The sequence below is a fragment of the Lysobacter tyrosinilyticus genome, assembly GCF_054779815.1.
Genome location: NZ_BAAGXN010000001.1, coordinates 1141484 through 1199154 on the forward strand (window position 1 = coordinate 1141484; position 57671 = coordinate 1199154).

At 65.4% G+C, this 57671-nt stretch carries 45 protein-coding genes, 1 other RNA gene, 3 pseudogenes and 1 riboswitch (1 of these 50 cut by a window edge); of the genes and pseudogenes, 30 read left to right on the forward strand and 19 right to left on the reverse strand.

Going from position 1 to position 57671, the window contains the following annotated elements; genetic code table 11:
* The first annotated feature begins 54 nt into the window (after window positions 1-54).
* Window positions 55-1023 (forward strand): thiamine-phosphate kinase, encoded by a 969-nt coding sequence (gene thiL / locus ACYVGK_RS04875; protein ID WP_460732104.1) that lies wholly within the window; start codon window positions 55-57, stop codon window positions 1021-1023.
* A 19-nt stretch (window positions 1024-1042) separates the two neighbouring features.
* Here thiL and ACYVGK_RS04880 read toward each other — a convergent pair whose 3' ends face one another.
* The 5 genes and pseudogenes from ACYVGK_RS04880 to ACYVGK_RS04900 form a co-directional block, all read right to left on the reverse strand.
* Window positions 1043-2062, reverse strand: a complete 1020-nt coding sequence (locus ACYVGK_RS04880; protein WP_460732105.1) for a patatin-like phospholipase family protein — start codon at window positions 2060-2062, stop codon at window positions 1043-1045.
* 177 nt (window positions 2063-2239) lie between these two features.
* The gene (locus ACYVGK_RS04885) at window positions 2240-3640 is read right to left on the reverse strand and encodes an FAD-binding oxidoreductase (protein WP_460732107.1); all 1401 of its coding nucleotides are present in this window, start codon (window positions 3638-3640) and stop codon (window positions 2240-2242) included.
* A gap of 43 nt (window positions 3641-3683) precedes the next feature.
* Window positions 3684-4217: a metal-dependent hydrolase gene (locus ACYVGK_RS04890; RefSeq protein WP_460732109.1), complete on the reverse strand. Its 534-nt coding sequence runs from the start codon at window positions 4215-4217 to the stop codon at window positions 3684-3686.
* A 3-nt stretch (window positions 4218-4220) separates the two neighbouring features.
* Window positions 4221-4616 (reverse strand): YraN family protein, encoded by a 396-nt coding sequence (locus ACYVGK_RS04895; RefSeq protein ID WP_460732110.1) that lies wholly within the window; start codon window positions 4614-4616, stop codon window positions 4221-4223.
* A 19-nt stretch (window positions 4617-4635) separates the two neighbouring features.
* Window positions 4636-5835: pseudogene (locus ACYVGK_RS04900) on the reverse strand (penicillin-binding protein activator); the annotation flags it as partial.
* A 249-nt stretch (window positions 5836-6084) separates the two neighbouring features.
* Here ACYVGK_RS04900 and rsmI point away from each other — a divergent pair.
* Together rsmI and rnpB are read left to right on the forward strand one after the other, a co-directional pair.
* On the forward strand, window positions 6085-6912 hold the full coding sequence (gene rsmI, locus ACYVGK_RS04905) for a 16S rRNA (cytidine(1402)-2'-O)-methyltransferase (protein ID WP_460732111.1): 828 nt from the start codon (window positions 6085-6087) through the stop codon (window positions 6910-6912).
* A 182-nt stretch (window positions 6913-7094) separates the two neighbouring features.
* Window positions 7095-7443: RNase P RNA component class A (gene rnpB, locus ACYVGK_RS04910), an RNA gene on the forward strand.
* Between the two features lie 244 nt (window positions 7444-7687).
* Here the strand turns inward: rnpB and ACYVGK_RS04915 are convergent.
* A complete protein-coding gene (locus ACYVGK_RS04915) occupies window positions 7688-8260 on the reverse strand; it encodes an ester cyclase (protein WP_460732112.1) in 573 nt (190 codons plus the stop codon).
* A gap of 404 nt (window positions 8261-8664) precedes the next feature.
* Here ACYVGK_RS04915 and mraZ point away from each other — a divergent pair, with 404 nt between their 5' ends.
* The 15 genes and pseudogenes from mraZ (at window position 8665) to lpxC (ending at window position 25735) form a co-directional block, all read left to right on the forward strand.
* Window positions 8665-9111: a division/cell wall cluster transcriptional repressor MraZ gene (gene mraZ / locus ACYVGK_RS04920; RefSeq protein WP_460732113.1), complete on the forward strand. Its 447-nt coding sequence runs from the start codon at window positions 8665-8667 to the stop codon at window positions 9109-9111.
* Window positions 9108-10061, forward strand: a complete 954-nt coding sequence (gene rsmH, locus ACYVGK_RS04925) for a 16S rRNA (cytosine(1402)-N(4))-methyltransferase RsmH (RefSeq protein ID WP_460732115.1) — start codon at window positions 9108-9110, stop codon at window positions 10059-10061. The genes mraZ and rsmH overlap by 4 nt, the downstream gene beginning before the upstream one ends.
* The gene (gene ftsL, locus ACYVGK_RS04930; protein WP_460732116.1) at window positions 10058-10324 is read left to right on the forward strand and encodes a cell division protein FtsL; all 267 of its coding nucleotides are present in this window, start codon (window positions 10058-10060) and stop codon (window positions 10322-10324) included. Before rsmH ends, ftsL begins: the two co-directional genes overlap by 4 nt.
* Window positions 10321-12243 (forward strand): peptidoglycan D,D-transpeptidase FtsI family protein, encoded by a 1923-nt coding sequence (locus ACYVGK_RS04935; protein WP_460732117.1) that lies wholly within the window; start codon window positions 10321-10323, stop codon window positions 12241-12243. Before ftsL ends, ACYVGK_RS04935 begins: the two co-directional genes overlap by 4 nt.
* A complete protein-coding gene (locus ACYVGK_RS04940; RefSeq protein WP_460732118.1) occupies window positions 12240-13712 on the forward strand; it encodes a UDP-N-acetylmuramoyl-L-alanyl-D-glutamate--2,6-diaminopimelate ligase in 1473 nt (490 codons plus the stop codon). Before ACYVGK_RS04935 ends, ACYVGK_RS04940 begins: the two co-directional genes overlap by 4 nt.
* Window positions 13709-15100 carry a UDP-N-acetylmuramoyl-tripeptide--D-alanyl-D-alanine ligase gene (locus ACYVGK_RS04945; RefSeq protein ID WP_460732119.1) on the forward strand — a complete coding sequence of 464 codons (1392 nt, stop codon included), beginning with the start codon at window positions 13709-13711 and terminating at the stop codon, window positions 15098-15100. The genes ACYVGK_RS04940 and ACYVGK_RS04945 overlap by 4 nt, the downstream gene beginning before the upstream one ends.
* A gap of 2 nt (window positions 15101-15102) precedes the next feature.
* Window positions 15103-16200, forward strand: a complete 1098-nt coding sequence (gene mraY / locus ACYVGK_RS04950) for a phospho-N-acetylmuramoyl-pentapeptide-transferase (protein ID WP_460732120.1) — start codon at window positions 15103-15105, stop codon at window positions 16198-16200.
* The gene (gene ftsW / locus ACYVGK_RS04955; protein ID WP_460732121.1) at window positions 16200-17510 is read left to right on the forward strand and encodes a putative lipid II flippase FtsW; all 1311 of its coding nucleotides are present in this window, start codon (window positions 16200-16202) and stop codon (window positions 17508-17510) included. Before mraY ends, ftsW begins: the two co-directional genes overlap by 1 nt.
* Complete coding sequence (gene murG, locus ACYVGK_RS04960) at window positions 17507-18622, forward strand: undecaprenyldiphospho-muramoylpentapeptide beta-N-acetylglucosaminyltransferase (protein ID WP_460732122.1); 1116 nt, start codon at window positions 17507-17509, stop codon at window positions 18620-18622. Before ftsW ends, murG begins: the two co-directional genes overlap by 4 nt.
* A complete protein-coding gene (gene murC / locus ACYVGK_RS04965; RefSeq protein WP_460732123.1) occupies window positions 18619-20073 on the forward strand; it encodes a UDP-N-acetylmuramate--L-alanine ligase in 1455 nt (484 codons plus the stop codon). The genes murG and murC overlap by 4 nt, the downstream gene beginning before the upstream one ends.
* Before the next feature lie 2 nt (window positions 20074-20075).
* Window positions 20076-21044, forward strand: coding sequence for a D-alanine--D-alanine ligase (locus ACYVGK_RS04970; protein WP_460732124.1), 969 nt, complete (start codon window positions 20076-20078; stop codon window positions 21042-21044).
* Window positions 21041-21721 (forward strand): annotated as a pseudogene (locus ACYVGK_RS04975) (cell division protein FtsQ/DivIB); the annotation flags it as partial. The gene ACYVGK_RS04970 and the pseudogene ACYVGK_RS04975, both read left to right, overlap by 4 nt.
* 59 nt (window positions 21722-21780) lie before the next feature.
* Window positions 21781-23016 (forward strand): cell division protein FtsA, encoded by a 1236-nt coding sequence (gene ftsA, locus ACYVGK_RS04980; RefSeq protein WP_460732125.1) that lies wholly within the window; start codon window positions 21781-21783, stop codon window positions 23014-23016.
* Window positions 23017-23205: 189 nt separating this feature from the next.
* Complete coding sequence (gene ftsZ / locus ACYVGK_RS04985; protein ID WP_460732127.1) at window positions 23206-24447, forward strand: cell division protein FtsZ; 1242 nt, start codon at window positions 23206-23208, stop codon at window positions 24445-24447.
* A 376-nt stretch (window positions 24448-24823) separates the two neighbouring features.
* Window positions 24824-25735 carry a UDP-3-O-acyl-N-acetylglucosamine deacetylase gene (lpxC, locus tag ACYVGK_RS04990; protein WP_460732128.1) on the forward strand — a complete coding sequence of 304 codons (912 nt, stop codon included), beginning with the start codon at window positions 24824-24826 and terminating at the stop codon, window positions 25733-25735.
* Between the two features lie 352 nt (window positions 25736-26087).
* Here the strand turns inward: lpxC and ACYVGK_RS04995 are convergent, their stop codons facing one another.
* Complete coding sequence (locus tag ACYVGK_RS04995) at window positions 26088-26540, reverse strand: DciA family protein (protein WP_460732129.1); 453 nt, start codon at window positions 26538-26540, stop codon at window positions 26088-26090.
* 23 nt (window positions 26541-26563) lie between these two features.
* Between ACYVGK_RS04995 and ACYVGK_RS05000 the strand changes: the two genes are divergently transcribed.
* The 3 genes from ACYVGK_RS05000 to ACYVGK_RS05010 all read left to right on the forward strand — a co-directional run bounded on the left by ACYVGK_RS05000 (window position 26564) and on the right by ACYVGK_RS05010 (window position 31503).
* Complete coding sequence (locus ACYVGK_RS05000) at window positions 26564-27481, forward strand: M23 family metallopeptidase (RefSeq protein ID WP_460732130.1); 918 nt, start codon at window positions 26564-26566, stop codon at window positions 27479-27481.
* Between the two features lie 233 nt (window positions 27482-27714).
* Window positions 27715-30441 (forward strand): preprotein translocase subunit SecA, encoded by a 2727-nt coding sequence (gene secA, locus ACYVGK_RS05005; protein ID WP_460732131.1) that lies wholly within the window; start codon window positions 27715-27717, stop codon window positions 30439-30441.
* A 90-nt stretch (window positions 30442-30531) separates the two neighbouring features.
* Entirely contained in the window at window positions 30532-31503 is a 972-nt protein-coding gene (locus tag ACYVGK_RS05010) for a Nudix family hydrolase (RefSeq protein ID WP_460732448.1), read from the forward strand.
* Between the two features lie 156 nt (window positions 31504-31659).
* On the opposite strand, the gene coaE is transcribed toward ACYVGK_RS05010, so the two are convergent.
* The 9 genes from coaE to ACYVGK_RS05055 form a co-directional block, all read right to left on the reverse strand.
* A complete protein-coding gene (gene coaE / locus ACYVGK_RS05015; RefSeq protein ID WP_460732132.1) occupies window positions 31660-32268 on the reverse strand; it encodes a dephospho-CoA kinase in 609 nt (202 codons plus the stop codon).
* A gap of 111 nt (window positions 32269-32379) precedes the next feature.
* Entirely contained in the window at window positions 32380-33243 is an 864-nt protein-coding gene (locus ACYVGK_RS05020; protein WP_460732133.1) for a prepilin peptidase, read from the reverse strand.
* Window positions 33244-33263: 20 nt separating this feature from the next.
* Complete coding sequence (locus tag ACYVGK_RS05025; protein ID WP_460732134.1) at window positions 33264-34520, reverse strand: type II secretion system F family protein; 1257 nt, start codon at window positions 34518-34520, stop codon at window positions 33264-33266.
* A 2-nt stretch (window positions 34521-34522) separates the two neighbouring features.
* On the reverse strand, window positions 34523-36247 hold the full coding sequence (gene pilB, locus ACYVGK_RS05030) for a type IV-A pilus assembly ATPase PilB (RefSeq protein WP_460732135.1): 1725 nt from the start codon (window positions 36245-36247) through the stop codon (window positions 34523-34525).
* A 109-nt stretch (window positions 36248-36356) separates the two neighbouring features.
* The gene (locus tag ACYVGK_RS05035) at window positions 36357-36776 is read right to left on the reverse strand and encodes a pilin (protein ID WP_460732137.1); all 420 of its coding nucleotides are present in this window, start codon (window positions 36774-36776) and stop codon (window positions 36357-36359) included.
* A gap of 185 nt (window positions 36777-36961) precedes the next feature.
* Window positions 36962-37381, reverse strand: a complete 420-nt coding sequence (locus ACYVGK_RS05040) for a pilin (protein ID WP_460732139.1) — start codon at window positions 37379-37381, stop codon at window positions 36962-36964.
* 146 nt (window positions 37382-37527) lie between these two features.
* Entirely contained in the window at window positions 37528-37947 is a 420-nt protein-coding gene (locus ACYVGK_RS05045; RefSeq protein ID WP_460732140.1) for a pilin, read from the reverse strand.
* Window positions 37948-38305: 358 nt separating this feature from the next.
* Window positions 38306-39787: a sigma-54-dependent transcriptional regulator gene (locus ACYVGK_RS05050; protein WP_460732141.1), complete on the reverse strand. Its 1482-nt coding sequence runs from the start codon at window positions 39785-39787 to the stop codon at window positions 38306-38308.
* A gap of 119 nt (window positions 39788-39906) precedes the next feature.
* Entirely contained in the window at window positions 39907-41508 is a 1602-nt protein-coding gene (locus tag ACYVGK_RS05055) for a sensor histidine kinase (protein ID WP_460732143.1), read from the reverse strand.
* Between the two features lie 262 nt (window positions 41509-41770).
* On the opposite strand from ACYVGK_RS05055, the gene sucC reads away from it, so the two are divergent.
* The 4 genes and pseudogenes from sucC to ACYVGK_RS05075 form a co-directional block, all read left to right on the forward strand.
* Entirely contained in the window at window positions 41771-42937 is a 1167-nt protein-coding gene (sucC, locus tag ACYVGK_RS05060) for an ADP-forming succinate--CoA ligase subunit beta (protein ID WP_460732145.1), read from the forward strand.
* Between the two features lie 14 nt (window positions 42938-42951).
* Window positions 42952-43827 carry a succinate--CoA ligase subunit alpha gene (gene sucD / locus ACYVGK_RS05065; protein WP_460732146.1) on the forward strand — a complete coding sequence of 292 codons (876 nt, stop codon included), beginning with the start codon at window positions 42952-42954 and terminating at the stop codon, window positions 43825-43827.
* A 217-nt stretch (window positions 43828-44044) separates the two neighbouring features.
* Window positions 44045-47710: an autotransporter domain-containing protein gene (locus ACYVGK_RS05070; protein WP_460732147.1), complete on the forward strand. Its 3666-nt coding sequence runs from the start codon at window positions 44045-44047 to the stop codon at window positions 47708-47710.
* A gap of 72 nt (window positions 47711-47782) precedes the next feature.
* Window positions 47783-48007: pseudogene (locus tag ACYVGK_RS05075) on the forward strand (DNA topoisomerase IB); the annotation flags it as partial.
* Here ACYVGK_RS05075 and ACYVGK_RS05080 read toward each other — a convergent pair.
* On the reverse strand, window positions 48006-48716 hold the full coding sequence (locus tag ACYVGK_RS05080) for an adenosylcobinamide amidohydrolase (RefSeq protein ID WP_460732148.1): 711 nt from the start codon (window positions 48714-48716) through the stop codon (window positions 48006-48008). The pseudogene ACYVGK_RS05075 and the gene ACYVGK_RS05080 sit on opposite strands and share 2 nt — an antisense overlap.
* Window positions 48717-48857: 141 nt before the next feature.
* Window positions 48858-49097: riboswitch (cobalamin riboswitch) on the forward strand.
* A gap of 343 nt (window positions 49098-49440) precedes the next feature.
* On the opposite strand from ACYVGK_RS05080, the gene ACYVGK_RS05085 reads away from it, so the two are divergent.
* The 4 genes from ACYVGK_RS05085 (at window position 49441) to ACYVGK_RS05100 (ending at window position 55347) form a co-directional block, all read left to right on the forward strand.
* The gene (locus ACYVGK_RS05085) at window positions 49441-51765 is read left to right on the forward strand and encodes a ribonucleoside-diphosphate reductase subunit alpha (protein WP_460732449.1); all 2325 of its coding nucleotides are present in this window, start codon (window positions 49441-49443) and stop codon (window positions 51763-51765) included.
* Between the two features lie 343 nt (window positions 51766-52108).
* Window positions 52109-53116 (forward strand): ribonucleotide-diphosphate reductase subunit beta, encoded by a 1008-nt coding sequence (locus tag ACYVGK_RS05090; protein ID WP_460732149.1) that lies wholly within the window; start codon window positions 52109-52111, stop codon window positions 53114-53116.
* Window positions 53106-53504, forward strand: coding sequence for an acyl-CoA thioesterase (locus ACYVGK_RS05095; RefSeq protein ID WP_460732150.1), 399 nt, complete (start codon window positions 53106-53108; stop codon window positions 53502-53504). Before ACYVGK_RS05090 ends, ACYVGK_RS05095 begins: the two co-directional genes overlap by 11 nt.
* 208 nt (window positions 53505-53712) lie before the next feature.
* Window positions 53713-55347, forward strand: coding sequence for an NAD+ synthase (locus ACYVGK_RS05100; RefSeq protein WP_460732151.1), 1635 nt, complete (start codon window positions 53713-53715; stop codon window positions 55345-55347).
* Between the two features lie 58 nt (window positions 55348-55405).
* Here the strand turns inward: ACYVGK_RS05100 and ACYVGK_RS05105 are convergent, their stop codons facing one another.
* Complete coding sequence (locus ACYVGK_RS05105) at window positions 55406-56272, reverse strand: PhzF family phenazine biosynthesis protein (RefSeq protein ID WP_460732152.1); 867 nt, start codon at window positions 56270-56272, stop codon at window positions 55406-55408.
* 155 nt (window positions 56273-56427) lie between these two features.
* Window positions 56428-57300 (reverse strand): outer membrane protein assembly factor BamD, encoded by an 873-nt coding sequence (locus tag ACYVGK_RS05110; RefSeq protein ID WP_460732153.1) that lies wholly within the window; start codon window positions 57298-57300, stop codon window positions 56428-56430.
* 82 nt (window positions 57301-57382) lie between these two features.
* On the opposite strand from ACYVGK_RS05110, the gene rluD reads away from it, so the two are divergent.
* Window positions 57383-57671 carry the 5' portion of a 23S rRNA pseudouridine(1911/1915/1917) synthase RluD gene (rluD, locus tag ACYVGK_RS05115; protein ID WP_460732154.1) on the forward strand. Its footprint extends 689 nt past the window's final position, so only the first 289 of its 978 coding nucleotides appear in the window; the start codon lies at window positions 57383-57385; its stop codon lies off the right edge, out of view.

The window sequence follows — 57671 nt, forward strand, 5'->3', positions numbered from 1 at the left end:
TCCGTCCGATGTGCATCGGTATTCATCACGCGCCGCGGCGCGTTGGAGCGCGTCGTGGTTGAGAGTCCCCAGGGCGCAGCGGAATTCGACCTGATCGAGCGCATCCGTCGCCGCGCCGTGACGCGCCACGATGTCGTACTCGGCATAGGCGACGACGCGGCGATCGTGCAGGTTCCGGCCGACCGCCAGCTGGTGATTGCCGCCGACACCATCAATCGCGGCATCCATTTTCCCGACAACACCGCGCCTGCCGATATCGGCTGGAAGGCGCTGGCCGTGAATCTGTCCGATCTAGCATCGATGGGTGCGGAGCCCGCGTGGTGCACCTTGTCGCTGTCGCTGCCGAGCGGCGATGCGGGGTGGGTGGATGCCTTCCTCGATGGATTCCTCGAGCTTGCCGGACAGCATCGCGTAGCCCTGATCGGCGGCGACACCACCCGCGGTCCGCTCTCGGTGAGCGTGACCGTGCATGGCTTCGTTGCGCCTGGCTGCGCATTGCGCCGCAGTGGCGCGCGCGTAGGAGACGACGTGTGGGTGAGCGGAACGATCGGCGATGCCGCCGGCGCGTTGGCGCAATGGCGCGCCGGCGCCGTTGTCCAACCGGAGTTGCGGGCGCGTTTGGACAGGCCGGATCCCCGTTTGGCACTGGCTTCCCGACTCGTCGGGATTGCGCATGCCTGCGTCGACATTTCCGATGGCCTGCTCGCGGATCTGCAGCATGTCTGCGCGGCGAGTGGCGTGGGCAGCGAAGTCGAACTCGACGCGCTGCCGGCTTCAGCGGAATTGAGCGCGGCATTCGAAGTCGCGCGACGCCAGGCCATCCAGGCGACGGGCGGCGACGACTACGAACTGTGCTTCACCGCGCCGACGTCGGCGCGGACAACTATCGAAGGACTCGCGACGGAAACGGCAACGCCCGTCACGCGCGTGGGCCGCATCATCGCAGGCAACGGCACTCGCGCGTTGCAGACTGACGGGAGCGAATGGAGCGCGCCCAGCACGGGCTTCGTCCACTTCGCATGAGTTGCCGCTAGAGCAGCGCTTACTTCGAATCCGTCACAGCCTCGTCGCACTTCTTGCCGAACAGGCCACCCAGAGGGCCTGGCTTGCACGGCTCCGGCTGCTTCACCGGCGCGGGCGGCGTCGCCGCGGCGATGCGGTCGGCACGCAGCTTCGCCAGCTGCGCCTTGATCTGCGGCATCACCGCCAGCGCGGCGCGTTCGCCTTCGAGGATCGCATTGTTGCGCTGTTCGAAATCGGCGGCGCCGATGTCGTTGACGCTCGGACGGATCACGACGTTCGCGCGTGCCAGCTCTTGCTGGCCGAGCTTCTGACCCATGATCGTGATCGACTGGTTCACCGTGCCAAGCAGGCTGCCCGGATTCTTGCCGTTGGCCTTGGACGAGATGTCGACGGCGATGACGTAATCGGCGCCGAGCTGGCGTGCGGCATCGACCGGCACGGGGCTGACCACGCCGCCGTCGACGTAATGCTTCTGGCCGATCACCACCGGTTCGAACACGCCGGGGATGCTGCTCGATGCACGCACGGCCTGACCGGTGTTGCCGCGGATGAAGACGGTGCGTTCGCCGGTTTCCAGTTGCGTGGACACCACGGCGAACGGCTTCTTCATGCGCTCGATCGGACGATTGGCGACGAGCTGGTTGACGTAATCCTGCAGCTTCTGGCCCTTCACCACTCCGCCGGAGAACAGGCTGACGTCGCGGATTTGCGTTTCGTCCAGGCCGAACGCCGTCTTCTGCATCTGGAATGCATCCATGCCGCTGGCATACAGCGAGCCGACCACGCTACCGGCGCTGGTGCCGGAAACCACGTCGATCTGGATGCCGTTGGCTTCGAGCATCTTGATCACGCCAATGTGCGCGAAGCCCTTGGCTGCGCCGCCGCCGAGCGCGATGCCGATGCGGATTGGCTTCACCTGGATCGGCTTGGGGACCGGAGTGGGTTCCACCACGGTGGGACGCGTGTCGCCGCCGCTGGCGCAGGCTGCGAGGAGAGTGAGCGAGAAGGCGGCGAGCAGGGCGAGCGGACGGGCGGACATCGGGCTTGGGCGGGATGCGTGGAAGCGAGGCGCGCAGGATACCGTTGTGGCGGGGTGGATTTCTGCGGATTGGGGCGGAGTGGGGCTGTTTAGTTCAGGTGATTGGGTCGTGGACGGGCGATCAAGCGGGTGGTTTGCCATGGTCAGCCGCTGCGGCGGCCTCGATGGAGCCGTGGCCTAACTTTGGTCGCGGCGCGGCAGCAGCTTGTCGGGATTCAGGATGCCGGCCGGGTCGAATACCGCCTTGATGTGCCGCATCAGATTCAGCGTCGCCGGATCAATGGCCTGCGGCATGAAGTCGCGCTTGGCCAGCCCGATGCCGTGTTCGCCCGACAGCGTGCCGCCCAGCGACAAGGTGAGCGCGAAGACCCGGGCAAGGGCGGCGTGGGCGCGCTGGCTTTGTACGGCATCGCCCGGATCGAACAGGATGTTGACGTGCAGGTTGCCGTTGCCGGCATGGCCGAAGCAGACGATCGGAAGATCGAATTCGACAGTGAGCCCGCGTACGCCGTCGACGAGTTGCGGGATGCACGAAACCGGCACGACCACGTCTTCGTTGATCTTGCCGGGAGCCAGCGTGCGCAGGGCAGGGGATAGCGCCTTGCGTGCACTCCACAGCTTTTCGCGCGTCGCATCGTCGGCGGCATCGTCCAGCGAGACCAGGCCGTCGCCGTCGGCCGCACGCATCAACGCCTCGACAGCGTGCGGCAAGGTGTGCGCATCGCCATCGGCTTCGATCATCAGCAGTGCACCGGCGTCGGGCGGCAACTCGGCACCACCGACGTCGCGCGCCAGGCGCACGCAATCGCCATCCATGAACTCCAGCATCGACGGCGTGACCGCTTGCGCCATCAGGCGCGCGACGGCCTGCGCGGCGGCGGCGACATCGCGGTACAGCGCGCGCACCACGCGCCGCTGCGGCGGCAGTGGCGTGAGCCGCAACGTGGCATCGACGATCAGGGCGAGGGTGCCTTCACTGCCCACCAACAGGCGTTGCAGGTCGTAGCCGGTCGCACCCTTGGTCGTCGCGGTACCGCAATGAATGAGTTCGCCGGTGCCGGTGACAGCGGTCAACGCAAGCACGTTGTCGCGGCTTGCACCGTATTTCACCGCGCGCGGTCCACCAGCGTTGCAGGCGAGATTGCCACCCACCGTGCTGAAAGCCGCGCTGGTGGGATCCGGCGGCCAGAACAGGCCATGGGATTGCAGTGCGGCCTGCAGCTCGCCATTGAGCACGCCCGGTTCGACCACGGCGCAGCGGTCACCAGGGCGTATCTCGAGGATGCGATTCATGCGTTCAAACGAAACCACCACGCCACCCCGCACTGGGACCGACGCACCGGTGGTATTGGTGCCACGTCCGCGCGCGATCACCGGGACGCGATGTTCGAAGCAGGCGCGCACCAATTGCTGCACCTGCTCACGTGTGGTCGGCAGCGCGACCGCGTCGGGCAATGCTTCGCGACGTGAATTGTCGTAGGCGTAGGCGAGACGCTCGCCGGGATCGGTGAGCCAGCCATGCCCAGCGCCCAATAGCGCAGAGAGTTCGTATTCCAGCGCGGCAGGCAGGTGGCTCATGCCTGCATTATGGCGCGGTATGGACAGTCCCTCCTGGCGAACATCACGAGGCGCGAGGCCTTCCTGCGCGCACCACGCCGATAGTCAGGGACAGTCCCAGCGTGGGCAGCCATACCCAGCAAAATTCGGAAGCCAGCACGGCGATTCCGCGCCCACTGAAGAAGCCGGCGCCGATCGGCGAAACCGCAATCGGCCGCCAGGGCGCGAACAGTCGCGCATCCGACCACGGCCACATCAGGGCGACGCCCAGGCCGCCGTTGGTCAACGCATCCAGCAACGGATGCGAAGCGGTGCATGCAAACAGCCAGCATCCGGCCAGCGTGCGCTTGCATTGCAGTGCCCCCGCACCGAAGGCGCCGAGCAGGCCGACGCACACCGCGAACAACAGCGAATGGCTCGCGCCGCGATGCCCGAAATCATCGGCATAGGCGATACCGAACTTGAACGCGACCACATCGAAGTCCGGCAGCATGGCGGCCATCGCTCCGGCGATCAGCAGGCGTCGTGGAATCGTGCGCTTGCCGAGAGCCGCTCCCAAAGCCAGCGGGACGATCGCGTGAGTCAGAACGGTCGGCATGGCTCAACAGTCATCGGCGCGAAACGCATCGCGCAGCCAGTGCAGCCGCGGCAGATTCGGGTCGCCTTCCGCCTCCACGACATCGAAGCGACAGGCCAGGTTGGCCAGGCGCGGGTGAGAAGCCAGGAAGGCCTGCGCGGCATGCACGATCTTGCGACGCTTGGCTGCATCGATCGAGGCAGCACCACCGCCGAAGCGGGCGCTGCGGCGATAGCGCACTTCGACGAACACCAGGGTCGCCAGGGCACCGGCGCCGTCGAGCATGACCAGGTCGAGTTCGCCGAGGCGGTAGTTCGCGTTCGCGGCGACTTCGCGCAGACCTGCGCGGATCAGGTGCGCGCGGGCGGCGGCTTCGATCGTCGCGCCGATGGCGCGGCGATCCAGGGCTGGCTTGTCCATAAGCCGTGAGATGAGGCGATCAGTGTCGTGAAGCATCCGCGAGCGGCACCGCGACGCCGCCCTGGAAAGTCGACCACGCCGGTGTGCGCTGCACGTTGCCGAAGCCGTCGATGCGCAGGATGCCGGTGGCGCCGTTGATGCCGTCGGCCGAAGTCGCGAGATGTTCCAGGTATGCCGTGATCAGCCACGCGTCGTAGCCGAACGCGAACAGGCGCGCGGCCGGGCCCTTCGCATTGGGCAGCATCTCTGCGGCGGTGGACGGCGGCGGCAGGCCGCGCACGCCGCGCGTGGTCCAGCTCTCGCTCGGGAAGGCAATGCCGTCGAGGACGCGGGCTTCCTCCACCTTGCCGGTGCCCGAGAGCAGTTGCGAAGTCGCCACGCGCGGCTTGCCGGCGAGGCCGGCCAGCGCGAGGCGCGGCATCAGCTGACGGGCGATGCTGCCCTTGACCGCGAGGAAGATCGCGTCGACACCGCCCTGCTTGGCGGCGAAGGGTGCGAAGTCGGCGACACTCTCGTTCACCACGTCGGTGACCGCTCCGCCGCGTTCGGCCAGGCGTTCGCGCAAGGCATTCACGGCTCGACGTTGCGTGTCGTCTTCCGCGCTCACTACGAGCACGCGCCGCGCACCGCGTTCGAGCAGCAATTCTGCTGCGGCAATGCCTTCGTCTTCCGGCGACAGGGAGAAGCTCGCATTGCCGACCGGCGGCGGTACTTGCGCACGGTTGAGTGCGAGCAGCGGCACCGGCAGCGTGCCGCGATTGAACAGGACATTGACCTCGTCGCGGCCGAGCGGACCGACAACGAAGTCGTTGCCCTCGGTCACCGCACGGTCATAGGCCGCAGCCGCGCCCGTGGAGGTGTCGTAGAACGCGATTTCAGGACGCCGGCGCGTTTCGCCGTAGTAACCGGTGAGGAAGCCATCGCGCACCGGCGCCGCGGCTGTGGCAAGGTTGCCCGACAACGGCAGCAGGACCGCCAGCTTCACCGGCGGGCGGTAGCCGTCGCTTTCCGCCGGCGGGCGATTGCCGGCAGCGAACTTCCAGGCGGCGCGGTCGAAGGGGCGCGGCAGCGGCAAGCCACGGCGCAACAGCGCGCGGCCGGCGTAGTTGTAGAGCGGATTGCCGGCGCCCAGGCTCGCGGCTTCGCGCTGCAGCGTGGCGTTGTCGAGCGAGGCGAGCAGCGTGTCGATCTGCTTGTCGGTCTGCACGCGGTCGGCGCCGCCTTGCGTGACGGCTTGCTTGGCCAGCGTTTCCGCCTGCACCATGGCTTCGGTGCGCGGGCCGTGGCCGGTGGCCACGCCACCAGTGGTCTGCACGGTCGCGCAGCCAGCCTGCATCAGCAGCAGCGTGGCGCCGAGTATCCAGGCGGCAGACCGCAGGCGGGCGGGCGAAAGCTTCGACAGGCTCATCGGCGCGGTATTCCTTGGGGGACCGGGTAGGATTCTAACCGTCCTGTCGATTTCCCCCAGATGCAAACTCCCGGCACCCTTCACATTGTCGCCACGCCAATCGGCAATCTCGGCGATCTTTCACCCCGTGCGCTTGACACGCTGCGCAACGTCGCCGCGATCTGCGCCGAAGACACCCGTCATACCCGCCAGTTGCTATCCCATTTCGGGCTGGAGCGGCCGCTGATCGCGCTGCATCAACACAACGAAGATGCGCAGGCCGCCCAACTGGTGGCTCGCCTGCGAGCCGGCGAGTCGCTGGCGCTGGTCTCCGATGCCGGAACGCCCTTGGTCAGCGATCCCGGCTTCCGGCTGGTCAGTGCGGCCCGTGCCGCCGGCGTGCGTGTGTCGCCCGTACCCGGCGCCTGCGCGGCGATCGCGGCGCTGAGCGTGGCGGGCCTGCCGAGCGACCGCTTCGTCTTCGAGGGCTTCCTGCCTGCCAAGGCATCGGCGCGGCGCGAGCGGCTATCCAAGCTGAGGGGGGAGGCGCGCACGTTGATGTTCTACGAGTCCGCGCATCGCATCGAGGAAACGCTAGAGGACATGGCGGCCGTGTTCGGCGGCGAGCGCCGTGGAGTGATCGCGCGCGAGCTCACCAAATTGTTCGAAACCGTGCTCGATGGACCGCTGTCGGTGCTGCGCGCGCGCGTGACCACCGATGCCGACCAGCGCAAGGGCGAATTCGTGGTGATCGTGGAAGGTGCCGGCGAGAACGCTGACGCGAAGATTGTCGAAGGGCAGCGCCTGTACGCAAAGCTCAGCGAGTACCTGAAGCCGTCGCAGGCGGCGAAGCTCGCTGCCGAGCTCAGTGGCGCGCCGCGCAAGGCGCTCTACGGCGGCCAGGACTAAGGCCTTGTAGAGCGGAGCTTGCTCCGCTGCCTTGGCTCTGTAGGCCCCGGACCTGACCGGATCGCACTTTGCGCCAAGACACGCAATAGCAACAGCAGCGGAGCTAGCTCCGCTCTACAAAACGGCCGAATGAATGGCGCCTCAGGTCGGCGCCGGTCGATTCCCGTAGAATTGCCGACGGCGGAGTCGGCCGGGCAGTCGCGTCATTCGAAAGAATGCCGAGGAAAGTCCGGGCTCCACAGGGCACGGTGCCAGGTAACGCCTGGGCGGCGCGAGTCGACGGAAAGTGCAACAGAAAGATACCGCCGATGGCTCTTCGGAGATCAGGCAAGGGTGAAATGGTGCGGTAAGAGCGCACCGCGAGTCCGGTAACGGACCGGCACGGCAAACCCCACCGGGAGCAAGACCAAATAGGGAGGCAATGCCGCGGCCCGCGGTGTCTCCGGGTAGGTTGCTTGAGCGTATCGGTGACGATGCGCCTAGAGGAATGACTGTCCACGACAGAACCCGGCTTATAGGCCGACTCCGCCCTTTCATCGCTCCGCGATGAAAGGGCGGCCCACGGTTTTTCGTTTGCGATGAAGCGTCGCAAACGGAAAACCGCGGGTCCCGCTAAGCACTTCCAATCCCCGCAGCTTCGCCGCGCCCCCTTACAAAGGGGGCTTTGCACCAGAAGGGCCGCGGGCGATTGCGCTTTGCTCTTCTCCCTCCCTTTCGCGCAGCGAAGGGGAGGGCCGGGGAGGGGTAAAGCTTTTGCTCTTTGCGATGTTGGCGACTATTTCGCCAGCCCGATCTGCTTCATGAAGGCCTGGTTGTCCCAGAACAGCCACTCTTCCTTCATCACGCCATTCTCCCAGCGGCCGATGGTGACCATTTCGAGCTTGAACGGCTTGTTGGTCGGCGGAATGCTCCTGCCGTCGGGTGTCGGCATCGGCTGGCTGAAGGTGCCCTCCATCACGCCCGTGACTGCCGTGTAGTTGTCCTGGGCGATCTTGATGGGATGCGTCTTGATCTTCGTGTCGGGCGCGAACACGAACTGCTGCTTGAGATCGGCGATGTGCGGCTCGATGCCGGTCGTGATGCGGCCGTCAGGCCAGTGCACGACGATGTCGGGCGCGTGGCTCTTCGACAGTTCGTCCCACTTCTGGTTGCTGTAGACGTTGAAGTCGAGGTCGTCGAAGTTGGCGAGATTTTTTGCCTGCTCGGCGCTTTCGGCCTTGATCCGATCCATCTCGACGGCATCGGCGGTCGGGGCGGGGCTCGCGGGCATTTCATTGGTGTGCGAGGTGCAGCCGGTGATGGCCGTCAACAGCGCGGCCAGCAGGGCAGTGCGGTGCAGGGCGTTCATTGGCATCTCCGGTCTGTGCCCGGGGCAGCCTAGGCGCGTCGGCGTTAATCGGCGGTGGCAGCGCCGGGGCGTCTGGGATGGCGGCCGGCCTTGCCGTGCTATTTGCTGCGACGCAGCAAGAACGGCGGTGCGTTCCAGCCGATGCCCGATTCCCTTTCGGTTTCGCCGTTCAGTCTCAAAAAATGAGACGAAACAAAGCTTAGGGTGAAACTGTTGATCAAGACTCTGAAGTTCGCTGCAAGCCATTGATACGCAAAGTGAATTTGCCTCCACAAAAGCGTTGACAAGCCTTGGGGCCCTGCTAAGGTGGGCAACAGAGGGAAAACCGGGTTTTTCGTGGTTTTTCCGGCGAAGGTGACCCCAAAGCCGCCCGGTAGAGGCGGAAAACGTGGCAAGGCAGGCGAATGTTCCAAGGCGAAACCGCCATCACGATCGACGACAAGGGCCGGCTGGCGGTGCCCACCGCCTACCGTGACCTCGTCGCGCGCGAATGCGGCAACCGCCTGGTCATCACCTACAACCCCTTCGAATCCGGTTCCCTCTGGCTGTACCCGATGGCGGTGTGGGAGCGCGTGCGCGACCAGGTCAACGCCTTGCCGAAGGCCAAGAAGGTCAATCGGGCGATGCAGCTCAAGCTGGTTGGCGCGGCGGAATTCGTCGAACTCGACGGCAATGGCCGCGTCAGCATCCCCGCCAGCCATCGCGCGGCCGTGGGCATCGAGAAGAAGGCAGTGCTGCTGGGCATGGGCGACAAGTTCGAACTGTGGAGCGAGCAGGCGCACCACGCACAGATCCGTCAGACGGTGTCCGACGAGGATCTGAGCGACGAGCTGCTCGAGCTGCAGCTATGACGGCGGGTGGCAGCGGACGCGAAGCGGCGTCCGGCCACCTTCCCGTGATGTACCGGCAGTGCCTGGAAGCCCTGCAGGTCAAAGCGGAAGGAACCTACCTGGACGGCACGTTCGGGCGCGGCGGGCACGCGCGCGGCGTGTTGCAACAACTGGGCGCCGGAGGCCGGCTGCTGGTCATGGATAAGGATCCCGAAGCGATCGCCGTTGCCGAACGCGAGTTCGGCGCGGATGCGCGTGTGGCGATCTTCCGCGGCAGCTTCGCCCAGCTTGCGCAGTGGGAAGCCACCGCCGGCGGCCTTGACGGCGTGCTGCTCGATCTGGGCGTGTCCTCGCCGCAACTGGACGTCGCCGAACGCGGCTTCAGCTTCGGCAAGGACGGTCCCCTCGATATGCGTATGGACCCGGATTCGGGCGAGAGCGCCGCGCAATGGCTGGCGCACGCCTCCGACAAGGTCATCGCGGACGTGCTGTGGACCTACGGCGAGGAGCGCCAGAGCCGCCGCATTGCCCGGGCTATCGTTGCGCGTCGCGTAGAGACGCCGCTCACCCGCACCGCCCAGCTGGCCGACCTGATCGCGTCGGTCGTGCCGCGCGGTGACCAGAAGATCCATCCGGCGACCCGCAGCTTCCAGGCGATCCGCATCTTCATCAACCGTGAGCTGGCCGACCTCGAAGCCGGCCTCGACGCCGCTTTCGCGCGCCTCAAGCCCGGCGGCCGCCTCGCCGTGATCAGCTTCCACTCGCTGGAAGACCGCATCGTCAAGCAATTCATTAACCGTCACGCCAAGGCACCGCCGGCCAATCGCCGCATGCCGGTGGAAATCGCCTTCACGCCGACGCTGAAGATGATTGGTGACGCGCAGAAGGCCGACGAGACCGAAACCGCGGCCAATCCGCGCGCCCGCAGCGCCGTGCTGCGGGTGGCGGAAAAGCTCCCGGAGGTCGCATGACCTGGCGCCTCCTGCTCACCGTGCTGGTGGTGGCCAATGTGGCCACGGCGCTCGCGATCGTCCATGCCCGTCACGAGCATCGACAGCTGTTCGTGCAGTTCAACCGGCTGGAAAAAGAGCGTGATGAGCTCAATATCGAATTCGGCCGTCTGCAGCTGGAGCAGGCGACCTGGGCCGAAAGCAACCGCATCGATCAGGTAGCGCGCGACCGGCTTGGCATGAAGTTTCCCGAAGGCGCCGAAACCGTGGTGATCCGTCCATGAGCGCCCGCAACGACCGCAACCGCCAGAATTTCGTCGGCAGGGTTGTCGACGCGCTGCGCGCCCGACTCGCCGCGCAATCGGCGACGGGCGGGGCGCGCGTCCGTCGCGGCAACGGTCTGGATCTGCGCAAGCGTCTGATCATCGTCGCCGGCGTGCTCGGCCTGGGTTCCCTGGCGCTGGTCGTGCGCGCCTTCGACGTGCAGGTGGTGAACAACGCCTTCTACCTGCAGCAGGGACAGGCGCGTTCGCTGCGGGAAATTCCCATCCCGACCTCACGCGGCATGATTACCGACCGCAACGGCGAGCCGCTGGCGGTTTCGACGCCGGTTGAGTCGGTGTGGGGCAATCCGAAAGAGCTGCTGGAGAATCCGGCAAAGATTCCGGAGCTGGCGGCCGCGCTGGGTGTGCCGGCCGATGTGCTCACGCGCAAGCTCAGTCAGCGTTCGACCAAGGAATTCCTGTACCTCAAGCGTCGCATCAGCCCCGAACAGGCGCGCCGCATCCTCGCGCACAACATTCCGGGCGTGTTCTCGCAGCGCGAATTCCGTCGTTTCTACCCGCAGGGTGAAGCGATGGCGCACGTGCTCGGCTTCACGAATGTGGACGATCGCGGACAGGAAGGACTGGAGCTGTCGTTCGATCACATCCTCAGCGGCGAACCCGGTTCCAAGCGCGTGATCCGCGACGGCCAGGGCCGCATCGTCGAGAGCGTCGACCTGATCGAGCCGGCCGTGCCGGGACAGGATCTCACCCTGACGATCGACCGCCGCATCCAATTCCTGGCCTATCGCGAACTGCGCAACCAGCTGCAGAAGACTGGTGCGAGCAGTGGCTCGGCGGTGATCCTCGATATCGCCACGGGCGAAGTGCTGGCGATGGTGAACCTGCCCAGCTTCAACCCCAACGCCGCAGCCATGGGCACCATGGACACGCACCGCAACCGCGCGGTGACGGACGTATTCGAGCCGGGTTCGACGATGAAGCCGATCACCGTCGCGGCCGCGCTCAACGCGCGCATCGTCACGCCGGACACGCGCATCGACCTCAATCCGGGCTGGATGGCGCTCGATCGCAAGTACACCGTGCGCGATCACAACAACTACGGTGTGCAGACCGTCACCGGCATCATCACCAAGAGTTCGAACATCGGCGCGGCCAAGCTAGCCGCGCGGATGAACGATCAGTATTTCTACGACTTCGTGCGCCAGTTCGGTTATGGCCAGAAGCCCGGCAGCGGCTTCCCTGGCGAATCGTCCGGTGTGCTCGCAGCGCCTGCGCGCTGGAGCGGCACCACCAAGGCAACGATGTCCTACGGCTACGGCATGTCGGCCACGCCGCTGCAGATCGCGATGGTTTACGCCTCGCTGGGCAACGGCGGCAAGCTGATCACGCCGACCTTCGTGAAGGGCGAGCGTCACGAGCCCAAGCAGGTGCTCGACCCGCAGATCGCGCGTGAAGTGATGAAGATGATGCAGACGGTGACCGAAACCGGCGGTACCGCCACGCAGGCAGCCATCCTCGGTTATCACGTCGCCGGCAAGACCGGCACCGCGCGCAAGTTCAGCGAAACCGGCGGTTACACGCGCCGCTACCTGTCGTACTTCGCCGGTGTGGTGCCGGTGCAGAACCCGCGCTTTTCGATGGTCATCGTCATCAACGATCCGGATCCGGAGCGTGGCTACTTCGGTGGCCTCGTATCCGCCCCGGTGTTCCGCAACGTCATGGACGGCGCGCTGCGCCTGATGGACGTGCCGCCGGACGACATCGATACCTGGATGGCGGCGCAGAACAAGGCGCAACGCGCTAACGAGTTGCGGGGCGAAGAAGGGCCGGTATTGCCCGACGCCTCCGCGGCGGCACTCGCCGAAGCGACGCTGCCCGATCCGGTCGACGTACCCACCGCAGGAGGCACGCGATGAGCCGCGACATGCTCCTGCGCGAACTGCTTCCCGACGTCGCCGGCATCCCCGGCGATCTGCGCATCAACGGTCTGGTCATGGACAGCCGCGAGGTGAAGCCGGGCCATGCTTTCGTCGCGATCGCGGGGTTTGGTGCGCACGGTCTGAAGTTCGTCGACCAGGCGCGTGCGGCTGGGGCGAGCGCAATCCTGTTCGAAGCTCCGGCGCCGGCCGATCTGCCCGCACCGGCGGATGCGATCGCCGTACCGAACCTGCGCGCGCGCCTGGGCGACCTGGCCGATCGCTTCCATGACAGCGTCACCGACGCGATGACGATGGTTGGCGTCACCGGTACCAACGGCAAGACTTCCAGTGTGCAGCTGCTGGCGCAGGCGTGGACGTTGCGCGGTACGCGCTGCGGCACGATCGGCACGCTCGGTGCGGGCTTGTACGGGCAGGTCACGCCGACTGGCTTCACCACGCCACTGGTGCTCAAGCTGCACGACCTGCTCGCGCAGCTGCATGACGCCGGTGCACAGGCAGTGGCGATGGAAGTCAGTTCGCACGCGCTCGATCAGGGGCGTGTGGATGGCGTGCATTTCGATGTCGCCGTATTCACCAATCTCACCCGCGACCACCTCGATTACCACGGCGACATGGACACCTACGGCGCCGCCAAGGCGCGCCTGTTCGTGTGGCCGGGCCTGCAGGCCGCCGCGATCAACCTCGACGACGAATACGGTCGCCGTCTGCATGCGGACTTGCCGCCGACGGTGAAGCCGATCGGTCTGAGTTCGCGTGGCGCCCGTAATGCCATGCTGCGCGCCGACGCGCTGCGCCTGGACAGCGCCGGTATCGCCTTCGATTTCATCGTTGGCGATGAGGTCCACCCGGTGCGTTCGCCGTTGCTGGGTCGCTTCAATGTCGACAACCTGTTGGCGGTGGCGGGCGCGTTGTACGCGCTGGGCGATTCCCCGGCGCTGATCGCCGCGACGCTGTCGCAGCTGCAGCCGATCCATGGCCGCATGAACCGCCTCGGCGGCGACGGCGTGAAGCCGCTGGTGGTCATCGACTACGCACATACCCCGGATGCGCTGGAGCAGGCGTTGAAGTCGCTGCGCGCTCACGCGCAGGCGCGCCTGATCTGCGTCTTCGGTTGCGGCGGTGAACGCGATCGCGGCAAGCGTCCGCAGATGGCGGCGATTGCCGAGAGCAACGCCGATGTGGTGATCGTCACCGACGACAACCCGCGCGCCGAGGACGGTGACCAGATCGTCGCCGACATCCGCGCCGGCTTCGCCAGTGCCGACGCTGTGATCGTGCAGCGCGACCGCGCCAAGGCCATCGCGCGCGCCGTCGCCGAAGCCGGCCCCAACGACATCGTGCTCATCGCCGGCAAGGGCCATGAGCCGTACCAGGAAATCAACGGCGTGCAGTACCCCTTCGACGACACGCAAGTCGCGAAACACGAACTGGAGGCGCACGCATGAAGCCCCTGCACCTCTCCGACATCGCACGCATGACCGGCGGCCGCCTGCACGGCGACGACGTGATCATCGATGCCATCGTCACCGATACCCGTGCGCTGCTGGTCGGTGGGCGCACGCTGTTCGTCGCGCTGAAGGGCGAACGCTTCGACGGCCATGACCACGTTGCGGCCGCGGCGCAGGATGGGGTGGCTGCTGCGCTGGTGGCGCGCGTCGTCGATGCATCGACCGCCAACGGCACGCTGCCGCAAGTGGTTGTCGCCGATACCGAACGCGCGCTGGCCGACTTCGCCGCCGCCATGCAGCGCGAGCGTAATGGCGTGAAGGTGATCGGCATCACCGGCAGCAACGGCAAGACCAGCGTGAAGACGCTGTTGCTGTCGATCCTGTCGCGCGCTGGTCGCGCCTATGCCAATCCGGGCAACCGCAACAACGAGATCGGCTTGCCGCTGGCGGTGCTCGACTCGCCGGAAGACGCGCAGTTCGCCATCTATGAGATGGGCGCAGGCAAGCCGGGCGACATCGCCTATCTGACTGATGTGGCACGTCCGGATGTGGCCATCGTCAACAACATCGCGCCGGCGCATCTGGAACGCATGGGCAGTCTGCTCGGCGTCGCCGATACCAAGGGCGCGATCTACGACGCGCTGCCGCAGGACGGCGTCGCCGTGATCAACGCCGATGAAGCCTTCGCGCCGTTCTTCGCCGAACGCTCGCACGGTCATCGCCTGATCCGCTTCGGTCTCGAATCCAGCGCGGACGTCACCGCGCGCGGCATCGTGCCGACCGACGGCGGTTCGCGCTTCGTGCTGGTCGCGCCGCAGGGTGAAGCCGCGATCGACCTGGCGATGCCGGGTCGTCACAACGTGCGCAATGCGCTCGCCGCGGCTTCGATCGCGCTGGGACTGAACGTCACGCTGGAAATCATCGCTGCAGGCCTCAATGCGGCCGAACCGGTCGCCGGTCGCCTGATCGCGCATCGCCTGGGCATTGGCGCCGTGCTGATCGACGACAGCTACAACGCCAATCCCGGCTCGCTGGCCGCCGCCATCGATACGTTGGCCGATGCAAGCCGCGGTGGCGAGGGCTGGCTGGTACTGGGCGACATGCGCGAACTCGGCGTCGATGCCGCGCAGATGCATGCCGAAATGGGGCGCCGCGCCAAGGCGGCCGGCATCAAGCGGCTGTACTCGCTGGGCGAACTGAGCGCGGCGGCCGGGAAGGCCTTCGGCGAGGGTGCCTTTGAATTCACCGATCACGACACGCTGATCGCCGCGTTGCGCGCGGAACTGCGCAGCGGCGTGCGCGTGCTGATCAAAGGCTCGCGCGGCAGCGCGATGGACAAGATCGTGAAGGCGCTGGTCGCCTCCGACGCAGTGCAGGGGAACTGAACATGCTTCTTGAACTCTTTCGTTGGCTCGAACAGCTGCAAAGCCTCTTCGGCCTGTTCGGCTACCTGACCTTCCGCGGCATCCTCGCGGCGCTGACGGCATTGTTCCTGTCGCTGTGGTGGGGCCCGGCGGTGATCCGTCGGCTCGCCCAGCTCAAGGGCGGCCAGCCGATCCGCAAGGACGGCCCGCAATCGCATTTCTCCAAGGCAGGCACGCCGACCATGGGTGGCGCGCTGATCCTGTTGACCATCCTCGCCTCGGTGCTGCTGTGGGGCGATCTGCGCAACCGCTACGTCTGGCTGGTGCTTGCGGTGATGATTACGTGTGGCGCGATCGGCTGGTGGGACGACTGGATCAAGATCGTCAAGCGCGATCCGAACGGCATGCGTTCGCGCACCAAGTATTTCCTGCAATCGATCATCGGTCTGGGTGCGGGTTTGTTCCTGTACTACACGGCCGACGTGCAGTCGGCGACCACGCTGTACATCCCGTTCTTCAAGAACGTGGCGTTGCCTCTGGTAGGCATCGGCGGCGTGATCTTCTTCATCGCGATCGCCTATCTGTGGATCGTCGGCTTCTCCAACGCCGTGAACCTGACCGACGGCCTCGACGGCCTGGCGATCATGCCGACCGTGCTGGTCGCCTGCGCGCTGGGTGTGTTCGCCTATGCCTCCGGCAACGCGGTGTTCTCCAACTACCTGCAGATTCCGCAGGTCCCAGGCGCCGGTGAGCTGGTGATCATCTGCGCGGCGATTGCCGGTGCGGGGCTCGGCTTCCTGTGGTTCAACACCTACCCGGCCATGGTGTTCATGGGCGATATCGGCGCGCTCGCGCTGGGTGCCGTGCTTGGCAGCATCGCGGTGATCGTGCGCCAGGAACTGGTGCTGGTGATCATGGGTGGCATCTTCGTCATCGAGACGCTCTCGGTGATGATCCAGGTCGCCTCGTTCAAGCTCACCGGCAAGCGCGTGTTCCGCATGGCGCCGATCCATCACCACTTCGAACTGAAGGGCTGGCCGGAGCCGCGCGTGATCGTCCGCTTCTGGATCATCTCGGTGATCCTCGTGCTCATCGGTCTGGCCACGCTGAAGATCCGCTGATGAACGATCTCTCGCGCCAGGCAACACGACTCGACGAAATCGGCGGCCGCTACGATCCGTGGCTGCTGGCGATTTCGTGCGTGCTCGCGTGCCTGGGCGTGGTGATGGTCGGCTCGGCGTCTATCGCTATCGCCGAAGGCCAGAATGCCGGGCCGTTTTATTACCTGACCCGTCACGTCGTGTTCGTCGCCATCGGCGTTGGCCTGGCCATCACCGCCATGCGTATGGAGATGAAGACCATCGAGCAGTACAGCCAATGGCTGCCGATCGCAGCGCTGGTGTTGCTGTTGCTGGTGGTGCTTCCGGGTATTGGCTACACCGCCAAGGGCGCGCGCCGCTGGCTGAACCTCGGTATCGGTACGTTCCAGCCGGTGGAAGCGGTCAAGCTGATGCTGATCGTATGGCTGTCGAGCTACCTCGCGCGCTTCCGCGACGAAGTGAGCGCGACCTGGCGCGCGATGATCAAAGTGCTCGCGGTCGCCGGTTTAATGGTCGGCATCCTGCTGGTGGTCCACAAGGATTTCGGTTCGTCCGCGCTGCTGCTCGCCATAACCGCGGGCATGCTGGTGCTGGGCGGCGCCAACCTGCCGCGCATGCTGCTGCCGGTGCTGTGCGTGCTGCCGGTGCTGGCACTGATGATCCTGATGGAGCCGTACCGCGTGCAGCGCCTGGTGTCGTACCGCGACCCGTGGGCCGATCCGTTTGGCTCCGGTTACCAGCTGACCAATGCATTGATGGCCGTGGGGCGTGGCGAGTGGTTCGGCGTTGGTCTCGGCGCGTCGGTGCAGAAGCTCTCCTATCTGCCCGAAGCGCATACCGACTTCATCATGGCAGTGATCGCCGAAGAACTCGGTTTCGTCGGCGTATTCGCCGTCATCCTCCTTTTCGCCGCGCTGGCCGGGCGTGCCTTCTGGATCGGGCTGAAGTGCGTGGAGATGCGCCGTCACTTCGCGGGCTATGTCGCCTTCGGCATTGCTCTGTGGATGTCGCTGCAGAGTTTCGTGTCGATCGGCGTGAATCTCGGGCTGTTGCCGACCAAGGGCCTGACCCTGCCGCTGATTTCCTCGGGCGGTTCGAGCGTGATGATGACCTGCGCGGCGCTGGGCGTGCTGCTGCGGGTGTCGTTCGAACTCGACCGCGCGCAGCGCCAGGTCGCGCGTCTGCGCGGCGAAGCGCAAATCCCGTCGGTGGGCGTGCCGTCGATCACCCAGCCCTTGCCGGTGGTTGCGGGCAACGAGGCGCGCGGCACGAGCCGCCTGCGCCAGCGTGTCGAACCGGTATTCGAGAAATCTTTTGGAAGGACGGCATGAGCGTATCGAACGCCGCCACTGATTCCGACCTGCATCCGGTGATGATTCTCGCCGGTGGGACGGGCGGTCATATCTTCCCCGGTCTCGCCGTGGCGAAGGCACTGCGCGAGCGCGATGTGCCGGTGTTGTGGCTGGGCAGCGAAGGCGGCATGGAAACGCGTCTGGTTCCGCAGCACGGTATTGCGATCGACACCATCGCGGTGCGTGGCGTGCGTGGCAAGGGCATCGCGACGCTGCTGTCCGCTCCGTTCAAGCTGCTGGGTGCGGTGAACGCCGCACGACAGACGCTGCGTCAGCGCCAACCGCGTGCAGTGGTGAGCTTTGGCGGTTTCGCCGCCGGTCCTGGCGGTCTGGCCGCAAAGCTGGCCGGCATCCCGCTGATCGTGCACGAGCAGAATCGTGCGCCGGGCATGACCAACCGCGTGCTGTCGAAGTTCGCCCGTCGTGTGCTGTGCGGTTTCCCGCAGACCTTCGCAAATGAGGAAGTCGTCGGCAATCCGGTGCGCGCGGAAATCTCCGCGGTGGCGCCGCCGGAGCAGCGTTTCGCTGGTCGCGAAGGTGCATTGCGCCTGCTGGTGCTCGGTGGCAGTCAGGGCGCACGCGCGCTCAACGCGGCAGTGCCCAGGGCGATCGCTTCGATGCCACGCCAGATTCGCTTCGACGTGCGTCACCAGTGCGGCGAGAAGATGCGCGAGGATGCGGTCCGTGCGTACGCCGAAGCCGGCGTCGAAGCTTCAGTTGAACCCTTCATCGCCGACATGGCCGCGGCCTACGCCTGGGCCGACATCGTGATCTGCCGTGCCGGCGCGCTCACGCTCGCCGAACTGTGTGCGGTCGGCGTGGGCAGTGTGCTGGTGCCGTTTCCGCAGGCCGTTGACGACCACCAGACCAAGAACGCGCAGTTCCTGGTTGATCGCAATGCTGCGCAGCTGTTGCCGCAGGGCAGCGACGTCAACGATCTGGCCCAGCGCCTGTCCGCGACGCTGGAAATCCTCGGCGAACGCGAATTGCTGCTGCCGATGGCCAAGGCCGCGCGTGCGCTGGCCAAACCCGACGCGGCCGAACGTGTCGCCACGATCGTGCTCGAACAATCGAACAAGGAACATCCATGAGCCCGCAGACCCGCCATCGCATGCAGCACGCCGGCGACCTCATCGCCAGTGGCGGCGCCGGTGCGCGCGTGCACTTCGTCGGCATCGGCGGCGTGGGCATGAGCGGCATTGCCGAAGTGCTGTGCACGCTGGGCTACCAGGTGTCGGGCTCGGACATGGCCGACAACGCCGTGACGCGGCGCCTGTCGTCGCTTGGCATCAGCGTGATGCGCGGTCACGCGGCCGCCAACGTGCTGGGTGCCGATTGCATCGTCGTCTCCTCGGCCATCAAGCACGACAATCCGGAACTGATGGAAGCCCACGCGCAGCGCATCCCGATCGTGCCGCGTGCGGAAATGCTGGCCGAGCTGATGCGCTTCAAGCGCGGCATCGCCGTGGCTGGCACGCACGGCAAGACAACGACCACCTCCCTGCTGGCCAGTGTGCTTGCCGAAGGCGACGTCGACCCGACCTTCGTGATCGGCGGCAAGTTGCTCGCTGCCGGCGCCAACGCACGCCTGGGCAAGGGCGACTGGCTGGTGGCGGAAGCCGATGAAAGCGATGGCAGCTTCCTGCGTCTGAACCCGCAGATCGCGATCGTCACCAATATCGACGCCGATCATCTGGAGAACTACGGCGGCGAATTCGCCAAGGTGAAGGCGGCGTTCGACGAATTCCTGCATCACCTGCCGTTCTATGGCCTGGCCGTGCTGTGCATCGATGACGCGGAAGTGGCGGCATTGGCCGCCAAGACGACCCGCCACGTGATGACCTACGGCTTTGCCGAACACGCGGATGTGCGAGCCGAGGATGTCTCGCAGCAGGGCGCGCGCATGCTTTTCACGCTGTGCTTGCCCGACGGCAGCCGCACGCCGGTCACGTTGGCCCTGCCGGGTCGCCACAACGTGCAGAACGCGCTCGCCGCTGCGGCGGTGGGCTGGCAGTTGGGTGTGGAGACCGCGGCGATTGCACGCGCGCTGGAGAACTTCGCCGGCATCGGTCGCCGCTTCAACCTGCTCGCGCAGCTCACCACCACCAAGGGCGCGACGGTGCAACTGGTCGACGACTACGGTCACCACCCGAAGGAGCTGGAGGCAGTGTTCGCCGCGGCGCGCGGCGGTTGGCCGGAAAAGCGACTGGTCGTTGCCTTCCAGCCGCATCGCTACAGCCGCACCCGCGATCTGTTCGACGAATTCGCTGCGGTGCTGTCGAGCGTGGACACGCTGGTGCTCACCGAGGTCTATCCCGCCGGCGAAGCCCCGATCGCCGGTGCCGATGCGAAGTCGCTGGCGCGCGCGATCCGCACGCGTGGTCGCGTCGATCCCATCGTCGTCAACGGTGCGGCTGATCTGGCCACTGTGCTGCCGGACGTCCTCAACGACGGCGACCTGCTGCTGATGATGGGCGCGGGTGATATCGGCCACGCCGCGCAGCAGATAGCGAGCAATGGTTTCGCAGGAGAACAAAAGTGAGCATGAATTTCGCTGCCCCGCGCGTCACCGATCCGGCCGTCTTCGGCCGCGTCGCCGTGCTCATGGGCGGCACCAGTGCCGAACGCGAGGTATCGCTGGATTCCGGCCGCAACGTGCTAGAGGCTCTGCGCGCGCGCAACGTCGATGCGTTCGCGGTCGATGGTATTCCCGCATTGATCGAGGAAATCCGCCGCGGCTCGGTCGATCGCGTGTTCAACATCCTCCACGGCAACAAGGGTGGTGGCGAAGACGGCACGTTGCAGGGGTTGCTCGAAGCGTTGGGTGTGCGGTACACCGGCTCCAACGTGCTCGGTTCCGCACTGGCGATGGACAAGATCCGCACCAAGCAGGTGTGGCTCTCGCTGGGGCTGCCGACGCCACGCTATGCACGCCTGCCGAAGGGCGCGGACGTGCATGCCGCCGCGCGTGAGATCGGCCTGCCGGTGATCGTGAAGCCGTCCAGCGAAGGTTCCAGCGTTGGTGTGTCGCGCGTCTTCAGCGACGCCGACCTCGAATCCGCGGTTGAACTGGCCGAGCGCTATCCGGGCGAGCTGCTGATGGAACAGATGGTGGTCGGCGACGAACTCACCGTCGGCGTGCTCGGCGATGGCATCACGCACCAGGCGCTGCCTTCGATCCGCATCGTGCCGAAGGGCGAGTGGTACGACTACAACGCCAAGTACATCGCCGAGGACACGCAGTATCTGTGCCCGGGCCTTGAGGGCGAGGCCGAGGAAGAGATTCGCCGTATCGCGCTCGCCGCCTTCCTGGCCGCCGGCTGCACCGGCTGGGCGCGCGTCGACGTCATGCGCGATCGCACCAGCGGCAAGTTCTACCTGCTGGAAGTGAATACCGCGCCGGGCATGACCAGTCACTCCCTGGTGCCCAAGGCCGCACGCCAGGTCGGCATCGGTTTCGAGGAACTGTGCTGGCGGATTCTCGAGCAGACCGTGGAGGTCGCGTCGAAGTGAACGCGCTGCTGCGCATCGCTGGCTGGGTACTCGCGGTCGCACTGGTCGTGCTGCCGGTCGTCGCCGTGCTCAATGGCTGGGTCGGTGCGAACCACTGGCCGCTGACCAAGCTGCAGGCGACGGGCGAGTTCCGTCGCGTCGATGGCGCGCTGCTGCGCCAGACGCTGCTGCCCTACGCGAAGCGTGGCTTCTTCGCGGTCGATCTCGAATCCGCACAGGACGCGGTGGCGAAGCTGCCGTGGGTCGAGTCCGCCGAAGTGCGCAAGCGCTGGCCGGACGTGCTCGAAGTGCGCGTGGTCGAGCACAAGCCATTCGCCCGCTGGGGCAACGATCGCCTGCTGTCCGAGCACGGCCGCCTGTTCCCGGCCAAGGGCATTGCAGTGCCCAGCGGACTGCCGCAGTTCGGCGGCCCCGAAACGCGCACGCGTGATGTCGTCGAGCTCTACAACCAGTCGCGCGAGCTGTTCGCCAAGGTCGGCATCAGCGTGCAGGAGGTCGTGCTCGATCCGCGCGGCAGCTGGAAGCTCGGCCTCAACAACGGCGCGCAAGTCGTCGTCGGTCGCAGCGAAGCGCGTGCGCGCCTCGACCGCTTTGTCCGGCTGCTGCCGCAGTTGCTGACGCAGAACACGCAGCAGCTGGCGCGCGCCGATCTTCGTTACACCAATGGTTTCGCGCTGACGTGGAAGCCGGCCCCAGCGCCGGTCGTCCCGGAAGCGCCGCAAGTGCAGGGAAATACATGAATCGCAAGGGCGACAAATCGCTGATCGTAGGTCTCGACATCGGCACCTCCAAGGTGGTGGCGCTGGTGGGTGAGTATTCGCCCGGCGCTCCGATCGAAGTGATCGGCATCGGCTCGCACGAATCGCGCGGACTCAAGCGTGGCGTGGTGGTCGATATCGAATCCACCGTGCAGTCGATCCAGCGCGCGATCGAGGAAGCCGAGTTGATGGCCGGCTGCGAGATTCGATCGGTCTACGCCTCGATCTCCGGCAGCCACATCCAGTGCCGCAACTCGCAGGGCATCGCGCCGATCCGCGATGGCGAAGTGACTTACGGCGACCTGGACCGCGTGCTCGAAGCGGCGAAGGCGGTCGCGATCCCCGCCGACCAGAAGATCCTGCACGCGATTCCGCGCGACTACGTGCTCGACGATTCGCAGGAAGGCATCCGCAACCCGGTCGGCATGACCGGTGTGCGCCTGGAAGTGCATGCGCATCTCGTGGTGTGCGCACAGTCGGCTGCGGCCAACATCAGCAAATGCGTGCAGCGTTGCGGCCTGCAGGTCGACGACCTGGTGCTGAGCGTGCTCGCTTCCAGCACCGCGGTGCTGACCAGCGACGAACGCGAGCTCGGTGTGGTGCTGGTCGACATCGGCGCCGGCACCACCGATATCGCGGTGTTCGTGCAGGGCGCGATCGCGCACAGCGCCTCGCTGCCGATCGCCGGCGACAAGGTCACCGAGGACATCGCGCACATGCTGCGCACACCGACGCCGGAAGCCGAGCAGATCAAGGTCCGCTACGCCTGCGCACTCGCGCAGATGGCGACGGCGGAAGAGTCGATCCAGGTGCCCAGCGTCGGCGACCGTCCGCCGCGTCGCATGCCGCGCGCTTCGCTCGCGCAGGCGGTGCAGGCGCGCTACGAGGAAATCTTCGAAATGATCCAGGCCGAACTGCGTCGCAGCGGCTTCGAGCCGCACGTGCGCGCCGGCATGGTGCTCACCGGCGGCGCCGCGAAGATGGAAGGCGTGGTCGAGCTCGCGGAAGAAATGCTGCAGATGCCGGTGCGTGTGGGCATTCCGCAGCACGTGACGGGCCTGGGCGAAGTGGTGGGCAACCCGGTGCATGCGACCGGCGTCGGCCTGCTGCTGATGGGCAGCCAGATCGAGAATCCGCGTCGCCCGACGATTTCGACGGGCCGCGCGGGCAGCTTCTTCAACAAGTTGAAGAGTTGGTATCGCGGAGAGTTCTAGCGCTTTGTAGAGCGGAGCTTGCTCCGCTGCTTTCGCGGAATGCGTAGAAACAGCAGCGGAGCAAGCTCCGCTCTACAAGGAAAAGCCGGGGCGAGGGCGCTTCGGAGATGGGCAAAGCGAGATGGCGAATTGCGGTACCTGCAGTGCCCCGATCAATCACTAAGCAACATATAACTAGAGGACGAGGACATGGCACATTTTGAATTGATGGAAAAGATGGCCCCGAACGCGGTGATCAAGGTCGTCGGCGTCGGCGGTGGCGGCGGCAACGCGGTCGCGCACATGGTCAGCGGCAGCGTCGACGGCGTGGAGTTCATCACCGCCAATACCGACGCGCAGGCGATCAAGAACTGCGGCGCCAAGCTGCAGCTGCAGCTCGGCAGCAACGTCACCAAGGGCCTGGGTGCGGGCGCGAATCCGGAAGTCGGCCGTCAGGCCGCGCTGGAAGACCGCGAACGCATCATGGATGCGCTGACCGGCGCGGACATGGTCTTCATCACCGCCGGCATGGGCGGCGGCACCGGCACCGGCGCTGCGCCGGTCGTGGCGCAGCTGGCCAAGGAGATGGGCATCCTGACCGTGGCCGTGGTCACCAAGCCGTTCCCGTTCGAAGGCCGCCGCCGCATGCAGGTCGCGCTCAAGGGCATCGAGGAGCTGTCGCACCACTGCGACTCGCTGATCACGATCCCGAACGAGAAGCTGATCACCGTGCTTGGCCGCAACGCCACGATGATCCAGGCGTTCCGCGCCGCCAACGACGTGCTGCTCGGCGCTGTGCAGGGCATCGCCGACCTGATCGTGCGTCCGGGTCTGATCAACGTCGACTTCGCCGACGTGCGTACGGTCATGTCCGAAATGGGCCTGGCGATGATGGGCACCGGCTCGGCCCGCGGTGACGACCGTGCGCAGGCCGCCGCCGAAGCGGCGATCCAGAACCCGCTGCTCGACGACGTCAACCTGTCCGGCGCCAACGGCATCCTGGTCAACATCACCGCCGGCCCGGACTTCACCATGGCTGAGTTCGACGAAGTCGGCCGCACGATCGAGAACTTCGCTTCGGAAGACGCCACGGTCGTCATCGGTACCGTGCTCGATCCGGACATGCAGGACGAGGTCAAGGTCACCGTGGTGGCCACCGGCCTCAACCGCGCCGTGGCCCGCCAGCCGATTCGTCATGGCGAACGCGCCGACTTCACCGATGCCCGCCAGCGTCCGCAGGTCGAACTGGTTCGCACCCAGGTCAAGCGCGACGGCACCACCGGCCTGCCGATCGACGCGATCGGCGATGGCTTCCAGGCCGGCCCGCCGTCGTTCGCCGGCAGCCTGCGCGGTGGCCGCGTGACCGAGTCCTCGACGCCGGCCGCGGCCGACTTCGGTGCCGATAGCAGCTATCTGGACATTCCGGCGTTCCTGCGTCGCCAGGCGGACTGATCTTGTAGGGCGGGTCTTGACCCGCATCCGTAATCCGTGAGGCGGGTCCAGACCCGCCCTATGGAGCGTCACCCGCCTTGCCGGACTCGTCCCCGGCCGGGTTTTGCACCCTAGGCTCCGGGCCGCCTGCGCCCGGGGATCTTCTACCGGTCGGCGAACTGCCGACCGGTCTTTTCGGTACACCCGCGGGCGCCCGTCCAGGCGGGCCAAAAACGTGACAGGTCCCAGACAAAACGATTTCGGCTTCATGTCTTTTCCGTTAAGGTTCAGCCACCTGCGTGTTAACCTTGCCGCCCCGTAGCCGGCTGGGTTTGTGCCGGTGACGTCCGACAAGAACAAGTCCCGATCCCTCGATCCAGGGCTGAAACCGATTCCGATGCTTCGCCAGCGCACCCTCAAGAACGTGATCCGCGCCACCGGCGTGGGCCTGCACAGCGGCGAGAAAGTTTTTCTCACGCTGCGACCAGCCCCCGTGGACGCCGGCATCGTGTTCCGCCGGATCGATCTCGATCCGGTCGTCGAGATTCCCGCGCGCGCGGACCTCGTTACCGAAACCGTGCTGTGCACCGGCCTGAGCTGCGGCCCGGGCAAGGTGATGACGGTCGAGCACCTGCTTTCGGCGCTGGCCGGACTGGGCATCGACAACTGCTACATCGAACTATCCGCGCCCGAAGTCCCGATCATGGACGGTTCGGCGGGCCCGTTCGTATTCCTGCTGCAGTCGGCCGGCGTGCGCGAACAGGAAGCGCCGAAGCGCTTCATCCGCATCAAGCGTCCGGTGGAAGTGCGCGAAGGCGACAAGATCGCCCGTTTCGAGCCGCATGACGGCTTCCGCATCGGCTTCACTGTGGTGTTCGACCATCCGGCGATCCCGGCTTCGCAGTCGCGCGCCGAGGTGGAGTTCTCCACCGCTTCGTACGTCAAGGAAGTGAGCCGCGCCCGCACGTTCGGGTTCATGCGCGACCTCGAATACATGCGCGAGCGCAACCTCGGTCTCGGCGGCTCGATGGACAACGCGATCGTGCTGGATGAATTCCGCGTCCTCAACGACGATGGCCTGCGTTACGCCGACGAGTTCGTCCGCCACAAGATCCTCGACGCGGTCGGCGACCTGTATCTCGCGGGCCGGCCGATCATCGGTGCCTTCGAGGGCTTCAAGTCCGGCCACGCCCTCAACAACAAGCTGGTCCGCGCCCTGTTGGCTGAGCGCTCGGCTTGGGAAGAAGTGACCTTCGAGGACGAGACCGCCCCGGCACCCGTGGCCTACGGCACGCCGCTGACGGTCTGACCCGGTTGCCCTGCGGTGTCTTCTAAATAGTCCGGCTCAGAGCCGGACTTTTGCCGTCTGGGCACGCACGGGCGTGGCGCAATGCAGCAATCCTGCGGCGGATGAACCCGAACTGTGACGTCGGCCCGAGCCGATCGTGCCCCTGATCGGTGAGATCCCGGAGTAGGGGATTTCCCCCAGCGCGACCCTTGTCACAGACATGAACGCTGCGTGCAGATTTAACGCGCCTTTAACGTGATTCTGCCAACTCGCTTCTGGATTCTTAACAAAATCAGGGGATTAGCCCAGTAGCATGCCCCCCGTCCGAAGATGGACCGGTTCGAAGCAAAACGGAGAACGGGTCTGGAAACGGTCACACGGCGTCATCGGGACCCGTAGGGTCGGATTCCCGAAGCGACGCCAAGGCGGCTTGCAAGGCATCGCGCGCCGTCTTCGACATCGGTTTGGCGCGGACATTCGCCAGGGGTGGTGAAGCCGCACCAGCCGGCGGACTCAGGGTCGTCTTGACCACGAGTTCGGTCGCTTCAAGTCCGACGGATCGGGCTGCGTCGAGAAGTTCCGGGGCCGCGAGTCGCAGCTTGGCCCGCCACACCGGAGCGTCGACGACGAACACGAGCCTGCCGCGCTCGAAGTTGGCCAACCGCGCATGCGGCGCCAGCGTCGGCGGCAGGAGGGGACGCAACTGACGGTCCAGCCCGTCGAGCCAGATGGCTCGGCGGATCGGGTCGCCGGACGAATCGGCAAGCAGCGCATCTAGCGGGGCTTGCGGGGCGGAAGGGCGGCGCGGGATAGAAGGCTTGGACACGTCAAGAACTTACGTCGGATCAGATGACCCATCCACTCATCGTAAACAAATTCCGCAAGAAGCCCCTCGCGCGCTTCGTCGAATCGATCAGCTCGCTGGGCTCGCGCCGGCCGGTGCTGGCGATCGGCCTGCTGCTGGGCGTGGGCTTCCTCGTTGGCGGCGGCGCCGGCCTGATCGGCACCGCTGGCCTGCGCTTGCAGCTCGGCAGCCAGCAGGCGCAGCTTGCGTCCTCTCGCCGTGAATCGCAGCGCGAGATCAATGCGTTGGCCGCACGTCTGGGTGAACTCCAGGCCGAAGCCAACCGCCTCAACGCCCTGGGCGAGCGCCTGACGCGCATCGGCCAGCTGCAGGACGGCGAGTTCAACTTCGACAAGCCGGTCGGCGTCGGTGGTACCGGCCCGGTCCGCGACATTTCCGGATCGGAGCTGCGCGAAGGCCTGGACACACTCAACCGGCAGTTCGCTTACAGCGGTGAGCAGCTGTCGGTCCTGGAGTCCATGCTGTTCAACCGCCAGCTCGACATGAATTCGGTTCCCTCGCGTGAGCCGATCAAGAACAGCTACATCACCTCCGGCTTTGGCCGTCGCGTCGATCCGATCGTGGGTGGCAGCCAGTTCCACAAGGGCATCGACTTCGAAGCCGACGTCGGCGATCCGGTCCTGGCCGTGGCCGATGGCGTGGTCAGCTATTCCGGTGCGCGCTCGGGCTACGGCAACGTGATCGAGATCGACCACGGCAATGGCTATGTCACCCGTTACGCGCACAACTCGCGCCTGGAACGCCATGTCGGCGAGCTGATCCGCGCGGGCCAGGAAGTCGCCAAGGCCGGTTCCACCGGTCGCTCCACCGGCGCCCACGTGCATCTGGAAGTGTGGAAGAACGGCCAGGCCGTGGATCCGCGCAACTTCCTGAGCCAGCACTCGCCGTTGATCAACGGCTGAGCAGCCAGCTCTTCGATCAAACGGCGCGGCCACAAACCGCGCCGTTTGCTTTTGGGCTTCCGGGAGCCGCCTGTTCAAATTGGTGACGAGCGTACCCTTGCAACCGTACGGGGGCGCCACCAGCTACAATCGACGAGCCAGAAAGGGCGCCCGGCGCCCTTTTCCTTTTTTGCGGGGAACGAGCGGCGTCTTGCCGCATCGAACCCCGGTCTTCGAAAACCAGAATCCCAACCATGCTCAACAGCCTGCTTACCCGCGTCTTTGGCAGCCGTAACGAACGCCTGCTCCGCCAGCTGCAACGTTCGGTCAACAAGATCAACGCCCTCGAGGCGGAGATGCAGAAGCTGTCCGATGCCGAACTCCAGGCGAAGACGCCCGAGTTCCAGCAGCGCATCCAGGGTGGCGAGTCGCTCGACAAGATCCTGCCGGAAGCCTTTGCAGTCTGCCGCGAAGCCGCCAAACGCGTGCTCGGCATGCGTCATTACGACGTGCAGCTGATCGGCGGCATGGTCCTGCACCTGGGCAAGATCGCCGAAATGCGCACCGGCGAAGGCAAGACCCTCGTCGCCACGCTGCCGACCTACCTCAATGCGCTGGAAGGCAAAGGCACGCACGTCATCACGGTCAACGACTACCTGGCCCGTCGCGACGCGGCGTGGATGGGCAAGCTGTACAGCTGGCTCGGCCTGAGCGTCGGCGTCGTCTATCCGGGCATGCCGCACGCGGACAAGCACGCGGCGTACGCTGCCGACATCACCTACGGTACCAACAACGAATTCGGCTTCGACTACCTGCGCGACAACATGGCGCTGTCGAAGGAAGACCGTTTCCAGCGCGGCCTGCACTACGCGATCGTCGACGAAGTCGACTCGATCCTGATCGACGAAGCGCGCACCCCGCTGATCATCTCCGGTCCGGCCGACGAATCGCCGGAGCTGTACATCAAGGTCAACCGCATCGTCCCGCAGCTGAGCAAGCAGGCGACGGAAGAGGGTGAAGGCGACTACTGGCTCGACGAGAAGGGCAAGCAGGTCCACCTGTCCGAAACCGGCCAGGAACATGCCGAAGACCTGCTGCGCAAGGCGGGCATCCTTGCCGAAGAGGACAGCCTCTACGCCGCGCAGAACCTCAGCGTTGTGCACCACCTCAACGCCGCGCTGCGTGCGCACGCGATCTACCAGCGCGACGTCGACTACATCGTGCGCGATGGCGAAGTGATCATCGTCGACGAATTCACCGGCCGTACGCTGGCGGGTCGCCGCTGGTCCGACGGCCTGCACCAGGCAGTGGAAGCGAAGGAAGGCGTGCCGGTGCAGCGCGAGAACCAGACGCTCGCCAGCATCACCTTCCAGAACCTGTTTCGCATGTACAAGAAGCTGTCCGGCATGACCGGTACGGCGGACACGGAAGCCTACGAATTCCAGAGCATCTACAACCTGGAAGTAATCGTGATCCCGACCCATCGCCCGATGGTTCGCAAGGATCATTCGGATGCGGTGTTCCTCAACCGCAACGGCAAGTACCGTGCGGTGATCAACGAGATCCGCGAAGCCAACAAGCGCAACCAGCCGGTGCTGGTCGGCACGACCTCGATCGAAGTGTCGGAAATGCTGAGCGAACAGCTGCAGGCCGCCGGCATCCAGCACGAAGTGCTCAACGCCAAGCAGCACGAGCGCGAAGCGCATATCGTCGCGCAGGCTGGCCGTCCGGGCGCCGTGACCATCGCCACCAACATGGCCGGCCGCGGTACCGACATCGTGCTGGGCGGTTCGCTCGAAGCCGAAATCGCCGCGCACGAAGACGCCAACGGCGGCGAAATCGACGAAGTCACCAAGCAGCGCCTCAAGTCCGAATGGCAGTCGCGCCACGATGCGGTGAAGCAGGCCGGCGGCCTGCACATCGTCGGCACCGAACGCCACGAATCGCGCCGCATCGACAACCAGCTGCGCGGTCGTTCGGGTCGCCAGGGCGACCCGGGTTCCTCGCGCTTCTATCTGTCGCTTGAAGACAACCTGATGCGCATCTTCGCCGCCGACTGGGTGCAGAAGGCGATGGCGCGCATGGGCCTGAAGGAAGACGACGTCATCGAGAGCGGTCTGGTGACGAAGCAGATCGCCGGCGCGCAGCGCAAGGTCGAGGCCCACAACTTCGACATCCGCAAGAACCTGCTCGACTTCGACGACGTCAACAACGACCAGCGCAAGGTGATCTACGGCCAGCGCGACGAGCTGCTCGAAGCCGAAAGCGTGCAGGAAAACATCGAGGGCATCCGCGAGGACGTGGTGAACGAAATCGTCACCCGCTTCGTGCCGGCCGAATCGATCGACGAACAGTGGGATCTCCCGGGTCTGCAGGCGGCGGTCGAGGCGGAATTCGGCCTGCAGCTGCCGCTGGTGGAAGAGGTGAGTGCGGCGAAGGAAATGGACGCCGAGACCATCGCGCGCCGCGTGCAGGACGCCGTCACGAGTTACTTCACCGATCGCGAGCAGCAGCTGGGTCCGGAGACCACGCGCATGCTCGAGAAGCACATCATGCTCAACGTGCTCGACCAGAACTGGAAGGAGCACCTCGCGCGCATGGATTACCTGCGCCAGGGCATCCACCTGCGCGGCTATGCGCAGAAGCAGCCCAAGCAGGAATACAAGAAGGAAGCCTTCGAGCTCTTCAGCGACATGCTGGAGAAGGTGAAGCGCGAAGTCGTCACGCTGCTGGCGCGCGTGCGCATCCGCAGCGAGGAAGAGATCGCAGCACTGGAAGCGCAGGAGCGCGCCGCGGCCGAAGCGCAGGCTCGCCAGATGCAGTTCCAGCATCCGGACATGGGTGGCTTCGGTGCGGACGAAGAGGCAGCGCAAGCCCAGGCCGCCGGCGCCGACGCCGCCTTCGCCAACGTCGGACGCAACGACCCGTGCCCGTGCGGCAGTGGCAAGAAGTACAAGCATTGCCACGGCCAGCTCGCCTGATACGACCTGCTTATCCCCGCTTTGCGGGGATAAGTTTTTTGGCATGCAGGTAACGCAACAACTACCGTTGGAAATATGAGCGTTCGCGACATGGGCGACGCAAGCGTCGGTCCGCAGCAACCCAGGATGATCGAAGTCGTGGCCGGCGTGATCCGCGACCATCGCGGTCGGATCCTGCTGGCGCGTCGTACGGAAGGGCGTGATCTCGCTGGACTGTGGGAATTCCCTGGCGGCAAACACGAACCCGACGAGACCCCTGAGGCCGCCCTCAAGCGCGAGCTGCGAGAGGAACTGGGTATCGAGGTCGAACTCGGCGCGCCGCTGATCCGCGTACCTCAGGCCTATCCGCACAAGCGGTTGTGCCTGGATGTTCATGAGGTGCGGTCATGGAGCGGCACGATGCGTGGCCTCGAGGGACAGGCGCTGGCCTGGGTGCCTCCCCACAAACTCGTCGATTACCCGATGCCGCCGGCGGATATCCCGGTCGTGGCGGCGTTATCCCAGCCGGATCGCTACCTGGTGACGCCCGAGCCCGGCGAGGATGATGCCGCCTGGCTGGGCGCGCTGGAGCGAGCGCTGGTACGCGGCATACGTCGCGTGCAGCTACGTGCGCCCGCATGCGCTCCGGCGCGCTGGCGTGCCTTGGCGGCGCAGGCGGCTGCGCGCTGTCATGAGGCGGGCGCAGAAGTCCTGGTCAATGGCGATCTCGAGCTGGCGCGTGCGCTGGGTGCTGGCGTGCATCTGCGTGCTTCGCAGTTGCAGGAGTTGAGTGTTCGGCCGCTGCCGCGCGAACTGCCCGTTGCGGCGTCCTGCCACACTGTTCACGATCTGCGCACCGCGCAGGACTTGCGTTGCGATTTCGTGGTGCTCGGCTCGGTGAAGCCCACGGCAAGTCATCCCGATGTCGTGCCGCTGGGGTGGCAGGGGTTCGCGGTGATGCGTGAATCGGTGTCGCTTCCGATCTACGCCATCGGCGGTCTCGCGCCCGAGGACGTCGCGGAAGCCCGCTGGCACGGCGCGCAAGGCGTCGCGGCGATTCGCGGGTTGTGGGGCGATTGCTGAGACCGTTGCTTTATCCCTCGCCGCTTGCGGGGTGAAGGCGGGCGCTTGTGCGCCGCTGGCGCAGGCCCGACTGAACGTCCTTGCGCTAGCGCAAGGGGGGAGAGCAGAGCGAGGGACCGCGTTGCGTAGTCGTGAAGCGGGCAGGGTGAGGGGCGCTCAGCCCGCCAACATCCGGTAGCGCCGGTCCAGCGCCTTGATCTGTTCGTCCAGCTGATCGAGTGAGCCGTCATTGACGATTACGTCGTCCGCGATCGCCAGCCGCTGCGAGCGCGAAGCCTGCGCGGTGATCATGCGGTCAGCCAGGCCGGCATCAGCAGCATCGCGTCGCATCAGGCGTGAGCGCTGGACGTCGACCGGGACATCCACGACGAGGATCCGCTGCAACCACGGGTAGGTGGAGCGGCCGCCGCTTTCGGTCAGCAATGGAATCGCCGCGATGGCGTAGGGGCCGGCGGCAGCTTCGCATTCGCGTTGCAGTTGTGCTCGAACCCGCGGATGCACGATCTGTTCGAGCCGACGCCGGGCCGCCTCGTCACCGAACACGCGTTGGCGCATCGCGGCACGATCCAGGCTGCCGTCGGCCGCGAGTACCGTTTGCCCAAACACTTCCACGACCGCCGCCAACCCGTCCGAGCCCGGCGCCACGGCCGCGCGCGCGGCCACATCGGCATCGGCCACGGCAATGCCCGACGCCTCGAAGCGTCGAGTGACTTCGCTTTTGCCCGAGGCGACACCGCCGGTGACGCCGATGATGTAGTGGCTCATGGGCGGATTGTCGCTGATTCGCCCGTCCGGGCGAGGTCCCTTAGGCGGCGATCAGGCCGGTAGCAAGACAGACAGCACCGGCCCTCACGCAGAATTGCTCACGCAGAAAAGTCAGGACAGTCCCGCGTAACGCATATAGGCATCGATCAACTTCTGGCCCCAGAAAAACACGATCCATCCCGCGATGGCGAGATAGGGGCCGAACGGAATCGGCACGGAGCGATCCCGCCCCTTCACTGCAAGCCAGATCGAGCCGATGATCGCTCCAATCACCGACGACAACAGGATCGTCGGCAATATTCCCTTCAGACCTGTCCAGGCACCGATCGCCGCGAGCAACTTGAAGTCGCCGTGGCCCATGCCTTCCTTGCCAGTGAGCTGTTTGAACACCCACCACACCGACCACAAGCTGGCATAGCCCGCTACCGCGCCGAGCAGCGCCGGTTTGACGGGCATATAGAGGTTGTCGGAAGCCGCGATCAGGCCGAGCCACATCAACGGCAGCGTCAGACTATCCGGCAACAGCTGCGTTCGCAGATCGATGCCGGACATGGCGACCAGGAAGCCGGAGAACACGATGGCGCCAAAGCCTTGCCAGCCAAAACCGAAGCGCCATACGGCGGCGGCAAACAACAGCATGGTGGCCAATTCCACCAGCGGATATTGGGCCGAAATGGGCGCCTTGCAGTTGCGGCACTTGCCGCGGAGAACCAGCCAGCTGAAGACCGGGATGTTCTCGTACCAGCTCAGCTGATGCTTGCAATGCGGGCAATGCGAACGCTCAACCACGATGCCGGGAGGCGGTGGGTCGTAGACCTCAGGTTGTTCGAGCATCTCGCGCGCGTCGCGCTTCCACTCCCACTCCAGCCGCTTGGGCAGGCGCAGGATCACCACATTGAGAAAGCTGCCTACCAGCAGCCCGAAACCCGCCACCAGCGGATAGCCGATGGCGGGGTTTTGATCGAGGAATGCCATCTGATGTCGGAACTCTCGTGTTAGCCGACGACGGCGCCGAGCTTGAAGATCGGGAGGTACATGGCGATGACCATGCCGCCGACCACCACGCCAAGGAACACCATGATCATGGGCTCAATCAGGCTGGAGAGGGCGTCGACCGCGTTATTGACTTCCTGTTCGTAGAACTCGGCGACTTTGAACAGCATGGTGTCCAGTGCGCCGGCTTCTTCACCGATGGCCGCCATCTGGATGACCATGTGCGGGAACAGGTTGACTTGCTTCATCGCCAGGTTGAGCTGGTAACCAACCGCAACGTCCTCACGGATACGGCGCACGGCAGCTTCATAGATAGGGCTGCCCGTCGCCCCCGCCACCGAATCCAACGCCTCTACCAGCGGTACGCCGGCCTTGAACGTGACGGCCAGCGTCCGTGCAAAGCGAGCGATCGCCGAGTTGTGAAGGATCTGCCCGATTACCGGCACTTTCAGGATTGATTTGTCCAAAAAATGCGAGAACGCGGGTGAACGCTTCTTCAAGGCAATCAAGGCTACGATCGCGCCGACGACAACCAGCAGGATTGCCCACCACCATGAAACGGTGAAGCGGCTAAGTCCGACGACGAACTGGGTTGCGGCAGGGAGGTCGGCACCAAAGTTCTTGAAGACGCTTTCAAACGTTGGAACGACAAAGATCAGCAGGATTGCACTGACGATGATCGCGACTGCGACCACCATGGCAGGGTAGAAGAGAGCCTTCTTGATCTTCTTCTTCAATCCTTCGATGTTTTCCTTGTATGTCGCGACGGTGTCCAGGACGGTTTCCAGGACACCCGCGCTTTCGCCCGCTTTTACGAGATTGCGGAACAGTTCGTCGAACTGAATGGGGTGCCTTCCCAGCGCCTCATGAAAAGAGGAGCCGCTTTCGATGTCGGAACGGACGTCGTTGATCAGGTCCTTCATCTTGGGGTTCTTCTGGCCACCCCCCATGATCTCCAGCGCTTGGACGATGGGCACGCCGGATTTGATCATGGTCGCGATCTGACGACTGAAGACCGCGATATCGCCAGGGGTGATGCGCTTGCCCGCGCCACCGAACAGCGGCTTGGGCTTCACCTTGATTACTAGCGGAGTGATGCCCTGGCGTCGCAGTTCCGCGCGGACGAGATTCGCCGTGGTCGCGGACTGTTCGCCCTTCATCTTTATGCCGCGTTTGTCCGTGCCTTCCCAGACAAAAACGGGCATGGCTTCGGCGCGCCGAGGGGCTGCAGGCTTCACGGTAGATCGAGTGGCCGACATGTTTAGTCCTTAGTGACGCGGTTGATTTCGGCTAGGCTGGTCACGCCGTTCTTGGCCTTGAGCAGAGCGGACTGACGCAAGTCGCGGATGCCGTTCTTCTGGGCGGCCACTGCAATTTTCATCGCGTTTCCACCCTCCAGGACAATGGCCTGGATGTCTTCCGACATCGGCATGACTTGGTATATGCCGGTCCGCCCCTTGTAACCCTCGGTGCAGTCGGGACAACCCACTGCCTCATAGATTTTCAATCCGCCCGCAATGTCTTCATGCGTGAAGCCCTCGGCAAGCAACGCGTGTTCGGGCAGATGTGCTTCGCGTTTGCAATCGTGCAGCCTGCGAGCCAATCGCTGAGCGATGACCAGGGTGACGGACGAGGTAATGTTGAACGGCGCCACGCCCATGTTCATGAGGCGCGCAATCGTTTGCGGCGCGTCGTTGGTGTGCAGCGTCGAGAGCACCATGTGGCCCGTCTGCGCGGCCTTCACCGCGATCTCCGCGGTTTCGAGGTCTCGAATTTCGCCCACCATGATCACGTCGGGGTCCTGGCGCAGGAAGCTGCGCAGCGCGGCCGCGAATGTCATGCCGCGCTTGATGTTCATCTGGACCTGGTTGATGCCGGGCACACGGATTTCCACCGGATCCTCAACCGTGGAAATGTTGCGCTGTTCATCGTTGAGGATGTTGAGCGCCGTGTACAGGGAGACGGTTTTGCCCGAGCCGGTTGGGCCGGTTACGAGCACCATGCCGTAGGGCTTCTCGATTGCGTCGAGGAATAGGGCCTTCTGGTCGTCTTCGTATCCGAGTTTGTCGATTCCCAGCTTTGCAGCGCCTGCGTCCAGGATTCGAAGCACGATTTTTTCCCCGAACAGAGTCGGGAGCGTGCTGACGCGGAAGTCGATCTGCTTGGTCTTGCTCAGGTTGAGCTTGATGCGGCCGTCTTGCGGGACGCGCTTCTCGGCGATGTCCAGCTGCGCCATCACCTTGAGGCGTGCCGCAATACGCGCACTGAGCTTTACCGGTACTTTGGCAACCTGCTTGAGAAGTCCGTCGATACGCAGGCGAACGCGATATTCGGTTTCGTACGGTTCGAAGTGGATATCCGAGGCGCCGCGGCGGATCGCATCGACCAGTGCCTTGTTGACGAACTTCACGACCGGGGTGTCGTCGCCCTTCGCGTCAACGCCGCTCTCGCCGCTTAGTTCGTCATCGCCACCGCTGACGTCGAGCTTGTCCAGGCCGTCGGCGTCCCCCATGGCTTCCGTAAGGGCATCAGCCGTGGCGAGCCATTGCTCAATTGTCCGATGGATCTTGTCCTCATCAACAAGGACCGCTTCCACGGCCATGTTGCTTTGGAACTTGATCTCGTCCAACGCCTGCGTATTCGTCGGGTCCGAGACGCCAACGAACAATCGATTGCCGCGCTTAAAGAGCGGCAACACGTTATGTTTGCGAATCAGGTCTTCGTTGACAAGCTTGATCGCTGACTGATTGGGATCCAGCGAAGCGACATCGAACAGCGCCATCCCAAACTCAATCGAGTTCGCGGCTGCAAGCTGGGCTGAGGTGACCAGCTTCTTTTCGGAGAGGTAGTTCGCGAGGGGCTTGCGTTCCGCAGTCGCGGACGACATCGCCTCGCGTGCGTCCTGGTCGCTCAGGAAGCCGTCCAGCACCAAGCGCCTGGCGATACCAGTAATTCCCGCAAGATTGGCGGTAGTGACGGCGCTCATTCGCCTCCCCCGTTGGCCCCGGGAATGAATTTACCCCAATACTAGCCGATCGCCAGCGTTGGCCGTCTCACTTTCCCTCGGGGCCCGCGGATTCAACAGTCGACCTGTCTCAGCGGCATTCGGAAGGCGCGTGCCGCGCTGCGCCGGCCACCAGGCTGCAGGTCCAGGTAACGCCCGCCGCGCCCGTGCCAACGCTGGGCTTGTAGAGAAGGGACAGGCTGCCTGCCTTTACGGTAGTGTCCACTGTGACCTCGCCCGTCGCGTCATCGCATTCCAGCGTGGCGACGTTGGCGGTCGCAGGCGGCGTTGTATCGACGCCTTTGCAAGTGCCGGCGCCGATGGCGTTGCCGTTGTTGAAGATGTTCTCCGCCACCGTGGCCTTGGTCTGCGAAGCCAGCAGGGAGGCCTCGGCCGCGCGAGCGCGGATCGTGTAGTCCTGGTAGGCCGGAATCGCGATTGCGGCCAGGATGGCAATGATCGCAACCACGATCATCAGTTCGATCAGTGTGAAACCGGCTTGCCGCTTCATATCTCCCCCGGACGAAACGATGCCAAATGGCGATGGACTACGATGAAGCTATGCACGGTGCGTGCCAACTCTGACCGGGGTTTGGCGCATAGGTGAGGGTTTGTGATGTGCTCTTGCTTTTTATCGCAGACAAAAAAAGACCCCGGTTGCCCGGGGTCTCGTGACAGCTAATTTGAAGCTCGTGCTTAGCGGCATTCGGCCGGAACGTGCTTGTCGGCACCGGCGGTCTTGGTGCACTTCCAGGTGGTGCCAGCAGCGCCGGCGCCCACGCTGGGAGTGAAGACGAGGGTCACCGAGCCGGCCTTCGCGGTCGTGCCGACGGTGATCACGCCCGAAGCATCGGTGCAGCCGAAGGTCGCGACATTGACCGTTGCGGGAGCGGTGGTGTCCACGCCCTTACAGGCGCCAGCAGCGATGATGCCGCCGTTGTTGGCGATGTTTTCGGCGACGGTGGCCTTGGCACCCGAAGCCAGCACGGCAGCTTCCGAGACGCGGGCGCGGATGGTGTAGTCCTGATACGCCGGCAGCGCGATAGCGGCGAGGATGGCGATGATCGCGACGACGATCATCAGTTCGATCAAGGTAAAGCCCTGCTGCTTCTTCATGGTGTTCCCCTAGGAGTGATTGATTCTAGAAATGCCAGGCCGCCCTTGGCTCTGTGCACGAAGATCTGACGCATGATCTATGCCAAGGAGCCGAAAAAAGACCCCAGTTGCCCGGGGTCTCGTGACAGCCAATTCGAAGCTCGTGCTTAGCGGCACTCGGCCGGAACGTGCTTGTCGGCGCCTGCCGTCTTGGAGCAGGCCCAGGTGGTGCCGGCAGCGCCGGCGCCGGCGCTCGGGGTGAAGACGAGGGTCACCGAGCCGGCCTTCGCGGTCGTGCCGACGGTGATCACGCCCGTGGCATCGGTGCAGCCGAAGGTCGCGACATTGACCGTTGCGGGAGCGGTGGTGTCCACGCCCTTACAGGCGCCAGCAGCGATAATGCCGCCGTTGTTGGCGATGTTTTCGGCGACGGTGGCCTTGGCACCCGAAGCCAGCACGGCAGCTTCCGAGACGCGGGCGCGGATGGTGTAGTCCTGGTAGGCCGGCAGAGCGATGGCGGCCAGGATGGCGATGATCGCGACGACGATCATCAGTTCGATGAGGGTAAAGCCTTGCTGCTTCTTCATGGTGTTCCCCTAGGAGTGTAGTTTGACTTCACGTGCCGCATCGCCTCTGTTCCTATCCGATGGGCAGCCGTGCAACGCTGCACGTGCAGTGAATGTATACGCATGGGGCATGCCAATGCCGAACCTGCGGCATTGATTTTTCGAACTGGGTAGGCGATCACGGGTTCGAATCGGGCCGGAAAAGGGGTGGTTCGCCAAGAGTGACATTCGACGTCACTAAGCGACGTTAGTTGTCAGTTGGTCCGGCCGGGCAGCGCGGTTCCCCGTGCGCAGTCCGACTTTCAGGAGATGCAAAACAAAACGGCCGCGAGACTCGCGGCCGTTTTGTTTGGGCGCTGGCAGGCGCTCGGCGCCGGGATCAGTCGATCCCCAACTTCTTTAGCTTGTACCGCAATGCACGGAAGGTGATCCCCAGGGCCGCCGCCGTCCGCGTCTTGTTGAAACGGTTTTCCTGCAGGGCCTGCTCGATCGCCTGGCGCTCCATCTGCTCGATGTATTCGGGCAGGCGGCTGCTGGCGGTGTCGCGGGGATTGAGGGCGCGCGGATCAAGGGCGGCATGGGTGCCGGTGGCCCGGGGATCGGTGGGCGGCGCGGTCGGCGCCACCGGGCTGTAGTGCGGCAGGGTCGTGGGCGCGGGGCCGAAAACGGTCGAATGCCCGGCCGCGATCGCGGCCGCCGTGGCAGGTTGTGGCTTCGGCAGGCGCAGGTCGTCGATTTCGATCCGTTCGCCGTCGGCCAGGGCCATCGCTCGTTCCAGAACGTTTTCCAGTTCGCGCACGTTGCCGGGGAACGGATGCGCGCGCAGGGCAGCAAGCGCCTCCTGCGACAGCGACGGGATCGCTCGGCCCTGGGTGCCGGCGAGCCGGGTCAGCACGCGCTCGGCCAGACCGGGCAGGTCTTCCAGGCGCTCGCGCAACGGCGGGACGCGCAGCTCGATAACGTTGATGCGGTAGTACAGGTCGTGACGGAAACGGCCGTCCTCGACCAGGGCTGCGAGATTCTTGTGCGTGGCCGAAAGGATGCGGACGTCGACATTGAGTTCCGCATTCGCGCCGACCGGCCGGATCGACTTTTCCTGGATCGCGCGCAGCAGCTTGACCTGCATTGGTAGCGGCAGCTCGGCGACTTCGTCCAGGAACAGGGTGCCGCCATCGGCTGCCTGGAACAGGCCTGGCTTGTCGGCATGAGCGCCGGTAAAGCTGCCCTTCTTGTGGCCGAAGAACTCGCTTTCCATCAGCTCGGCCGGGATCGCGCCGCAGTTGACCGGTACGAATGGGCCGCTGGCGCGTGGTCCCTGCTCGTGAATGGTGCGGGCGGTCAGCTCCTTGCCGACGCCGGATTCGCCGGCGATGTAGACCGGGGCCTGGCTGCGGGCGACCTTGGCGATGGTCTGGCGCAGCTCGGCGATCGCGGGCGAATCGCCGTAGAAACGGGCGGCGACGATGTCGTTCGGGGTCGTACGCCGCTTTTCGCGCAGGTCGAGGGCGTGGCGGACGAGGTCGCGCAGCACCGGCAGGTCGACCGGTTTGGCGACGAAGTCGAAGGCCCCCGCCTTCAGCGCTTCCACCGCGGCTTCGACATTGCCGAAGGCGGTGATCATGGCGACCGGGGTGTTCGGATGCTTCTGGCTGATCTCGGCGATCAGCTCCATGCCCGAACCGTCGGGCAGGCGCATGTCGGTGAGGCACAGATCATAGGTGTTGCGCGCCAGCTGGGCGCGCGCGTCGGCGACGGTTGCGGCTGTGTCGCAGCGAAGGCCCATCCGGCCCAACGTCATGACGAGCAGCTCGCGGATATCGCGCTCGTCGTCGATTATTAGTGCACTGCGTGTATCCGTCATCCGCTCCTCCGCGCGACGACACGATAACGGAACGGCCGGGGCGCGGCCAAGCGCAGTGTGTCGCGGATTGGCTGAACGGTTGTGATTGCGGCCATGCCGGACTCCGTTCCGTTGTTGGTTCAACCGGCCATCAGCGGGCTTGGTGCCGACAACCCGATCCGAAAGCAGGCGCCGCCGCCGGGCATGGCTACGTAGTCCAGTGTCGCCTGGTTGGCGCGGCACAGTTCGCGGGCGATATACAGCCCCAGGCCTGTGCCGTGCCCGGATGTGGTGAAGAACGGCCGGAACAGCTGGGCCGCGACCGATTCCGGTACGCCGGGGCCGCGATCGAGCACGTCGAGGGTAGGGGCGCCCGTGTTGTCCACGGTGACGTGTACGGTGACGCGTGCGGGTTCGCCCGGCAGGCGGCCATAGGTCAGGGCGTTGTAGACCAGGGCGGTCAGGACCTGATGCAACTGGCGGGGATCGACCAACGTATTGAGGGTGCGAGGTGTGCCGGTAGCGCGCAGCGTGTCCTGTTCCAGCGGGTGACTGACCGCGTAGTCCTCGACGAAGCGGCGGGTGAACGAAATCAGATCGACATGCTCCGGCTTGGCCGGTTCGCGCCTAGCCAGGCCAAGCACGTTTTCGACGATCCCGTTCATGCGATGGCCCTGCTGGCGCACGATTTCGAGCAGCCGCAGATCGGCGGTGGGCAGGTCCTTGGATTCCTCCAGCAGCTGCACGGCGTAGTTGATCGCCGCCAGCGGGTTGCGGATCTCGTGCGCCAAGCTGGCGGAAAAGCGCCCCAACGTGGCGAGCGTCAGGGATTCGGCCTGGCGCGACACCATGCTGGTGTCGTCCAGGAAGATCAGCACCTGATCGCTGCCGGCGCGCAGTCGGGTGAAGCGGGGCACGACCTGGGGCAGGTCGGCGGCAAGCTGCAGCGGGGTGTCGTTCGTCGCCGCGGTTTCGCGCCATGCGGCCAGTCGCGCGGCCAGTGGCGGGGCCGCCAACAGCAGGTCGCGTCCTTCGCCGGGATGGTCGCTGCTGTCGCTCAACAGCAGCATGGCGGCTTCATTGGCCAGACGAAGGTGGCCGCGTCCGTCGACCAATAGCACGCCGGTGCGCAGGCGGCGGATGATGAGTTCGTTGACCTCCGCGAGCGAGGCTGCGTCTTCACCGCGTCTTGCGGCCAGATCAACGCTTTCGCGCATCTGTCGGCCGAGCACATTGGTCAGCGTGGCGATGGCGATGTAACCCGTCGCGAACATCAGTGGTTCGCCCACCCCACGGGCGCTGCCCTCGCCGGTCACGCCCCAGAAGTACTCGATGAGCAGGCCAGCGGCGGCGACGGTTGCGATACCCAGGCCCACCCGCATCGGTAGCAGCAGCGCCGCCGCGCCGACGTTGAACATCAGCATCAGCACGATGCCCGCGCGCGTGCCCGGCAATGCGTACACCGCCAGGATGCCGAAGAACAGATCGAAGGCGACACCGATGAGGGCCTGCAGGCGCAGATCGCCGCGCTTGCGTATCAGGAACAACAGCGTGGCGGCGAACAGATAGATCAGCGCCGTGGCCTTGGCGATGCCTTCATCGCGCGGTTGGCTGATGTAGTCGCGGACCGGGCCGAACAGCAGGAAGGTCAGCAGCGCCGCTTCCAGCAGCCGGTACAGAGTGAAGAAATGCAGCTCGCGGCGCAGCGCGCTGTCGGCTTCGGCGGCGGGGTTGGTCGACAAGCGGAAGTCCGTATCAGAGGCTAGCGCGTCGAGTATATGGGGGCATCGGGCCCACGGAGCTCCGACGGGGTCGGGGCGCTGGCTGGAGAAGAGCCCCGGGGGCGCCCCGACAGGGGCGGGGATTGGTAGTACGTAGCGGGGCCCAAGGTGCGCAGCACCTTGGGATTTCGTGCGAAGCATGAAATGCGCGACAATGCCGGCCCCGCGCGGCGGCCGATGGCCGTGATCCCGGCGCGGGCTCTTTCTTTCCCCTCGGTGACGCATGAATTTCCACGAATACCAGGCAAAGCAGCTCTTTGCCGACTACGGCATTGCGGTGCCGGCCGGGCGCGTAGCGCGCACGCCGGAAGAAGCGGTCGATGCCGCCAAGGCCATCGGTGGCGACTTCTGGGTGGTCAAGGCCCAGATCCACGCGGGCGGCCGCGGCAAGGCCGGCGGCGTGAAGCTGTCCAAGACCCTGGATGAAGTGCGCGAGTACGCCAAGGGCATGCTCGGCACCAAGATGGCCACCTACCAGACTGCCGGCGTGGAACTGCCCGTCGACAGCGTGCTGGTCACCCAGGCCACCGACATCGCCAAGGAACTGTACCTGTCGGTGCTGGTCGACCGCAGCACCCAGTCCGTCACCTTCATCGCCTCCGCCGAAGGCGGCATGGACATCGAGCAGGTTGCGCACGAGAAGCCTGAAGCGATCCACACGCTGCACGTGAACTACGTGCAGGGCCTGCAGGCCTACCAGTGCCGCGACCTCGGTTTCGCCATGGGCCTCAACGCCAAGCAGGTCGGTCAGCTGACCAAGATCATGCTGGGCCTGTTCAAGCTGTTCCATGAAAAGGACCTGGCCCTGGTTGAGCTCAACCCGCTCGCCATCATGACCAGCGGCGACCTCGCCGTGCTCGACGGCAAGATCAACTCCGACGACAACGCGACCTTCCGCCACGCCGAACTGGCCGCGATGCGCGACATCCGCCAGGAAGACGAGACCGAGGTCAAGGCCAGCCAGCACGACCTCAACTACGTCACCATGGACGGCAACATCGGCTGCATGGTCAATGGCGCCGGTCTGGCCATGGCCACGATGGACGTGATCTCGCTCAACGGCGGTTCGCCGGCCAACTTCCTCGACGTCGGCGGCGGCGCCACCAAGGAACGCGTGACCGAAGCCTTCAAGCTGATCCTGTCGAGCGACAAGGTGAAGGCGATCTTCGTCAACATCTTCGGCGGCATCGTCCGCTGCGACATGATCGCCGACGGCATCATCGCCGCGGTGAAGGAAGTCGATGTCAAGGTTCCCGTCATCGTCCGCCTCGAAGGCACGAACGTGGAAGCCGGCAAGGAGCTGCTGAAGAACTCCGGCCTGGCCATCACCCCGGCCGACGACATCAACGACGGCGCGAAGAAGGCCGTTGCGGCCGTCGCTGGCAAGTAAGGAATAACGATCCCATGAGCGTTTTGATCAACAAGAACACCAAGGTGATCGTGCAGGGCTTCACCGGCTCGCAGGGTACCTTCCACGCCGAGCAGATGCTCGACTACGGCACCAAGGTCGTCGGTGGCGTGACCCCGGGCAAGGGCGGCACGCAGCACCTGGGCCTGCCTGTCTTCAACACCGTGGCTGAAGCCGTCGCCGAAACCGGCGCCGACGCCTCCGTCATCTACGTGCCGCCGCCGTTCGCGGCCGACGCGATCCTCGAAGCCGCCGATGCCGGCATCAAGGTCATCGTGTGCATCACCGAGGGCATTCCGGTCCTCGACATGCTGCGCGTGAAGAACACCCTCAACGGCTACGACGACGTCGTGCTGGTCGGTCCGAACTGCCCCGGCGTGATCACTCCGGGCGAGTGCAAGATCGGCATCATGCCGGGCCACATCCACAAGCCGGGCAAGATCGGCATCGTGTCGCGCTCCGGCACGCTGACCTATGAAGCCGTCAAGCAGACCACCGACGTCGGCCTCGGCCAGTCGACCTGTATTGGTATTGGCGGCGACCCGATCAACGGCACCAACTTCATCGACGCGCTGAAGTGGTTCCAGGACGACCCGCAGACCGAAGGCATCATCATGGTCGGCGAGATCGGCGGCTCGGCTGAAGAGGAAGCGGCCGAGTTCATCAGCAAGTACGTGACCAAGCCGGTGGTCGGCTTCATCGCCGGTGCCTCGGCGCCGAAGGGCAAGCGCATGGGCCATGCCGGTGCGATCGCCTCGGGCGGTTCGGGCACGGCCGAAGGCAAGTTCGCCGCGATGGAAGCTGCAGGCGTCACCACGGTGAAGTCGCCGGGCGATCTGGGTGCGGCGATCGCCAAGCGTCTCGCCAAGTAACAGACTCGCGAGCGTCAGAAAGGCCGCCTCCGGGCGGCCTTTTTGTTTTTGCGCCCGGGCCGCCGAAATAACCGATTCGGCAAAAGGCTCGCAAACCCATCGCTCCATCTGGCACGATCTGTGACCTTGCGCACAGTGTCGGCCTCGCGGCCGGACCTTTGCCAGGTGGGGCGAGCAGCGATTCGACGCGCTCGTGGGGATCCAACAAGGGGAAAACATGAGCATTCGGAGTACGGAGCGGATCGCTCCGCGGATGGCGCGTGCGAAAAGCGGAAGCGCGATCGGGCATCGGCGCGCCTCGCCCGGCAAGTGGTTATCTGGCTGTCTGGCGTTGCTGGCGATGACGTTGTCCGCGCCCTTGCAGGCGCAGAGCTGCGCAGTCGGCGAGACGCCGGCGGCGTTCGGCTTCACCGGCGGTGAGCAGACGATGACGGTTCCGGCCGGCGTGAATTCGCTCACCGTCTACCTCAGCGGTGCGCAGGGCGGTGCCGGTCGCAGCGGCGCCGGCACGATCGGCGGCAGCCCGAATTCTCCGGGTGGTACGGGCGGCCTGGGTGGACGTGTGCGGGGCACGCTGGCGGTCACGCCGGGCGCCACGCTGTCCATCTGGGTCGGCGGACAGGCTTCACAGGCGGTCAATCCCGGCGGCATCGGCCAGGGTGTCGATGGCATCGGCGGTGGTGCCACCGATATTCGCGTCGGCGGCAACGGTATCGGCAACCGGGTCGGCATCGCCGGCGGTGGTGGCGGTGGTGGCAACGCCGGTTGGAGCACGGCCAATGTCATCGCCGGCGGCGCCGGCGGTGTGGGCGGCGGCGGCACGGGTGGTGCGGGCGCCAACGTGCCCGGCGGGCCCGGTCCGTTCGGCGGCGGCGGCGGCGCGGTCGGCACCGGTGGTGCGGGCGGCGGCGGTTGCGGCAGCTTCCCGGCCACGGCCGGCAACGCGGCCAACGGCGACGGCGGCGACTCCTTCAATTTCTCCGGTTCCTTCTCCGGCGCCGGCTTCGGTGGCGGCGGTGGTGGCGGTGCCACGGTCGGCGCGGGCGGTGGCGGTGCCGGCGTCGGTACCACCGCTTGCCAGCAGAACTGGAACGGCGGCGGCGGTGGCGGCGCGGGCGGCAGCTCGGGCGCGACCGGCCTGACGGCGGTCACGATCAACAACGGCGTGCAGGCCGGCAACGGCGCGGCGCTGATCTGTTTCGCGGCTCCGACGTTCAGCGTGGGCGGCAACGCAAGCGGTCAGACCGGCAACGTGACGCTGCAACTCGACGCCACCAATCCCACGAGCACCCAGCAGGTGGTCGTGGCGGCCGGCGCGACCAGCTTCGCGTTCGCCAGCGAGCTGCCCGCAGGGGCGAACTGGAACATCAGCGTGATCACGGCGCCCAGCGGGCAGTTGTGCAGCGTGAATCCTCCCAGCGGCACCGCCATCGCCGCGGACGCGACGGTAGCGCTGACATGCACCACGGTGACCGTGGGCATCACCCCGGCCAACCTGCCGGCCGCGACTTACAACGCTGCGTATTCGCAGACGCTGACCGCGAGCAGCGGCAATGGCGGAACAGCGCCCTACACGTTCTCGATTGCTTCCGGCGCGTTGCCAGGTGGCATGACGCTGTCCGCGGCCGGCACCCTGTCGGGCACTCCGACGGCGGCTGGCAGCTTCAACTTCACGGTTACGGCGACATCGGCCAACGGATTCGCCGGCAACCAGGCGTACACGTTCGCGGTGGGTCAGGCCGGACAAACGATCACCGGCTTTGCGGCCAATCCGACCGCGCCGGTATTCGCGCCCAACGGTACCTTCAGCGTGTCGGCAACGGGTGGGGGCTCGGGCAATCCGGTCGTGTTCGGTTCGGGCACACCGTCGGTGTGCACCGTCAGTGGCAGCACCGTGACGATGCTGTCGGCGGGTACCTGCTCACTGACCGCCGATCAGGCGGGCAACGCCAACTACACCGCCGCGCCGCAGGTCGCGTTGCAGGTCGAGATTTCCCCGGCGTCGCAGACGATCGCCAACTTCATCGCGACGCCGTCCTCGCCGGTGTATGCGCCCAACGGTACGTTCAACGTGTCGGCAACGGGTGGTCCTTCGAGCAGTCCGGTGGTGTTCGGCAGCACGACGACGTCGGTGTGTACCGTCAGCGACAATACGGTGACGATGCTGTCGGCGGGTACGTGTTCACTGACCGCCGATCAGGCGGGCGACGCAAGCTACAGCGCCGCGCCGCAAGCCGTGTTGGACGTGACCATCGCGGCCGCCACGCAGGCGATCACCGGCTTTGCCGCCAATCCCGGTGCGCCGGTGTATTCGGCCAACGGCACGTTCGCGTTGTCCGCGACCGGTGGTGCATCGGGTAACCCGGTGATCTTCGCCACCACGACGCCGACTGTGTGCTCGATTAGCGGAAACACGGCGACCATCGGCAGCATCGGCACGTGCACCGTCACCGCCAACCAGGCCGGCAGTACCAATTACAGCGCCGCACCGCAGGTGAGCCTCAACGTCACCATCGCCGCCGCGACTCCGCAGCTCGCGTGGCTCGTTCCGCTGCAGAAGACGCTCGGCGAAGCCAGCTTCAACCTTCCGCCGCCGGCCAGCAACAGCGCAGGCGCGTTCACCTACGCCAGCAGCAACCCGTCGGTGGCGACGGTGAGTGGAAGCACGGTCACCATCGTCGGCGCGGGCGCCACCACGCTCACCGCGACGCAGGCGGCAGCCGGCAACTACACGGCCGGTTCCATCACGACCACGCTCACCGTGGCAGCGCGTCCTGACCCGACGCGCGATCCCGGCGTGGTGGGCGGTCTGCAGGCACAGATCGATGCCAGCGTCCGCTTCGCGACCGCGCAGCAGTCCAACATCCGCGACCGCCTGCGCCAGCTGCGTTCGGCCAATGGCGACAATCCGTCGCACAACGGCCTGACCTTCAACATGAGTGGCGCTCGTGGTCAGAGCCTGTCGTTGCCGGTGATGGGCAATGCCCTGGACAACGGAACCGCGCCGCGGGGCTGGGGCGTGTGGACGGCCGGTGCGGTCACGATGGGCGAGCGCGACGGCAATGCTAACTCCGACGGCTTCGACTTCCGCAGCGACGGTGTCAGCGTGGGCATCGATCGCCGTGTCGGTCACGACGCTGTAGTCGGCCTGGCCGGTGGCTTCGGCTGGAACGACACCGACTTCGACGAGCATCGTTCGGATCTCGATGCCGACCAGCGTTCACTCTCCGCGTATGGCTTGTGGCGCGGAGGTGAGCACGTGTTTGTGGATGGCCTGATGGGCTGGGGTCGCCTCGACTTCGACATCGCCCGCTGGAGCGAACTGGCCGGCGCCACGGCAACCGCCAAGCGCGAAGGCGAGCAGCGCTTCGCATCGCTGAGCCTGGGCTACGAGCAGCGCAATGCACGCAGCGCCCTTACGGGCTACGGGCGCCTGGACGTAACGCGCACCACGCTGGATGCGTATCGTGAGACGGGTCTGGGCATCTACGACCTGATGTACCGCGAGCAGACGATTGAAAGCACCAGCGCTGCGTTCGGTATCGAAGGCAGCTACGCCCGGAACTGGGGCGCGCGCGCCTTCCGTCCGTTCTGGTCGATCGAATACCGCGATGCCTTGCGCAACGACGGCGACGCGGCGATCAATTACGTCGTGCAGCCGGTGGCTTCCGATTACGCGTTGGCGATGCGTACGTACAACTCGAACACCTTCGTGCTGGGTGGCGGCTTCGATGTGGAACTGGCCGCAGGCTGGCAGCTGTCGATGTTGTACCGCCGTGAGCAGGCCAGCGACCTGGACGGCGATACGTTCGCGCTGCGTCTCAGCTTCGGTGGCGCCAACGGACCACAGCAGGCAGGCCCGGCGACGACCCCGGCGCCCTGACGCGCACAACGCAGTAGCAGAAAGGGCCGCCGGATAGGCGGCCCTTTCTTTTCTGCGCATCGCGGTCGCGACAACGGTCACCTGCAAGCGACCGGTCGCGATGCGCGTGGTCGCAAGCAATATCGCCATCACGCGCGCTGGCGAAAAGTGCGCGATGCGGAGAAGTTCGATCGCATGCTGGCATTTGGGCGCGCGCTGCCACGCCTGCGACGCAGGGTGCGGGAAGACTTGAGCCGGCTGGCGATAGCCGTAGCCGTCATGGCCGATGCGCTCGTGCGCATCGGCCATGACGAGTTCAGACCGCCTTGGCGTGCGCGGCATTCCAGTGTGCGAGTCCTTGCGAGACAGCGGCATAAACGGCGGCGCCAAGCACATGGCCGACTTCGGTGTGCTTGCCCGCGTAACGTGCACCGCCGGCATGATCAGGTGCCGCCACGACGATGCAATCGGTACCGGTGCCGGAAGACGGTTCGCCACTGCGTGTGCTGGGAATATTGGCTTCGCGCACAGCCAATGCACGAGCTTCCGCGGCCAGCGCCAGGGCTTCCAGGTGCGCGTCTTCACCTAGTGGATGATCGAGCGCGCACAGCATATTGATCGTGCCAATACGCGCGGCAGTGCCGGGCAGGTCGCCGGCGCGCAGTGCGTTGCCCATGCCCACGGTGGCGATGCAGCGTGCAGTGATGTTGCCCCACTGCACGCATTCGTCCGTGTAGGTCGCCACGCTGGCGCTGGTCATCAGCCCGACCGCGTCGTCCAGTCCGCGTTCGCGCAGGCGCTCGAGCAGGAACTCGCGTGCGTCCAGGGGCGGGCGAAGGTCGCCATCGCGCACCTGTAGCCACGCCACGTCGCGGGTGCGATGACGGCCGCCACCGACGATCGCCCAGCTCAGCATCCTGTGCGGGGCCGCGAAATGCGCGGTGAGCCAGGGGCCGCTCTGATGGATCTGGATCGCTGTTTCTGGCGAGCTGTCGGGGAATGACGCGAGGGCCGGTTTGATAATCATGACGAGGCGATTGCTCTTGTTTCGCGCGAACGCGGCTGTTTCCCGGCAGGCTGCACGGAGGCGGGCAACTAGAAAAGCAGATTCTGCTTGGCTTTGGCGTATTACGGCACATTTCGTGTTGACCGATCCGCATGCCCACACTATCTTGTGGTCGTCGATGGTGTCGACCCCGCCAGGGGAAGGCTTAAAGGGAATCCGGTGAGGTCGTTGCAACGACCGATTCCGGAGCTGCCCCGCAGCGGTAACCGGTAACGACCCGCGTCAATGGCACTGGCCTTGTCCCGCAACGGGACACAGCTGGGAAGCGACGCGCAGTAGGAACGACGGGCTTGGCCCGTCCCGACCGGAAGCCCGAAAACCTGCCACGACCGGTCGCCGCGAGGCGGCTGTTTGGCCAGGCGTCTCCGCGGGGAGCGACGGTCGACTCTGCCGGGATGCGTCCTGGCCGTCGCGCCGTTTCCGATTCTTCCGCGTCGATGCCGGCTCGCCCGAGGGGGCGAGGGCCGGTTGATCGTGGGCGACTTCCAATCGCAGCGCGTGCGACCGCTTTCGCTTCCTCTCCACATCCATCCCGGAGAGGAGAGCCATGAATACCGAGACCCTGACCACTGCGCCCGAAGTCGCCGAGCGCGACAACGCCGTGCGCGAAGCGACGCCTGCCTACAGCACGAACGGTGCGGCGCAATCCAGCTTCGCCCTGACCCCGCCGCACGCCCCGGCGACCATGGCGATCACCAAGCGCGACGGCCGCAAGGAACCGGTCGACGTCAACAAGATCGTGCGCGCCGTAACGCGCTGCGGCGAGGGCCTCAATGAGATCGACCCGATGCGGGTCGCGCTCAAGACCATCGCCGGCATCTACGACGGTGCGACCACGCGCGAGCTCGACGAACTGTCGATTCGTACCGCCGCCGCGTTCACCGCCGAAGAACCGCAGTACGCGCGCCTGGCTGCGCGCCTGCTCGCCGGCTACATCGACAAGGAAGTGTCGGGCCTGGGCGTGCATTCGTTCTCGCAGTCGATCGTCATCGGCCACGAACTCGGACTGATCAACGACCGCGTGCGCGAGGTTGTCGAAACCAACGCGCGCAAGTTCAACGACGCGATCGATGCGACGCAGACCCAGCGCTTCGAATACTTCGGCCTGCGCACGCTGTACGACCGTTACCTGCTCAAGCACCCGCAGCGCCGCAGCGTGATCGAGACGCCGCAGCAGTTCTTCATGCGCATCGCGGTATCGCTGACCGAGACACCATCGGCCGCGCTGGAGCTGTACAAGCTGATGTCGTCGCTGGACTACATCCCCAGCTCGCCGACCCTGTTCAATTCCGGCACGCGCCACGAACAGCTGTCGTCGTGCTTCCTGCTGGATTCGCCGCAGGATTCGCTCACCGACATCTATGCGCGCTATGGCGATGTAGCGCAGCTGTCCAAGTTCAGCGGTGGCATCGGCCAGGCCTATACGCGCATCCGTTCGCGCGGTTCGCTGATCCGTTCCACCAACGGTCGCAGCAACGGCATCGTGCCCTGGCTGAAGACGCTCGACGCCTCGGTCGCGGCGGTGAACCAGGGCGGCAAGCGCAAGGGCGCCGCATGCATTTACCTCGAGACCTGGCACGCAGATATCGAGGAATTCCTCGAGTTGCGCGAAAACACCGGCGACGAGGCACGCCGCACGCACAACCTCAACCTGGCCAACTGGGTGCCGGACCTGTTCATGCAGCGCGTGGAAATGGATGGCGACTGGTCGCTGTTCGATCCGTACGCAGTCCCCGAATTTGTCGACCTGTGGGGTGAGAGCTTCGAGCGCGCCTACGTGCAGGCCGAGCAGCAGGGCCTGGCGGCAAAGACGATCAAGGCACGCGAGCTGTACGCCCGCATGATGAAGGTGCTGGGCGAAACCGGTAACGGCTGGATGACGTTCAAGGACGCCTCCAACCGCACCTGCAACCAGGTCGGTCCCGGCCGCACCGTGCATCTGTCGAACCTATGCACGGAAATCCTTGAAGTGACTTCCGCGGAAGAAACCGCGGTGTGCAACCTGGGTTCGGTGAACCTGGCCCAGCACCTCGTGCAGTACGACGACGGCAAGCTCGCCTTCGATTTCGACAAGCTGGGCGAAACCGTGGGTGTGGCCGTGCGCCAGCTCGATCGCGTCATTGATCTCAACTTCTATCCGATCGAGACCGCGCGTCGCTCCAACCTGCGCTGGCGTCCCGTCGGGTTGGGCGTGATGGGTTTGCAGGACGTGTTCTTCAAGCTGCGCCTGCCGTTCGATTCCAACGAAGCGTTGCAGCTGTCGACGAAGATCGCCGAGCGCATCTATCTGCACGCACTGGAGGCCTCGTGCGAGCTGGCCGAGAAGCACGGTTCGCATCCGAGCTACGCCGAGACGCGTGCGGCCGCCGGTGCGCTGCAGTTCGACTTGTGGGGCATCACGCCGACCGAAACCGCGGCGTGGGAAGCGCTCAAGCAGCGCATTGCCCAGCATGGCCTGCGCAACTCGCTGCTGATCGCGATTGCGCCGACCGCGACGATTGCCTCCATCGCCGGCTGCTACGAGTGCATCGAGCCGCAGGTGTCCAATCTGTTCAAGCGCGAGACCCTGTCGGGCGATTTCCTGCAGATCAACCGCTACCTGGTGGACGAGCTGAAGAAGCTGGGCCTGTGGACCGAGCAGACCCGCGATGCGATCAAGCTGGCCGAAGGCTCGATCCAGAACGTCCCGGGCATTCCCGATGCCCTAAAGGCCGTGTATCGCACCGCGTGGGAATTGCCGCAGAAGGCGCTGATCGATCTGGCCGCAGCGCGCGGGCCGTATCTCGACCAGTCGCAGTCGCTCAATCTGTTCATGGAGAGCCCGAATATCGGCCGGCTGTCGTCCATGTACATGTATGCGTGGAAGTCGAAGCTGAAGACGACGTATTACCTGCGCTCGCGTCCGGCTACGCGGATTGCGAAAGCGACGGTGGCAGCACCCGTGTACACCGAACAGCAGGCGATGGCGTGCTCGCTGGAAAACCCGGAGGCCTGCGAGGCCTGCCAGTAATCGCTTTGGAACGGTGGCGATTGCCAGGGATGGCCGCGCGCAGGGATGTGGTCGCCACCGCTCCATCTGTTTGTGCTTTTAGCTCCCTCTCCCTCCGGGAGAGGGTTGGGGTGAGGGTTCGGCGAAGCGGGAATCTCTAGGCCCCCATTGAATACGTCAGTTGCGCGAGATCGCTTCGCCGAACCCTCATACCCCGAGGGTACTTCCTTCGGGGCGTCCGGCGCTTCGCGCCACCTTCTCACCTCTGGACACCCTTCGGGCGCCGGAGGGAGAAGGGAACAGCAACCACCTTCTCCCGCTAGCGGGTAGAAGGACAAAAATGAGAAACCCAATGTCCGCAGTGATGCCCTCCCATCTCCTCGATCCCGGCTTTGCCCTCACCCTGCGGCCGATGCGTTACCCCGCGTTCTACGAGATGTACAAGGACGCGATCAAGAACACCTGGACCGTGGAGGAAATCGACTTCGGCATCGATCTCAATGACCTGCGCCACAAGCTCACGCCGGCCGATCGCCATCTGATCGAGCGTTTGGTCGCGTTCTTCGCCACCGGCGATTCCATTGTCGCCAACAACCTGGTGCTGAACCTGTATCAGCACATCAATGCGCCCGAAGCGCGCATGTACCTGTCGCGCCAGTTGTACGAGGAAGCGCTGCACGTACAGTTCTACCTGACCCTGCTGGATGCCTACATTCCCGATCCGGCGCGCCGTGCCGAAGCGTTCGACGCGATCGAGAACATTCCGTCGATCAAGGCCAAGGCCGAGTTCTGCTTCAAGTGGATGGATTCGGTCCAGTCGCTGCAGCGCCTGGAGACGCGCGAGCAGCGCCGGGCCTTCCTGCTGAATCTGATCTGCTTCGCCTGCTGTATCGAAGGCCTGTTCTTCTTCGCCGCGTTCGCGTACGTGTGGTTCCTGCGTTCGCGCGGCCTGCTGCCGGGCCTGGCTGCGGGTACAAACTGGGTGTTCCGCGACGAATCCGGGCACATGGCGTTTGCCTTCGAAGTGATCCGCACCGTGCGTACCGAAGATCCGGGCCTGTTCGACGCCGGCATGGAGAGCGACGTGCGCGCTATGTTGCGTGAAGCGATCGAGGTCGAGGCCGGTTTCGCTGCCGACGTGCTCTCGGGCGGGGTCAATGGCTTGTCGCCGCGCGAGATGCGCCAGTACCTGGAATACGTCGCCGATCTGCGTTTGTCCGCGCTGGGCCTCGTACCCGAATTTGGTGCGAAGAATCCGTTCCCGTTCATGGACCTGCAGGACGTTCAGGAACTCACCAATTTCTTCGAGCGGCGCGTGTCGGCATATCAGGTCGGCATCAGCGGTTCGGTCGGGTTTGACGATGCGTTCTGAAGATGTGGCCGCGTCGCGTGAGGCACGGCTGTGGGAAATCGTTTTCCCGGACGACACCAATCATCTGGGGACCCTGTTCGGCGGACGCGCCCTGGCCTGGATGGACAAGGCGGCCTTCATCGCTGCCACGCGTTATGCGCGTCGCACCGTGGTGACGGCGCGCTCCGAGCAGGTCGATTTCCATGTGCCGGTACGGCAGGGGCAGCTGGTGGAGCTGGTGGCGCGCATCGTCGAAGTCGGTCGCAGTTCCATGCAGGTCGAGGTCGAGCTGCATACCGAAGATCCGCACGCCGGCACTCGACACCTGTGCACGCGCGGCCGCTTCGTGATGATCGCGCTGGATGCGAATGGGAAGCCGGCGCCGGTGAGGGAACTCACCGGGACGTGAGGCCGCTTCAGCAGACAGCTTCGCCCCGTTCCTTGTAGAGCGGAGCTTGCTCCGCTGCCGTTGCTCTTTCCCTCAGAAGCAGCGGAGCAAGCTCCGCTCTACAAAGCGGCACGACCCCGACGCGGGGCTGCACAGTTGACCTGGGGTTGCGCGCTAAAATGCGCGTGACATTCAGGCCTCCGCTGCGGAGGCGCGGCTGGAGCAGGGCATGGCGTTGCGGATCGCGATGGCGCAATTCGATTTCCCGGTCGGCGCGGTGGCGAAGAACGCCGACCGCATCATCGAGATGATCGCGGTGGCGCGGGAGGAGTACGACGCGGACGTCGTGTTGTTTCCGGAACTGGCACTGAGCGGCTATCCGCCAGAAGACCTGCTGTTGCGCCCAAGCTTCCTGGCCGATTGCGAGGCCGCCATGCAACGCATCGCCCAGGCCACGAAGGGCATCGTCGCCATCGTGGGCTGGCCGCAGGCAGCAGGAGCCGTCGTCTACAACGCGGCCAGCGTGCTGCGCGACGGCGCCATCGCACACACCTACCGCAAGCGCGAGTTGCCCAACTACGCCGTCTTCGACGAGCGACGCTACTTCGATGTCGATCCCGACCGCGACAACTGCGTGTTCGAGCTCAACGGCACGCAGGTCGGCCTGATCATCTGCGAAGACCTCTGGTTCCCCGAACCGATCGCGCAGACGGTGGCGGCCGGCGCACAGGTTGTCTTGGTGCCCAATGCCTCGCCCTTCGAGCGCGACAAGCACGTGCAGCGCGACGAACTGCTCGCGCAGCGCGCAAAGGAAACCGGCGCGGCGGTGGCCTATCTCAATGTGGTGGGCGGTCAGGATGCGCTGGTATTCGATGGCGCTTCGGTCGTCGCCGACGGCGATGGCGCCGTGCATCCGGCCGCGGCCGCGTTCACCGACCAATGGCTGGTGGTCGACTTCGATCCGGATACGCGCAAGTTCGCACCCGTGCGGTGGATGGACGAAGGCGACGAGAGTCGCGACGCGCTGGCCTGGCGTGCGGTCGTGCGTGGCACCCGCGACTACTGCGCGAAGAACGGTTTCACCAAGGTGTGGCTGGGCCTGTCCGGCGGCATCGATTCGTCGCTGGTGCTGGCCATCGCGATCGATGCGCTGGGAGCGGAGAACGTCACCGCGGTGCGCATGCCCTCGCGCTACACCGCCGGTCTGTCCAACGACCTGGCCGAGGAGCAGTGCCGCGCCCAGGGCGTGCGCATGATCACCGTGCCGATCGAGAAGGCGTTCACCGGCTTCCTCGATGCGCTCTCGGAGCAGTTCGCCGGCAAGCCGGTCGATATTGCCGAGGAGAACCTGCAGTCGCGCAGTCGCGGTGCGATCATGATGGCGCTCACCAACAAGTTCGGTGGCCTGCTGCTGACCACGGGCAACAAGAGCGAGTACGCCGTCGGCTACGCGACGATCTACGGCGACATGTGCGGCGGGTACGCGCCGCTGAAGGATCTCTACAAGACCGAAGTGTTCGCGCTGGCAAACTGGCGCAACACCGTCGGAGACCTGGTCATTCCGCAGGGCGTGATCGACCGGCCGCCCTCGGCGGAACTGCGCGAGAACCAGAAGGACCAGGATTCGCTACCGCCGTACGACGTGCTCGACGCGATCCTGTATCGGCATGTCGACCTGGAGCAGTCGGGCGCGGAGATCATCGCTGCCGGCTTCGATGTGGCGACGGTGGAGCGGGTGTTGCGACTAGTGCGGATCAGCGAATGGAAACGCCACCAGGCGGCGCCAGGGCCGAAGGTTTCCCGGCGCGCATTTGGACGTGAGCGGCGTTATCCCATCACCAACGGATACGTGGACGGCAAGTAAATCCCACGCGTTGCGGCACGTTTGAACGTGTCGCAACTGACGCGTGCCCCTGGCGCGATCACGCATCGATCTGCGGAATCTTCACCGCCTGGCCGCTGACGCGAATACCCCCACGCACGCCGATATCCACGGTGAGCAGGCTCGGGCGTCCCATGTCCACGCCCTGGTGGATGACGATGGTGCTCGGTACGGAGACGAGTTCCAGTTCGCGCAGGTAGGCGCCGAATGCGGCCGCCGCCGCGCCAGTGGCCGGATCTTCGATCACGCCACCGACCGGGAACGGCCCGCGTGCGTGGTAGACCTCCGGCGATTCGCGCCACACCACGATGCCGCCCTGTAGGTCGTGGCGGTGGCAGAACTGCAGCAACGCATCGAAGTCGTAGGCGAGTGCCGCCAGTTGCTCGCGCGTGCGCACGGCCAGGATGAACTCGCGGCCGCCGGCATAGGCGAACCGGGCCGGCAAGGCCTCATCCAGTTGCGCGACAGACAGGCCCAGCGCGGCCGTCAGTTCGTCGGCCACCGCCGCTAGTACTTCCTCGATGTACGGCTCGACGCTGGTCAGCGTGGCCTGGACGCGACCATCGCTGATGCGCGAATCGACCACCACTTCGCCGGCCCGCGTATGGAACGTGCGGGTGCCGGCACCGCGGTGCTCGGCCAGGGCGACGGCCGTGGCGATCGTCGCGTGGCCGCAGAAGCGGACTTCCGAGGTCGGGGCGAAGTAGCGGATGTCATAGCTGCCATCCGCGCGGGGATCGTCGCCTCTTGGAAACAGGAAGGCCGACTCGGAATAGCCCAGCTTCGCGGCGATCGCCAGCATCCGGGCTTCATCCAGACCTCGCGCGTCGAGCACCACGCCCGCCGGGTTGCCGCCGTCGGGACGATCGGTGAAGGCGGCGTAATGGAGCACTTCAGGCTGGCTCATGGGATGTCATCCGGTGGGGAGCGGGCAGTGTGCAACCAGGGAGCGCTGCATGGCCCGGCATCGAGGCACCACAGTGTTGCGCCAGCGCGGACCTGATCATTGCGCAGAAAAACAAACGCCGCCCGGAGGCGGCGTTGTTCACATCATTGCGCGGATCAGCGCCGGTCGTTGTCCATCGGCGACTTTTCGCCCGCGAATGGATTGAGCTTGCGCAGATTGCTCGGATAGTCGGGCCACTCACCCTTCAGATACGGGTGGTTGGGGTCGTTCTTTTCCAGCACGCGCTTGGCGTCGTCGGCCAGCGTCGTGTTACCCAGGCCGGTGTAGGCGGCAGCCAGCGTGGCCACGGCGTCGTTCTGGTACTTGCTCTCCGGGTAGGTCTCGAGCACGCGCTTGGCACGGTCGGCGGCGGCGACGTAGGCGGTGCGGCGCAGGTAGTACAGCGCGACGTCCAGCTCGTGACGGGCGAAGACATTGCGCAGCTCGGCCATGCGCTTGCGCGCGTCTTCGGCGTAGCGGCTATTGGGGTAGCGCTCGGTGACGATCTGGAAGTCGTTGTAGGCCTGCTGCGGCGTGGCCAGGTCGCGACGGCTCGAGTCGAGGCGCCACACCTTCTGCAGGAACACGGTCTGGCGGCTGGAATCGACCAGGCCACGCAGGTAGTACATGTAGGAGGTGTTGCGATGGGTCGGGTAGGTGCGGATGAAGCGGTCGATGCTGGTGACCGCGTCGTCGTGCTTGCCCGCCTTGTACTGGGCGTAAGCGGTTTCGACCAGCGCCTGTTCGGTATAGGGGCCGTACGGGTACTGGGCTACCAGGCGCTTGAATACGATTTCGGCGCCGTTCCAATTGCCGTGGGTCATCAGACGATGGGCCTTGTCGTAGAGCTGTTCGACCGGCTGGCCTTCATTGGCGTCCTTGTCCTTGAACGCGCCCTTGACCCGGGCGCAGCCCGAACCGGCGAGGACGGCGATCAGCAGCAGGCAGAGCAGGGCGCGCGGAGCGAGACGGTTACGGCTGGGGGTCATGGGCAAGGCTGTACGGACGCCGGAGGCACGAAACCCGGATAATAGCAGCCCGGCGATCCGCCCCCTGAACCATTTCCACCTCATGAGCGGTTCCGCTTCCCAACTCTCCGCCATCGTTCCCGACACCAGCGCCGGCCGTCGCTTCGACGCCGTGCTTGCGGAACTTTTCCCCGACTACTCGCGCTCGCGCCTGTCTGCCTGGATCAAGTCCGGCGACGCCCGCCTGGACGGCCGCGAGGTCCGCCCGCGCGATCCGGTCCGCGGTGGCGAGACCGTCACCCTGGAAGTGGTGCTCGAGGTGCAGACGCACTCCGAGCCCGAAGACATCGCCCTGGACGTGCTGTACGAGGACGAGCACGTCTTCGTCATCA

Bases quoted from the DNA above. Each gene is read 5' to 3' on its own strand.
- ftsW (WP_460732121.1), top strand. From the start codon at position 16,200: ATGAACGATCTCTCGCGCCAGGCAACACGACTCGACGAAATCGGCGGC.
- mraZ (WP_460732113.1), top strand. From the start codon at position 8,665: ATGTTCCAAGGCGAAACCGCCATCACGATCGACGACAAGGGCCGGCTG.
- ACYVGK_RS05050 (WP_460732141.1), bottom strand. From the start codon at position 39,787: ATGACGGATACACGCAGTGCACTAATAATCGACGACGAGCGCGATATC.
- ACYVGK_RS04935 (WP_460732117.1), top strand. From the start codon at position 10,321: ATGAGCGCCCGCAACGACCGCAACCGCCAGAATTTCGTCGGCAGGGTT.
- ACYVGK_RS05045 (WP_460732140.1), bottom strand. From the start codon at position 37,947: ATGAAGAAGCAGCAAGGCTTTACCCTCATCGAACTGATGATCGTCGTC.
- ftsA (WP_460732125.1), top strand. From the start codon at position 21,781: ATGAATCGCAAGGGCGACAAATCGCTGATCGTAGGTCTCGACATCGGC.
- ACYVGK_RS05110 (WP_460732153.1), bottom strand. From the start codon at position 57,300: ATGACCCCCAGCCGTAACCGTCTCGCTCCGCGCGCCCTGCTCTGCCTG.
- ACYVGK_RS05095 (WP_460732150.1), top strand. From the start codon at position 53,106: ATGCGTTCTGAAGATGTGGCCGCGTCGCGTGAGGCACGGCTGTGGGAA.
- ACYVGK_RS05040 (WP_460732139.1), bottom strand. From the start codon at position 37,381: ATGAAGAAGCAGCAGGGCTTTACCTTGATCGAACTGATGATCGTCGTC.
- ACYVGK_RS04915 (WP_460732112.1), bottom strand. From the start codon at position 8,260: ATGAACGCCCTGCACCGCACTGCCCTGCTGGCCGCGCTGTTGACGGCC.
- sucC (WP_460732145.1), top strand. From the start codon at position 41,771: ATGAATTTCCACGAATACCAGGCAAAGCAGCTCTTTGCCGACTACGGC.
- ACYVGK_RS05020 (WP_460732133.1), bottom strand. From the start codon at position 33,243: ATGGCATTCCTCGATCAAAACCCCGCCATCGGCTATCCGCTGGTGGCG.
- ACYVGK_RS05070 (WP_460732147.1), top strand. From the start codon at position 44,045: ATGAGCATTCGGAGTACGGAGCGGATCGCTCCGCGGATGGCGCGTGCG.
- murC (WP_460732123.1), top strand. From the start codon at position 18,619: ATGAGCCCGCAGACCCGCCATCGCATGCAGCACGCCGGCGACCTCATC.
- secA (WP_460732131.1), top strand. From the start codon at position 27,715: ATGCTCAACAGCCTGCTTACCCGCGTCTTTGGCAGCCGTAACGAACGC.
- murG (WP_460732122.1), top strand. From the start codon at position 17,507: ATGAGCGTATCGAACGCCGCCACTGATTCCGACCTGCATCCGGTGATG.
- ACYVGK_RS05090 (WP_460732149.1), top strand. From the start codon at position 52,109: ATGCCCTCCCATCTCCTCGATCCCGGCTTTGCCCTCACCCTGCGGCCG.
- ACYVGK_RS05085 (WP_460732449.1), top strand. From the start codon at position 49,441: ATGGCGATCACCAAGCGCGACGGCCGCAAGGAACCGGTCGACGTCAAC.
- rsmI (WP_460732111.1), top strand. From the start codon at position 6,085: ATGCAAACTCCCGGCACCCTTCACATTGTCGCCACGCCAATCGGCAAT.
- ACYVGK_RS04945 (WP_460732119.1), top strand. From the start codon at position 13,709: ATGAAGCCCCTGCACCTCTCCGACATCGCACGCATGACCGGCGGCCGC.
- ACYVGK_RS04940 (WP_460732118.1), top strand. From the start codon at position 12,240: ATGAGCCGCGACATGCTCCTGCGCGAACTGCTTCCCGACGTCGCCGGC.
- ACYVGK_RS05105 (WP_460732152.1), bottom strand. From the start codon at position 56,272: ATGAGCCAGCCTGAAGTGCTCCATTACGCCGCCTTCACCGATCGTCCC.
- ftsL (WP_460732116.1), top strand. From the start codon at position 10,058: ATGACCTGGCGCCTCCTGCTCACCGTGCTGGTGGTGGCCAATGTGGCC.
- ACYVGK_RS04890 (WP_460732109.1), bottom strand. From the start codon at position 4,217: ATGCCGACCGTTCTGACTCACGCGATCGTCCCGCTGGCTTTGGGAGCG.
- ACYVGK_RS04970 (WP_460732124.1), top strand. From the start codon at position 20,076: ATGAATTTCGCTGCCCCGCGCGTCACCGATCCGGCCGTCTTCGGCCGC.
- ACYVGK_RS05035 (WP_460732137.1), bottom strand. From the start codon at position 36,776: ATGAAGCGGCAAGCCGGTTTCACACTGATCGAACTGATGATCGTGGTT.
- ACYVGK_RS04880 (WP_460732105.1), bottom strand. From the start codon at position 2,062: ATGTCCGCCCGTCCGCTCGCCCTGCTCGCCGCCTTCTCGCTCACTCTC.
- sucD (WP_460732146.1), top strand. From the start codon at position 42,952: ATGAGCGTTTTGATCAACAAGAACACCAAGGTGATCGTGCAGGGCTTC.
- ftsZ (WP_460732127.1), top strand. From the start codon at position 23,206: ATGGCACATTTTGAATTGATGGAAAAGATGGCCCCGAACGCGGTGATC.
- ACYVGK_RS05100 (WP_460732151.1), top strand. From the start codon at position 53,713: ATGGCGTTGCGGATCGCGATGGCGCAATTCGATTTCCCGGTCGGCGCG.
- ACYVGK_RS05025 (WP_460732134.1), bottom strand. From the start codon at position 34,520: ATGTCGGCCACTCGATCTACCGTGAAGCCTGCAGCCCCTCGGCGCGCC.
- mraY (WP_460732120.1), top strand. From the start codon at position 15,103: ATGCTTCTTGAACTCTTTCGTTGGCTCGAACAGCTGCAAAGCCTCTTC.
- ACYVGK_RS05080 (WP_460732148.1), bottom strand. From the start codon at position 48,716: ATGATTATCAAACCGGCCCTCGCGTCATTCCCCGACAGCTCGCCAGAA.
- ACYVGK_RS04895 (WP_460732110.1), bottom strand. From the start codon at position 4,616: ATGGACAAGCCAGCCCTGGATCGCCGCGCCATCGGCGCGACGATCGAA.
- coaE (WP_460732132.1), bottom strand. From the start codon at position 32,268: ATGAGCCACTACATCATCGGCGTCACCGGCGGTGTCGCCTCGGGCAAA.
- ACYVGK_RS05010 (WP_460732448.1), top strand. From the start codon at position 30,532: ATGGGCGACGCAAGCGTCGGTCCGCAGCAACCCAGGATGATCGAAGTC.
- rsmH (WP_460732115.1), top strand. From the start codon at position 9,108: ATGACGGCGGGTGGCAGCGGACGCGAAGCGGCGTCCGGCCACCTTCCC.
- pilB (WP_460732135.1), bottom strand. From the start codon at position 36,247: ATGAGCGCCGTCACTACCGCCAATCTTGCGGGAATTACTGGTATCGCC.
- ACYVGK_RS05000 (WP_460732130.1), top strand. From the start codon at position 26,564: ATGACCCATCCACTCATCGTAAACAAATTCCGCAAGAAGCCCCTCGCG.
- ACYVGK_RS04885 (WP_460732107.1), bottom strand. From the start codon at position 3,640: ATGAGCCACCTGCCTGCCGCGCTGGAATACGAACTCTCTGCGCTATTG.
- lpxC (WP_460732128.1), top strand. From the start codon at position 24,824: ATGCTTCGCCAGCGCACCCTCAAGAACGTGATCCGCGCCACCGGCGTG.